At 72.1% G+C, this 57671-nt stretch carries 47 protein-coding genes (1 of these 47 cut by a window edge); 30 read left to right on the forward strand and 17 right to left on the reverse strand.

Going from position 1 to position 57671, the window contains the following annotated elements:
* Nucleotides 1-56: 56 nt before the first annotated feature.
* The 3 genes from ABD347_RS12200 to ABD347_RS12210 are packed head-to-tail and all read right to left on the reverse strand — an operon-like array spanning nt 57 to nt 3576.
* Entirely contained in the window at nt 57-665 is a 609-nt protein-coding gene (locus ABD347_RS12200; protein WP_344360093.1) for a TetR/AcrR family transcriptional regulator, read from the reverse strand.
* 11 nt (nt 666-676) lie between these two features.
* Entirely contained in the window at nt 677-2770 is a 2094-nt protein-coding gene (locus ABD347_RS12205; RefSeq protein ID WP_344360095.1) for a YhgE/Pip family protein, read from the reverse strand.
* Nucleotides 2771-2784: 14 nt separating this feature from the next.
* Complete coding sequence (locus tag ABD347_RS12210) at nt 2785-3576, reverse strand: ATP-binding cassette domain-containing protein (protein WP_344360210.1); 792 nt, start codon at nt 3574-3576, stop codon at nt 2785-2787.
* 307 nt (nt 3577-3883) lie between these two features.
* On the opposite strand from ABD347_RS12210, the gene ABD347_RS12215 reads away from it, so the two are divergent.
* The 3 genes from ABD347_RS12215 (at nt 3884) to ABD347_RS12225 (ending at nt 5854) form a co-directional block, all read left to right on the forward strand.
* The gene (locus ABD347_RS12215) at nt 3884-4390 is read left to right on the forward strand and encodes an SAV_6107 family HEPN domain-containing protein (RefSeq protein WP_344360096.1); all 507 of its coding nucleotides are present in this window, start codon (nt 3884-3886) and stop codon (nt 4388-4390) included.
* A gap of 49 nt (nt 4391-4439) precedes the next feature.
* Nucleotides 4440-5198, forward strand: a complete 759-nt coding sequence (locus tag ABD347_RS12220; RefSeq protein WP_344360098.1) for a methyltransferase — start codon at nt 4440-4442, stop codon at nt 5196-5198.
* A 263-nt stretch (nt 5199-5461) separates the two neighbouring features.
* Nucleotides 5462-5854: a DUF3040 domain-containing protein gene (locus tag ABD347_RS12225; RefSeq protein WP_344360099.1), complete on the forward strand. Its 393-nt coding sequence runs from the start codon at nt 5462-5464 to the stop codon at nt 5852-5854.
* 788 nt (nt 5855-6642) lie between these two features.
* Here the strand turns inward: ABD347_RS12225 and ABD347_RS12230 are convergent.
* The 4 genes from ABD347_RS12230 to ABD347_RS12245 all read right to left on the reverse strand — a co-directional run bounded on the left by ABD347_RS12230 (nt 6643) and on the right by ABD347_RS12245 (nt 12316).
* Nucleotides 6643-9066 (reverse strand): transglutaminase TgpA family protein, encoded by a 2424-nt coding sequence (locus tag ABD347_RS12230; RefSeq protein WP_344360101.1) that lies wholly within the window; start codon nt 9064-9066, stop codon nt 6643-6645.
* Complete coding sequence (locus ABD347_RS12235) at nt 9063-10433, reverse strand: DUF58 domain-containing protein (RefSeq protein WP_344360103.1); 1371 nt, start codon at nt 10431-10433, stop codon at nt 9063-9065. Before ABD347_RS12235 ends, ABD347_RS12230 begins: the two co-directional genes overlap by 4 nt.
* Nucleotides 10433-11557, reverse strand: a complete 1125-nt coding sequence (locus ABD347_RS12240) for an AAA family ATPase (RefSeq protein ID WP_344360105.1) — start codon at nt 11555-11557, stop codon at nt 10433-10435. Before ABD347_RS12240 ends, ABD347_RS12235 begins: the two co-directional genes overlap by 1 nt.
* Before the next feature lie 210 nt (nt 11558-11767).
* Nucleotides 11768-12316: a beta-class carbonic anhydrase gene (locus ABD347_RS12245; RefSeq protein WP_344360107.1), complete on the reverse strand. Its 549-nt coding sequence runs from the start codon at nt 12314-12316 to the stop codon at nt 11768-11770.
* A 424-nt stretch (nt 12317-12740) separates the two neighbouring features.
* Between ABD347_RS12245 and rsmH the strand changes: the two genes are divergently transcribed.
* From rsmH to ABD347_RS12325, 16 genes are all read left to right on the forward strand, one after another.
* The gene (rsmH, locus tag ABD347_RS12250; RefSeq protein WP_344360109.1) at nt 12741-13697 is read left to right on the forward strand and encodes a 16S rRNA (cytosine(1402)-N(4))-methyltransferase RsmH; all 957 of its coding nucleotides are present in this window, start codon (nt 12741-12743) and stop codon (nt 13695-13697) included.
* A gap of 79 nt (nt 13698-13776) precedes the next feature.
* A complete protein-coding gene (gene ftsL / locus ABD347_RS12255; protein ID WP_079137316.1) occupies nt 13777-14184 on the forward strand; it encodes a cell division protein FtsL in 408 nt (135 codons plus the stop codon).
* A 4-nt stretch (nt 14185-14188) separates the two neighbouring features.
* Nucleotides 14189-16123 (forward strand): peptidoglycan D,D-transpeptidase FtsI family protein, encoded by a 1935-nt coding sequence (locus tag ABD347_RS12260; protein WP_344360110.1) that lies wholly within the window; start codon nt 14189-14191, stop codon nt 16121-16123.
* Nucleotides 16124-16140: 17 nt separating this feature from the next.
* A complete protein-coding gene (locus ABD347_RS12265; RefSeq protein WP_344360111.1) occupies nt 16141-17808 on the forward strand; it encodes a UDP-N-acetylmuramoyl-L-alanyl-D-glutamate--2,6-diaminopimelate ligase in 1668 nt (555 codons plus the stop codon).
* Nucleotides 17809-17812: 4 nt separating this feature from the next.
* A complete protein-coding gene (locus tag ABD347_RS12270) occupies nt 17813-19243 on the forward strand; it encodes a UDP-N-acetylmuramoyl-tripeptide--D-alanyl-D-alanine ligase (protein ID WP_344360112.1) in 1431 nt (476 codons plus the stop codon).
* Nucleotides 19240-20310, forward strand: a complete 1071-nt coding sequence (mraY, locus tag ABD347_RS12275) for a phospho-N-acetylmuramoyl-pentapeptide-transferase (RefSeq protein ID WP_064071648.1) — start codon at nt 19240-19242, stop codon at nt 20308-20310. The genes ABD347_RS12270 and mraY overlap by 4 nt, the downstream gene beginning before the upstream one ends.
* The gene (gene murD, locus ABD347_RS12280) at nt 20292-21722 is read left to right on the forward strand and encodes a UDP-N-acetylmuramoyl-L-alanine--D-glutamate ligase (RefSeq protein ID WP_344360115.1); all 1431 of its coding nucleotides are present in this window, start codon (nt 20292-20294) and stop codon (nt 21720-21722) included. Before mraY ends, murD begins: the two co-directional genes overlap by 19 nt.
* 49 nt (nt 21723-21771) lie before the next feature.
* Entirely contained in the window at nt 21772-23193 is a 1422-nt protein-coding gene (gene ftsW / locus ABD347_RS12285; protein ID WP_344360116.1) for a putative lipid II flippase FtsW, read from the forward strand.
* Nucleotides 23194-23199: 6 nt separating this feature from the next.
* Complete coding sequence (murG, locus tag ABD347_RS12290) at nt 23200-24294, forward strand: undecaprenyldiphospho-muramoylpentapeptide beta-N-acetylglucosaminyltransferase (protein ID WP_344360118.1); 1095 nt, start codon at nt 23200-23202, stop codon at nt 24292-24294.
* Nucleotides 24295-24307: 13 nt separating this feature from the next.
* Nucleotides 24308-25180, forward strand: coding sequence for a cell division protein FtsQ/DivIB (locus ABD347_RS12295; RefSeq protein WP_344360120.1), 873 nt, complete (start codon nt 24308-24310; stop codon nt 25178-25180).
* 278 nt (nt 25181-25458) lie between these two features.
* A complete protein-coding gene (gene ftsZ, locus ABD347_RS12300) occupies nt 25459-26673 on the forward strand; it encodes a cell division protein FtsZ (RefSeq protein ID WP_344360122.1) in 1215 nt (404 codons plus the stop codon).
* 9 nt (nt 26674-26682) lie between these two features.
* Nucleotides 26683-27447, forward strand: a complete 765-nt coding sequence (gene pgeF / locus ABD347_RS12305) for a peptidoglycan editing factor PgeF (protein ID WP_344360124.1) — start codon at nt 26683-26685, stop codon at nt 27445-27447.
* Between the two features lie 4 nt (nt 27448-27451).
* Nucleotides 27452-28171, forward strand: coding sequence for a YggS family pyridoxal phosphate-dependent enzyme (locus ABD347_RS12310; protein WP_344360125.1), 720 nt, complete (start codon nt 27452-27454; stop codon nt 28169-28171).
* Nucleotides 28172-28313: 142 nt separating this feature from the next.
* Entirely contained in the window at nt 28314-28940 is a 627-nt protein-coding gene (locus tag ABD347_RS12315; RefSeq protein ID WP_336318413.1) for a cell division protein SepF, read from the forward strand.
* Between the two features lie 69 nt (nt 28941-29009).
* A complete protein-coding gene (locus ABD347_RS12320; protein WP_064071639.1) occupies nt 29010-29306 on the forward strand; it encodes a YggT family protein in 297 nt (98 codons plus the stop codon).
* 56 nt (nt 29307-29362) lie between these two features.
* Complete coding sequence (locus ABD347_RS12325; RefSeq protein ID WP_344360128.1) at nt 29363-30448, forward strand: DivIVA domain-containing protein; 1086 nt, start codon at nt 29363-29365, stop codon at nt 30446-30448.
* Nucleotides 30449-31110: 662 nt separating this feature from the next.
* On the opposite strand, the gene ileS is transcribed toward ABD347_RS12325, so the two are convergent.
* Nucleotides 31111-34242: an isoleucine--tRNA ligase gene (gene ileS / locus ABD347_RS12330; protein ID WP_344360130.1), complete on the reverse strand. Its 3132-nt coding sequence runs from the start codon at nt 34240-34242 to the stop codon at nt 31111-31113.
* Between the two features lie 559 nt (nt 34243-34801).
* Between ileS and ABD347_RS12335 the strand changes: the two genes are divergently transcribed.
* From ABD347_RS12335 to ABD347_RS12355, 5 genes are read left to right on the forward strand one after another with little or no spacing between them, the layout of a single operon-like run.
* On the forward strand, nt 34802-36322 hold the full coding sequence (locus ABD347_RS12335) for a TraR/DksA family transcriptional regulator (protein WP_344360132.1): 1521 nt from the start codon (nt 34802-34804) through the stop codon (nt 36320-36322).
* Between the two features lie 58 nt (nt 36323-36380).
* Nucleotides 36381-36941 carry a signal peptidase II gene (gene lspA, locus ABD347_RS12340; RefSeq protein WP_344360134.1) on the forward strand — a complete coding sequence of 187 codons (561 nt, stop codon included), beginning with the start codon at nt 36381-36383 and terminating at the stop codon, nt 36939-36941.
* A 17-nt stretch (nt 36942-36958) separates the two neighbouring features.
* On the forward strand, nt 36959-37900 hold the full coding sequence (locus ABD347_RS12345) for an RluA family pseudouridine synthase (protein WP_344360136.1): 942 nt from the start codon (nt 36959-36961) through the stop codon (nt 37898-37900).
* Entirely contained in the window at nt 37897-38364 is a 468-nt protein-coding gene (locus tag ABD347_RS12350) for a GNAT family N-acetyltransferase (protein ID WP_344360138.1), read from the forward strand. The genes ABD347_RS12345 and ABD347_RS12350 overlap by 4 nt, the downstream gene beginning before the upstream one ends.
* Nucleotides 38365-38422: 58 nt before the next feature.
* On the forward strand, nt 38423-40009 hold the full coding sequence (locus ABD347_RS12355) for a Na+/H+ antiporter (protein WP_344360140.1): 1587 nt from the start codon (nt 38423-38425) through the stop codon (nt 40007-40009).
* A 124-nt stretch (nt 40010-40133) separates the two neighbouring features.
* Here ABD347_RS12355 and ABD347_RS12360 read toward each other — a convergent pair whose 3' ends face one another.
* Nucleotides 40134-41312, reverse strand: coding sequence for a mechanosensitive ion channel family protein (locus ABD347_RS12360; RefSeq protein ID WP_344360142.1), 1179 nt, complete (start codon nt 41310-41312; stop codon nt 40134-40136).
* Nucleotides 41313-41343: 31 nt separating this feature from the next.
* Between ABD347_RS12360 and ABD347_RS12365 the strand changes: the two genes are divergently transcribed.
* On the forward strand, nt 41344-41913 hold the full coding sequence (locus ABD347_RS12365; protein ID WP_344360144.1) for a dienelactone hydrolase family protein: 570 nt from the start codon (nt 41344-41346) through the stop codon (nt 41911-41913).
* Nucleotides 41914-42061: 148 nt separating this feature from the next.
* Here the strand turns inward: ABD347_RS12365 and ABD347_RS12370 are convergent, their stop codons facing one another.
* From ABD347_RS12370 to ABD347_RS12385, 4 genes are all read right to left on the reverse strand, one after another.
* Entirely contained in the window at nt 42062-43717 is a 1656-nt protein-coding gene (locus ABD347_RS12370) for an alkaline phosphatase D family protein (protein ID WP_344360145.1), read from the reverse strand.
* Nucleotides 43718-44036: 319 nt separating this feature from the next.
* Nucleotides 44037-44873 (reverse strand): thioredoxin domain-containing protein, encoded by an 837-nt coding sequence (locus tag ABD347_RS12375; RefSeq protein WP_344360147.1) that lies wholly within the window; start codon nt 44871-44873, stop codon nt 44037-44039.
* A 46-nt stretch (nt 44874-44919) separates the two neighbouring features.
* The gene (locus tag ABD347_RS12380) at nt 44920-45606 is read right to left on the reverse strand and encodes a hypothetical protein (protein WP_344360149.1); all 687 of its coding nucleotides are present in this window, start codon (nt 45604-45606) and stop codon (nt 44920-44922) included.
* A gap of 88 nt (nt 45607-45694) precedes the next feature.
* Nucleotides 45695-47029 (reverse strand): DUF2252 domain-containing protein, encoded by a 1335-nt coding sequence (locus ABD347_RS12385; RefSeq protein ID WP_344360151.1) that lies wholly within the window; start codon nt 47027-47029, stop codon nt 45695-45697.
* Between the two features lie 180 nt (nt 47030-47209).
* On the opposite strand from ABD347_RS12385, the gene dnaE reads away from it, so the two are divergent.
* Nucleotides 47210-50749 (forward strand): DNA polymerase III subunit alpha, encoded by a 3540-nt coding sequence (gene dnaE, locus ABD347_RS12390; RefSeq protein WP_344360153.1) that lies wholly within the window; start codon nt 47210-47212, stop codon nt 50747-50749.
* Nucleotides 50750-51080: 331 nt separating this feature from the next.
* Here the strand turns inward: dnaE and ABD347_RS12395 are convergent, their stop codons facing one another.
* Nucleotides 51081-51251, reverse strand: coding sequence for a hypothetical protein (locus ABD347_RS12395; RefSeq protein WP_344360155.1), 171 nt, complete (start codon nt 51249-51251; stop codon nt 51081-51083).
* Between the two features lie 232 nt (nt 51252-51483).
* Here ABD347_RS12395 and ABD347_RS12400 point away from each other — a divergent pair, with 232 nt between their 5' ends.
* The 4 genes from ABD347_RS12400 to ABD347_RS12415 are packed head-to-tail and all read left to right on the forward strand — an operon-like array spanning nt 51484 to nt 55432.
* The gene (locus tag ABD347_RS12400; protein ID WP_344360213.1) at nt 51484-52845 is read left to right on the forward strand and encodes an NYN domain-containing protein; all 1362 of its coding nucleotides are present in this window, start codon (nt 51484-51486) and stop codon (nt 52843-52845) included.
* A 38-nt stretch (nt 52846-52883) separates the two neighbouring features.
* Nucleotides 52884-53855, forward strand: coding sequence for an ABC transporter ATP-binding protein (locus ABD347_RS12405; protein WP_344360215.1), 972 nt, complete (start codon nt 52884-52886; stop codon nt 53853-53855).
* Between the two features lie 13 nt (nt 53856-53868).
* On the forward strand, nt 53869-54702 hold the full coding sequence (locus ABD347_RS12410; protein WP_344360157.1) for an ABC transporter permease: 834 nt from the start codon (nt 53869-53871) through the stop codon (nt 54700-54702).
* A gap of 34 nt (nt 54703-54736) precedes the next feature.
* A complete protein-coding gene (locus ABD347_RS12415; RefSeq protein WP_344360159.1) occupies nt 54737-55432 on the forward strand; it encodes a DUF2567 domain-containing protein in 696 nt (231 codons plus the stop codon).
* A 99-nt stretch (nt 55433-55531) separates the two neighbouring features.
* On the opposite strand, the gene ybaK is transcribed toward ABD347_RS12415, so the two are convergent.
* The 3 genes in view from ybaK to ABD347_RS12430 are tightly spaced (at most 20 nt apart) and all read right to left on the reverse strand, a layout consistent with a single transcriptional unit that may run on beyond the window.
* Nucleotides 55532-56029 carry a Cys-tRNA(Pro) deacylase gene (gene ybaK, locus ABD347_RS12420; RefSeq protein ID WP_344360161.1) on the reverse strand — a complete coding sequence of 166 codons (498 nt, stop codon included), beginning with the start codon at nt 56027-56029 and terminating at the stop codon, nt 55532-55534.
* A gap of 20 nt (nt 56030-56049) precedes the next feature.
* Nucleotides 56050-56790, reverse strand: a complete 741-nt coding sequence (locus ABD347_RS12425) for an LON peptidase substrate-binding domain-containing protein (protein WP_344360163.1) — start codon at nt 56788-56790, stop codon at nt 56050-56052.
* A 5-nt stretch (nt 56791-56795) separates the two neighbouring features.
* Nucleotides 56796-57671, reverse strand: partial view of a hypothetical protein gene (locus tag ABD347_RS12430; RefSeq protein WP_344360165.1) — the 3' portion only. The gene runs 153 nt beyond the window's last position; 876 of the gene's 1029 nt are visible here — the last part of the coding sequence; its start codon lies beyond the right edge, outside the window; the stop codon is at nt 56796-56798.

The raw sequence follows: 57671 nt of genomic DNA on the forward strand, positions 1-57671 counted from the left end.
CGGCATGTACGGCCCACTCTCCCTCCGAGGGCACGGGCGGTTGCCCCGCCGGTCGCCTAGCGGCCGCTGACGCGCCCGTGCAGCAGCCGGGAGAGGGCCGCGTGGACGTCGTCGATGGAGCGCTCCCGCTGGAACGCCTGCCAGTCCAGGGCCGCCACCAACACCATGCCGACCAGCGCGGCGGCGGTCAGCGGAATGTCGATCTCGTCGCTGAGCTCACCGCCCGCGACGCCCTCCCGCAGCACCGTCTCCACGACGGCGACGGCCTCCTGCCGCACCACCAGGAGGGTCGACTGCCAGGCGCGGTTGGTGCGCCACAGCTCGGCCACGTACAGCTGGGTGAAGGCCGGGTAGCGGTCGATGAAGACCAGGCCCGCGCGGATCATCGCGTCCAGCGCCTCCACCCTGGTCCCGCCCCGCGCGGCCGTCCCGTCGGCGGCGGTCCGCAGGGATTCGGTGAGCAGACCGACGCCGTGCCGCAGCAGTTCCTCGAAGAGCTCGGTCTTGCTCTTGAAGTTGTAGTAGACCGTGCCCTTGGCCACCCCGGCGCGCTCGGCGATCTCGTCCACTGTCGTCGCCGAGAAGCCCTGCTCGGCGATGAGGGTCACAGCGGCCTCGTAGAGCTTGGTGCGGGTGGCCTGCCGTCTGTTGCTCCGGGTGTCCATGACGTCGATTCTCACAGGCTCAGCTCCGGGTGCAGGCGATCGACGGTCCACACCTGCCTGCGGCGCGCGGAGACGGCCGTCAGGGCGAGGGCACCGGCGGTGAACGCGGCCAGGACGGCGCAGCCCTGCCAGACCGGGTCGAGACCGCCGCCGGTGATGAGCCGCCGCAGCGCCTCGACCACGTACGTCATCGGCAGGAAGGGGTGGATCGCGTTGAAGAAGCCGGGGCTGGTCTGCACGGGGTAGGTGCCGCCGGCCGACGTCAGCTGCAGCATCAGCAGGGCGAGGACGAGGATGCGCCCGGCCGCGCCGAAGCGGGCGTTGAGCCACTGGATGATCGCCGCGAAGCAGCAGGTGACCAGCAGCAGGAAGGCCACCGTCCCGGCGGGGCGGGCCATCTCCAGGCCCAGACCCGGAGCCCAGCGCAGGACGGACATCAGGGCGGCCACCTGGAGTACGCCGATCGTGGCCACCGGCAGCCAGCCGGCCAGCGCTATGCGCCACGCGGAGGCACCGGCGGCCAGCGCGCGGCGGTTGAGCGGCTGGATCAGCATGTACGCCACCATGGCGCCCACCCACAGGGACAGCGGGATGAAGTAGGGGGCGAATCCGGTGCCGTAGTTGGGCGCCTTGTGCAGCGACTGGGAGGCGAGCTTGACCGGGTCGGCCATCACCTCGGTGCGTTGGTCGCGGGCGTCCTTGCCGTAGTCGGGGATCTTGCCGACGCCGTCGTTGAGGCCGGTGGCCAGCTCGGTGGAACCGTCGGCGAGCTTGTACAGGCCGCTGTCGAGCTCCCCGGCACCCTTCTTCAGCCTGCCGACCCCGCTGTCGAGCTCGGTGGAGCCCGACTTGGCGCTGGTCAGGCCGGTGTGCAGGGTGTCCGCGCCGGTGGCGACCGCGCGGGCGCCGGTGTTCAGCTCGTTGATCTTGCTCACGGCGTAGGCGAGGTCCGCGTCGAGGTCGGGCGCCCGCTTGGCCAGGGCGTCCGCCTTGGTCTGGAGGTCCTTCAGCTGTGCGTCGAGCTTCTTGAGGTCACCATTGCTGTCCTCGGCCAGGACGCCGAGGTCGTCGGCGATCTTCGCCACGTCGGCGGACGCGACCTTGGCCCGCTCCATCTTCGGGCACAGCTTGGTGTCCGGCAGCGGCGTGTCCTCGCACTCCTCCTTGTGGAGGGCGGCGATCTCGTCGGCCGCCACGTGCGCGCCCGCCCTCAGCGTGGGACCGCTCTTGACGACGAGGTCGAGGCTGTTGCGCAGGCCCTGGGAGAAGTCCGAGACCAGACGGGCGGAGTCGCCGATCTTCTTGCCGTTGTCCCTGAGGTACGGACGTACGTCGGCGGCCACGCCGTTGACCTTGTCGGCGAGCACCTGGGTGCCGGCGGCGACCTGACGGGCGCCCGTCTCCAGGTCGGCCGCGCCCGAATCGAGCTTCTTCAGCCCGCCGGCCAGTTCGCCGCTGCCCTTCTTGGCGTCGGTGAGACCGTCGGAGAGGTCCTTGGAGCCCTTCTTGGCCTTCGCGGCCCCGCTCTTGAGCTCGTCGGCCCCCTTGGCCGCCTTCTCGGTGGCGTCGTGGAGGTCGGAGAACTTGATGAAGATCCTGTCGAGGAACGAGCGGGACGACTTCGTCGAGGCGGCCGTGCGGACCTCGGCGAACACCGTCCGCGAGATCTGTCCCACGACGTAGTTGTTGGCGTCGTTGGTACGCACCTGAAGGGCGCCGGTCTCGGGCGCGTCGCCCGAGCTGGACGCGATGCGCTCGCTGAGGTCGCCGGGCATGGTCAGCGACAGGTAGTACGTACCGTTCTCGACGCCCTCCCGGGCCTCGTCGTCGCTCACCTCGTGCCAGTCGAAGACCTTGCTCTCGCGCAGGTTCTTGGTGAGGTCGTCACCCGCGGTGATCTTCTTGCCGTCCGCGGTGGCGCCCCTGTCCTCGTTGACGAGGGCGACGGGCAGCTTCTCCAGCCTGCCGTACGGGTCCCAGAAGGACCACAGGTACAGGGCGCCGTACAGCAGCGGCAGCAGCAGGATCGCCACGAGTGCGGCGCGCGGCAGCTTGCCCCTGCCGAACCGCTTCAGCTCAAGCGCGGCCAGTTTCGGCGAGCGCATCGGCCGCCCCCTTCTCAGTCTCGGTCTCGAATTTCGGTCTGGGTCTGGGGCCGGGTCCCGGTGGTCGCGGTCCCAGCGGTCGCGGCGCCGGCCGCGGGCCTGGACGCGGCGGTCGTACCGGTCTCGTCCGCCGCCGTGCCGGTGGTGCGGATGACGGTGGTGCCGCCGGGTGCCTCGCTGCACACGGCCAGGACGGTCGTACCGCCGCCGGCGACCGACCGGAGCAGTGACCAGGCCTCGGAGCGGTCGGTGCCGGAGAGCTTGAGGTCCGTGTCGTCGACGGCCAGCAGGTGCGGCTCGCCGATCAGCGCCAGGGCGATGGACAGGCGCAGGGCCTCCAGCCGCTCCAGGTCTCGTACGGAGGTGCGTTCCGCCTTGGGCAGGGCCTCCAGGTCCAGGCCCGCCCTCTTCAGGGCGGCGTCGACGCGGGCGCGGGAGGCGGCGGCGCGCTCGGCGCGCGGGCGCAGCAGGGCCAGCGGTGAGCCGTCGAAGCGGCGCTGCAGCAGGGCGCGCTCGCGCAGGTGCTCAGCGACGGTCAGGGCGGGGTCGAGGTCGCTGACCCCGGGTACCGGACCGAGCGCGCTGAGCCGTCGTACGGCGGCCATCTTGCGGGGCAGTGCCAGTCCGCCGACCTCCGCGCGGCCCTCGGCGGCGCGCATCCGTCCCGTCAGGGCCAGCAACAGGCAGGTGCGGCCGGAGCCGGACGGGCCTTCGATCGTCACCAGAGAGCCGGGCGGGGCGTGCACCGCCACACCGCGGAACGCCCAGCCGCGCGGCCCCTTCAGGCCGAAACCCTCCGCGACCACGGCCGCCCCGGGGTGCTGCCGGTCGCCGGAGGCCCCCGTGCTCCGCTCCTCGCCGGTACCGCTTCTGTCCTCGGTGCCGCTTCCGCCCTCGGCCGCCCCGGCGTCCGTGTCCCGCTCGTCCGGAGTTTCCAGGTCGTGGTCCTGGCCGTCCACGAGCCCCCCATCCCTATTGAACTGACTGGTCAGTGCAAAATACTCGTCTCCTCCGGTCGAGGCAAAAGGCCAGGTCAGGACGGATTGTCAGTGGGGGCCTGCACGATGGGCACATACGGTCGTAGTGCCGTTACACGACGACAGGAGGTTCGTCATGGCCGGTAGCCACGCGTCGGCGAGCGACGTCCACCCCGTGCTGCGTCGCGCCTCGGCGCCACCCGCCGCCCTCGACCTGCTCGACCAGGCACGCGCGGGCCTGGAGGAGGCGAGCACCCTCGAGACCCCCAACGAGCGGTATGCCACCGCCCACCTCGCCGCGCTCCGGACCGCGGCCGCCGTGCTCGCCGTGCGAGGCCGCCCGGAGTCGACCCCGCGCAAACGGCAGCAGATACGCAGTGCCTGGGAGGTGCTCCCGGAGATAGCGCCCGAGCTGACCGAGTGGAGCACCCTGTTCGCCTCCGGAGCCTCCCGCCGGGCGCGCGCGGAAGCGGGCATCCCGGGCGCGGCCGGCAAGCGCGACGCCGACGACCTGATCCGCGACGTGACCATGTTCCTGGGCCTGGTGGAGCGGCTGCTGCTGCCCCACCCCGTGTTGCCGCAGCCCAGGGCGAGGGAGGCGGGGCCGGACCCCGTGAACGGAGTGACCGGACACGGCCCGTGAGGCCATAGGGTGGGAAGCGTTCGTAACCGTCACCGAGGAGTCAACTGCCGTGTCGGACCCGCAGCGCCCCCGCGCCTCCCTTCGTACCGCCGTGGTGTGGGACGTCCTCGAGGACGCCCTCGACCGCCGGGTCAAGGCGACCGGCAAGGACAGCCTGGACGTCCTCGACACCGGCGGTGGCAGCGGAAACTTCGCCGTGCCCGTCGCACGGCTCGGTCACCGGGTCACCGTCGTCGACCCCAGCCCCAACGCGCTGTTCGCCCTGGAGCGCCGCGCCGCCGAGGCGGGCGTCGCCGAGCGGGTGCGGGGTGTGCAGGGTGACATCCACGGCCTGTTCGACGTCGTCGCGCGCGAGGGGTACGACGCGGTGCTGTGCCACGGCGTCCTGGAGTACGTGGACGACCCCGCGGAGGGCGTGCGCAACGCCGTGGAGGCGCTGCGGCCCTCCGGCGCGCTCAGTCTCCTGGCGGCCGGACTCGGCGGCGCCGTCCTGGCGAGGGCGCTCGCCGGGCACTTCACCGAGGCCCGCCGCGCGCTGGCCGACCCGGCCGGCCGCTGGGGCGAGGGCGACCCCGTCCCGCGGCGCTTCACGGCGGAGCAGCTGACCGAGGCCGTCGAGGCGGCGGGCGTGGAGGTCGGCGCCGTCCACGGTGTGCGGGTCTTCGCCGACCTCGTGCCCGGAGTGCTGGTCGACACCGAGCCCGGCGCTCTGGACGCGCTCCTGCAGTTGGAGGCCGCAGCGGCCGAACTGCCCGCCTTCCGGTCGGTCGCCACCCAACTGCACGTGCTGGGTGAAAAGCGCGGCTGAGCCGACCAGCGGGCTGATCAGCGGCGCAGCCGCAGATGCAGTACGCCACAGGCCCCCCGTTGGCGCCAGGATCCCCGTATGATCGAGGGACACCATCCGGCATGACGGATCGGAGGACGGGGAATCAACGCCTCACCACCCGAACCGGCATGGCGGCCCGATCGGTGAAAGGCACAGGGCGGGTTTCACGGGGGCGAATCCCTGCCTATCCTGAAAGGGCCGCATACCGGTCGCCCCCAGCGACCGACGACGAGGAGGACTCCGTGCCGCTCTCGGAGCACGAGCAGCGAATGCTCGAGCAGATGGAGCGAGCGCTGTACGCCGAAGATCCCAAGTTCGCGACAGCGCTCGAGGGAAGCGGGCTGCGTACACACACCCGGCGACGGGTCTACCAGGCTGTCGCAGGCTTCCTGGTGGGTATCGCGCTCCTCATGGCCGGAATGGTCGCGCAGCAGATCTGGATCAGCGTGGTGGGGTTCCTCGTCATGCTCGGCTGTGCGGTCCTCGCGGTCACCGGTTGGCGCAAGGCGCCGAAACCCGGCGAGCAGCAGGCCGACGGAGGCACGGCCGAGAGCCGGCAGCCGCGGCAGCGACGCTCGATGATGAACCGGATCGAGCAGCGGTGGCAGCGCCGCCGCGACGAACAAGGACACTGAACGCCCGGCCGCGAGGCCGCGCCACAGCGTGAGTACGGGTGAGGGGCGACCGCTTCGGGCGGGCGCCCCTCACCCGTACCGTCAGGTGAGCCTGGTGGTGCCCCTTGAGCGCCCACCGGCCAGGAGCCGGGCCGTCAGCCCACCGGCTCCTGGCCGGCCCCCCTGTGGCGGCGCCCCGTCGAGCGCCCGCCCGCCACCATGTGACCCCGCTTGGCCGCCCGCGCGATGCCCGGTCGCCCACTTGGCCGCCCGCGCGCCTGCCGGCGGCACGGTACCGACCGCAGCGATCGGCGCGGGGTGGCGGGCCGCCCGGCCGACCGTCCCGCTGGACGCCCCGGGACCCGCTCCGGGTCCTGAAGCCCGCGCCCGCGATGCCGGGCCGCCGGGGCGCACCCTCACCCAGCCGCCGCTGCGCCCAGGCGCTCGCCCGGCCGTTCGACCACGTCCTGCCGGAGCCCGGGCCCCCCGGGAATGAGCCGGGCGGCCGCCCGGAATGGTCAGGGGCGGCGCACCCGCTCGCAACCCTGTGCCGTCGCTGTGGGCGGCCGCCCCCCCCGGCGCCGATCCCGGCTGCACGCCCCGGCCCCCGCTTCCCCGGGCGCGCCGGATCCCCCCGCCCGGCATGCGGACCGCCCGCCCGTCCTCGTCCGGCCGCGTCCGGTCCTGGCCGCCGCGGGGCGCGCACCCCGCCCGGGGGCAGACCCCGACGGCGGGCCGGGAACGCGCCAGGCCCCGGCCCTGCGGGGGCCGGAGCCTGGCGCGGAAGGTGCCCCCGGCACCCGGTCGGGTCAGCCGCGCTGCCGGGAGGGGCGGCGGAGGACGGAGGACCAGTGGGCGACCAGGCGGCGGCGCCGGTCCGCCCAGCGGGTCGTGAGCCCCGTCCAGGCGCCCAGGACCGCCCACACCACCCGGACGGCCGAGCGCGGGGCCAGCAGCGCCCGCAGCCGGCCGGCCCGGCCCGCTCCGGCTCCCAGCCCCTCGCGGATCCGGGCGGCGTCCTCGGCCAGTCCTGCCGCGGGGCGAGGACGCGCGGCGTAGAGGACCTGCTCCACCGCACCGGCCACCCGGTGCACGGCCTCGGCCGGTGCCCCGTCCAGCTTGCCGAGCCGGACGATCCGCTCGGCCGTCCCGCGCGGCGTCTGCGACTCGTCCGGCACGATGCCGTGATCCCAGGCCGTGTCGTTGATCTCCGCCCAGGCCGCCAGCGTCCGGGCGGCCACCTCCTCGGAGCCCCGCCCGGCCGTACCGAGGCGCCGGGCCCGTACCCGCAGGCGCCACAGCAGCGGCAGGAGCGGTATCAGTACCACCGCGGCCACCCCCGCGACGACGAGCAGGATCATGCCGAGCGGCGGGCCGGAGTCGGTGGGCGCGGCGACGCCCTGCTTCTCGGTGTCACCGCAGTCGCCCAGCCGCCGCGCCTGGGGCGGGCAGCTGTCCTGGGCGGAAGGTCGCGCTGACGGCACCGCGGCGGCGCTCTCCGTCGGCTCCGCCGGGGTGCTCGGCCGGTCCGCCGGGGTCTCCGGCCGGGTGTACTCGGGCACCGAGCCGCGTGTGGGCGTGGGCTCGAAGCGGGTCCATCCCACGCCCTCGAAGTACAGCTCGGGCCAGGCGTGGGCATCGCGGATGCCGACCGACATATAGCCGCCCGGCTGCGGCGTGCCCGGTGTGAAACCGACCGCGACCCGCGCGGGAATGCCCAGGGTGCGGGCCATCGCCGCCATCGAGAAGGAGAAGTGGATGCAGAACCCCTCCTTGTCCTTGAGGAACCGGGAGATCGCCGAGGAGCCGGTACCCGACGACACCTCGGTGTCGTAGCGGAAGCCGCCCTCCACCGCGAACCAGTCCTGGAGCTTGACCGCCTTCTCGTAGTCGTTCGCCGCGTCCTTGGTGACCCGGGCCGCGGTCGACCGCACGTCCGGCGGCAGCGAACCGGGCACCTCGGTGTACTTGCGGGCCAGCTCCGGCGGGGCCTGCGGGGCGTCGGCCAGCTGCTGCCGGGTCGGGTTCACGAGCAGGCTGCTCACCGTGTACCGGACGCCCTTGGTGGTCTGGCCCTTGTCGCCGACGAGGGTGCGTCCGACCGGCTCGTACCGCCAGCGCCCGTCCGCCTCGACCTCGGTCGCGGGGTAGGGCAGCGGCAGCCACGACTGCTCGTACGCGCCGGCCGCCGAGACACTGGTGGTGATCTCCGAGGTGCTGACGTCTCCGCTCAGCCCCGTCGGCTGCGGGAGGCGCTCGGGCACGTCGCCCAGCGGACGTTCGGTGAGCTTCCAGGACCCGCCGTCGAAATCGTCCAGGGACGTCAGGCGCAGATACAGCTCCGACGTCTCCTCCGCGTTGGTGCGGTAGCGCAGCACCTCGCGGTCCTCGGGCTGGGTCAGGTTGTCCTGGAGGGACACCAGCGGGTTGATCGCGGTGATCAGGCCTCCGCCCGGCCCGCCCGACGGACCGTTGCCGTTCAGCAGACCGCCGCTGAGCGACGGCAACGCCGCCGGCACCGCCAGGGCGACGCCCAGGGCCACCACACCGATGCGCCGCCCGGTCCGCAGGGGAGCCGGTGGCCCGCCGCCCGACGCCGCGGGGCGTGCCGCTCCCCGGCCTGTCCGGGACGGGGGCGCGCCGCCGAAGACGCGCCCCCACTGGGACAGCCGGTCACGGCCCTCGGCCAGCAGGAGCACCAGGTAGCCGGTGGCGGCCAGCAGGAACCAGAGCCAGCTCGCCCCGCCGTCCGACAGCCCGGCGGCGACCGAGTACAGCGCGAGGAGCGGAAGCCCCGCCGGAGCGGCGCTGCGGAAGGTCACCGCGAGGGCGTCGACCAGCAGCCCGATCACCAGCACGCCACCGACCAGCATCAACCGGATGCCGTCCGTCGCGGGCGCCGGGATGGCGTACTGTCCCACGTCCTCCGTGCCCGCGGTCAGCAGGAGACCGAACTGCTGGACGGCGGTCGGCCCGGGAAGGAAACCGGCCACCGCCTGGTCCCGGGCGAAGACGACCGTCAGGGCCACCAGGGCCACCAGGGCCTGGACGGACACCGTCAGGGCCCGTGCCGACGACCACCGCCGCACCAGCGCGCCCGCCCCGCTCTGCACCGCCAGGAGCAGCGCGGCCTGGACGATCCAGGTGGCCGGATCGACCAGCGGCAGCAACGCGCCCGCCGCCATCAGCGTGGCGGCGAAGGCGCACAGCGCCAGCCTCCCGCGACCGCTCATGACCAACCCCCCGATACCCCGGTCATGCCGCTCCTGCCGTCACCCGTCGTACCCGGCGCCGTGCGGGCCCGGCCCGCGTGCCGCCACAGCTCGGCGAGCGACGCCCCGGGTGGCACGGCCATCGCCGTCCATCCCGCCTCGCGCAGCCGCCGCAGCCTGTCCTCCACGGTTCCGGCCACCGCACCGCCGGTGAGCCATGTGCCGCTGTCGAGGACGAAGGCGACGGCCGCGCCGCTGCGCTGCCGCATCCGGGCAGCCATCGCCGTCTGCTCCTCGTCCAGGTCGCCGATGAAGGCGACCAGCAACCCTTCGCTCCCGCCGCGCAGCAGGTCGTACGCGCGCGAGAAACCGGCCCCGTCGGAGTGGTCGACCACCGCGAGCGCGTCCAGCATCAGGCCCGCCGCCTCGGCGGAGTCCTGCGTGGAGCCGGTGATCCCGTCGGGCCCGTCCCCGGGCAGCGGGCTGCCCTCGTCGGTCAGGAGCCGCACCGAGAAGCCCTGTTCGAGCATGTGCACCACCACCGAGGCCGCGCCGGACACCGCCCACTCGAAGGCGGAGTCCGGTCCGGAGCCCTGGTAGCCCACCTCGCGGGTGTCGAGGAGGACCGTGCACCGGGCGCGCTGCGGCTGCTCCTCCCGGCGCACCATCAGCTCGCCGTACTTCGCCGTCGACCGCCAGTGCACCCGCCGCAGGTCGTCGCCGTACCGGTACTCGCGGGGAATGACGTCGTCCTCGCCGGCCAGGGCCGGTGAACGCTGCCGCCCCTCGCCGTACCCCGACGCCTCGCCCGGCAGCCGGCCCGGCGGCAGCGGCTCGGTGCGCGGTACGACCGTGAGCGTGTCGTACGCGCTGAACGAACGGGTCAGCTCGCACATCCCGAACGGGTCGCTCAGGCGGAGCTGGAGCGGCCCGAGCGGATAGCGCCCGCGCAGGTCCGACCGCACCCGGTAGGACACCTCACGGCGCCCGCCGGCCTCGACCCGGTCCAGCACGAACCGGGGCCGCGGCCCCAGCACGTACGGCACGTGGTCCTGGAGCATCAGCAGCCCCGTGGGCAGCCGGGAGACGTTCTCCATGCGCAGGTGCACGCGCGCCTCGGCCTCGGCCGGCACCCGCCGCGGCGACAGCCGCCGGCTGCCGGCCACCTGGTGACGGGTGCGGTACAGCACCAGCACGCAGACCAGCGGCAGCACGGCGAGCAGCAGCCCGACGCGCAGCAGGTCACCCTGGCCCAGCACGTACGCGCAGACCGCCGCGGCGACACCGGCGGCCAGGAAGGACCGGCCGCGCGTGGTCAGCCCCCCGAAGGCGGCCCGTACCCCGCCCGTGGTCTCGCCGTCCTGGGCGGCGGGCCCCCCGGCCGTCATCACAGCCGCCGTACGCCGGGCTGCTGCTGGCCGTACAGCGGGGCGCCGGTGCCCGGACCACCGGGCACCGGGCCGCCCGGCAGCCGGCCGCCGGACAGCGGGGAGCCGGCCATCGGGGAGCCGGCCATCGGGCCGCCGTTCGGCGCCGCGGCGGGGGGCGCCGCCGTGGGTACCGGGACGCGCTGCAGGATGTCCCGCACGACCTGCTCGGAAGTACGCCGGTTCATCTGCGCCTGGGCCGTGGGCAGCAGCCGGTGCGCCAGGACGGCGACGGCCAGCGCCTGGACGTCGTCCGGCAGCGCGTAGTCACGGCCGTTGAGCGCGGCGGACGCCTTGGCGGCGCGCAGCAGGTGCAGAGTGGCGCGAGGCGAGGCGCCGAGCCTCAGGTCCGGGTGGGTGCGGGTGGCGGAGACGAGCTCCACGACGTAGCGCCGGACCGCCTCGGAGACATGGACGGTGCGCACCGCGTCGATCAGCTTCACGATGTCGTGGGCGTGCGCCACCGGCCGCAGGTCGTCCAGCGGCGACACCCCGCCGTGGACGTCGAGCATCCGCAACTCGGCCTCGGCGCTCGGGTAACCGATCGAGACGCGGGCCATGAACCGGTCGCGCTGGGCCTCGGGCAGCGGGTAGGTGCCCTCCATCTCGACCGGGTTCTGGGTGGCCACCACCATGAAGGGGTCGGGCAGTTCGTAGCTCTGCCCGTCCATGGTGACCTGGCGCTCCTCCATCGACTCCAGCAGCGCCGACTGGGTCTTGGGCGAGGCGCGGTTGATCTCGTCGCCGATCACGATCTGCGCGAAGATCGCGCCCGGCTTGAACTCGAACTCGTGCCGCTGCTGGTCGTAGATCGAGACACCGGTGATGTCCGACGGCAGCAGGTCGGGCGTGAACTGGATACGCCGTACGGAGCAGTCGATCGACCGCGCCAGCGCCTTGGCCAGCATGGTCTTGCCGACGCCGGGGACATCCTCGATCAGGAGGTGTCCCTCGGCGAGCAGCACGGTCAGCGAAAGCCGTACGACCTCAGGCTTGCCTTCGATCACGCTCTCCACCGACCTGCGGACCCGTTCCGCGGTGGTGGTCAGATCTGTGAGGCTCGCTCGATCGTCATAGGTCGTCACACGGCCCTCCTCGGCCCGTTCCATGGGCCGTGCGCGACTGACGGCACGGTCCACCCTTGAAACACGGACACCGTCTCAGAACCATTCAGGAGCGGTGCCACCCCCCGCATTCTTGTTGCCGCTACCCGTACGTGTCACTTGGCTGTGGACAACCGCGTGCGATTTGTCGGGGATGGCATGATCCGGGTGGGTGGCCGGTGCCGGGAAGCCTCAGGAAGCCGGGTGGATCTCGCGCAGGAGTCCCGTCCTGACATCGAACACGAACCCTCGGATGTCATCGGTGTGCGGCAGGAACGGAGACGTGCGCACCCGCTGCATGGACTGCCGTACGTCCTGGTCGACGTCGCGGAAGGACTCCACCGCCCACGCGGGCCGCTGGCCGACCTCCTGCTCCAGCTCGTGGCGGAAGTCCTCGGTGAGGGACTCCAGACCGCAGCCCGTGTGGTGCACCAGCACCACGCTGCGCGTGCCGAGGGCGCGCTGGCTGATGGTGAGCGAGCGGATCACGTCGTCGGTGACGACGCCACCCGCGTTGCGGATGGTGTGGCAGTCACCCAGCTCCAGGCCGAGCGCCGCGTGCAGGTCCAGCCGGGCGTCCATACAGGCGACCACGGCGACCCGCAGCACGGGGCGGGCGTCCATCCCGGGGTCCGTGAAGTCGGCGGCGTAACGACGGTTGGCCTCGACGAGACGGTCCGTGACCGAGCCGCCGTCGGCTATCGGACTGGGCGAGGGGTGCGCGGATGCGGAAGTCGACATGGGTATGACGGTAATGGTCACGAGCCCTTACGGCTCGCTGTGAGAGGGGACAAAGAACATCAACGCACCTTGTTGTGAGGTAACCCACAAGGGTGAACGGTGCCCCGCGTGTCCGGCGGGTCGCGCTGGATCGCCCCCTCGTGCGGCCGCCCCGCGCGACGCGCTGCCCGGTTGATTGACCGGGCGGGGGAGTGGACTAAAGTGACGCGAAGTTCACGGAGACATCGAGCGAATCCCAGCGAATCCGCAGTTTCTCCCCCGCGTGTGCGGCGGTACGTACGGCTCGGCCTCCTCCCGCTCGCCGGTCGGCCGACGCTTTTCCGGCGCCGGCGGACCTCCCCTTCCTGAGCGGGCGGGGACCCGGCAGTACGTACGCCGCGCCGAATCTGAGAGGGCGCATGAGCGAGCGCAGCGAGGGTCGCGCATGAGCGAGACCCGACACGTCCCGGTGATGCTCCAGCGGTGCCTGGACATGCTGGCACCCGCGCTGGCGCGACCGGGGGCGGTGGTCGTCGACTGCACCCTCGGCCTCGGCGGTCACAGTGAGGCGCTGCTGGCCCGTTTCCCCGAGGCGCGGCTGATCGCACTCGACCGGGACAAGGAGGCGCTGAGGCTCTCCGGCGAGCGGCTCGCCGGGTTCGGCGACCGCGCGACCCTCGTGCACGCCGTGTACGACGAGCTTCCCGGCGTACTGGACCGGCTCGGCGTCCCGCGCGTCCAGGGCGTCCTGTTCGACCTGGGCGTGTCCTCCATGCAGCTCGACGAGGCCGGCCGCGGCTTCGCCTACGCGCAGGACGCCCCGCTCGACATGCGGATGGACCAGACGACCGGCATCAGCGCGGCGGAGGTGCTCAACACCTACCCGCCCGGCGAGCTGGTCCGCATCCTGCGCCAGTACGGCGAGGAGAAGCAGGCGAAGCGGATCGTGGCGGCGGTCGTACGGGAACGGGAGAAGGAACCGTTCACCAACAGCGCCCGGCTCGTCGAGCTCATCCGTGACGCCCTCCCGCAGGCCGCCAAGAGGACCGGCGGCAACCCCGCCAAGCGGACCTTCCAGGCCCTGCGCATCGAGGTCAACGGCGAGTTGACCGTCCTGGAACGGGCGGTCCCCGCCGCGGTCGAGGCCCTCGCGGTCGGCGGCCGGATCGCCGTCCTCTCCTACCACTCGCTGGAGGACCGGCTGGTCAAGCAGGTCTTCGCGGCCGGCGCCACCAGCACCGCGCCGCCGGGGCTGCCCGTCGTGCCGGAGCGCTACCAGCCGAAGCTCAAGCTGCTGACGCGCGGCGCCGAACTTCCCACGGAGGAAGAGGTCGCGGAGAACCGCCGTGCCGCCCCCGCCAGGCTCCGGGGCGCCGAGCGGATCCGGGAGGACCGCCTGTGAGCGGCGGGCCCGGCGGCGCGCACGGACGGGGCGGCGACATGGACCACGAGGACGACGGCGGGGCGAACCGGGAGGACAGGTGACCAAGGCGGGACCGCTGAAGGGACGGGCGGCGCGGCTCGCGCGGCTCATGCCGTCCGGACCGAGCACAGCGGCCCGCACCCCCTTCGTCCTGCTGGTCGTCCTGCTCCTGGGCGGCGGCCTGATCACCCTCCTGCTGCTCAACTCCTCCCTCAACGAGGGCTCCTTCCGGCTCAGTGAGCTCAAGAAGAGGACCACCGAGCTCACCGACGAGGAGCAGGAGCTCCAGCGGGACGTGGACGACCGCTCCGCCCCCGACGCGCTGGAGCGCCGGGCCCGTGAGCTCGGCATGGTGCCCGGTGGCAGCCCCGCCTTCCTGGGTCCCGACGGCACGGTCCGGGGCGTACCCAGCAAGGCGACGGCCGAGCCCGCCCCGCCCACCGCCCCGACGACGCCCGGCAGGTGACGCAGTGCCCCCCACCCAGCCCCCACGCCGCCGCGTTCCGGCCCCCGGCCGCCCGCCCGCCCGGCGTCCGCGTCAGTCGCCCCGGCCGCCCGCCAGGGCCGGCACCATCCGGCTGGGCAGCCCCAGGCCCCGGCTGCGGCTGGTCAGCCTCGGCCTGACGCTCGTCATGCTGGTCTTCGTCGTGCGCCTCCTCCAGGTCCAGGCGGTCGACGCCGACGCGTACGCGGCCAGGGCCGAGAAGAACCGGTACCAGGAGTACACGCTCTCCGCCGAGCGCGGGGAGATCACCGACCGCGCCGGGATCGCGCTGGCCACCAGCGTCGACGCGTACGACATCACCGCCGACCCGAAGATGTTCACGCCCGGGGAGAGCAAGGTCCCCGACGCCCCGGAGCAGGCCGCCGCCCTCCTCGCGCCCATCCTCGGCAAGGACCCCGCCGACCTGGTCGCCAAGCTCAAGACGCCCAAGTCCCGCTACGCGCTGCTGGCCCGCCGTCAGACCCCGCAGGTCTGGAACCAGATCAAGGACCTGAAGAAGGTCTTCGCCGAGAAGGCCCGCACGGAGAAGAGGGGGAGCGGCACCGGCGTCAGCCTCCTCGCCGGCATCTTCACCGAACCCAGCAGCAAGCGCGTGTACCCCAACGGCACCCTCGCCGCCGGGATACTGGGGTTCGTCAAGGCCGACGGCCGCGGTGGAGGCGGCCTGGAGTCCATGCTCGACAAGGAGCTGGCCGGCAAGGACGGCAAGATCAAGTACGCCCAGTCGGGCGGCCGCCGGGTGCCCACCGTCGGCGCCCGCGAGACCCCCGCCGTACCGGGCTCCGACATCGAGCTGACCATCGACCGGGACATCCAGTGGGCCGCCCAGCAGGCCATCACCCGGCAGGTGGAGGAGTCCAAGGCGGACCGGGGCTACGTGATAGTGCAGAACGCCCGGACCGGAGAGGTCCTCGCCATGGCCAACGCACCCGGCTTCGACCCCAACGACCTCTCCCAGGCCAACGCCGCCGCCATGGGCAACGCCGCCCTCCAGGACGCCTACGAACCCGGCTCCACCGCCAAGGTCATCTCGATGGCCGCCGTCCTGGAGGAAGGCGCCGCCACGCCGTCCACCCATGTCGTCGTGCCCAACCGGCTCCACCGCGGGGACCGGCTGTTCAAGGACGACATCGACCACCCCACCTGGTACCTGACACTCAACGGCGTCCTCGCCAAGTCCAGCAACATCGGCACCATCCTGGCCACCGGCCAGTTGGGCCCCACCCAGGCCCACGCGAACCGGGTCCTCCACTCCTACCTGCGCAAGTTCGGCTTCGGCAGCCCCACCGGCCTCGGCTACCCCGGCGAGACCTCGGGCATCCTGGCCAAACCGCAGGACTGGTCCACCTCGCAGCAGTACACGATCCCCTTCGGCCAGGGCCTGTCCATCAACGCGATGCAGGCGGCGTCCGTCTACTCGACGATCGCCAACGGCGGCGTACGCATCGAGCCCACCCTCGTACGCGGCACCAAGGGACCCGACGGCCGCTTCACCCCGGCGCCCGCCCCCGAACGGACCAGGGTCGTCAGCGAGAAGACCGCCAAAACGCTCGCCGCCATGCTCGAATCGGTCGTCGACGACGAGGAGGGGACCGGGACCAAGGCCGCCATCCCCGGCTACCGCGTAGCCGGCAAGACCGGAACCGCCAACCGGGTCGACCCCCAACTCGGCCGCTACAAGGGCTACACCGCCTCGTTCGCGGGCTTCGCCCCCGCCGACGACCCGCAGATCACCGTCTACTGCGTCATCCAGAACCCCACCAGGGGCAGCTACTTCGGCGGCCAGATCTGCGGCCCCATCTACAAGAAGGTCATGGAGTTCGCCCTCAAGACCCTGCAAGTCGCACCCACCGGCAAACCCGCACCCCGGATGCCGGTCACGTTCAAACCCGGCGAGTGAGCCGACGGGAGCAACCAGTGACAACCACCACGCCCGACCCCCGGAACCGATCCGGTGACCACGCTGCCCAGGCGCCCTCATTTAGCCCGATGACGGGTGCGCCCGGTACGCTCACCGCCGTGCCACACGCTGATCAGTCCCGAACTTCCCCGACGGACACCCCCGCGAAACGCCCCGGGGCGCCCCGGCCGGACCACGCCCGCCCCACACCCCTGGGCGAGCTGGCAGACCGGCTGGGCATTCCCACGCCGGGCGGCGCGGAGGTGACCGGCATCACCCACGACTCCCGGGCCGTGCGCCCCGGAGACGTGTACGCGGCCCTCCCCGGCTCCCGCCTGCACGGTGCCGACTTCGCCGGCCAGGCCGCCCGCCTCGGTGCCGTCGCGATCCTCACCGACCCCACCGGCGCCGAACGCGCCGCCGTGACAGGCCTGCCGGTCCTGGTCACCGAGGACCCGCGCGGCCGGATGGGTGAGCTCGCCGCCGACATCTACGGCCGGCCGGGCGACGGCCTGCTCCAGATCGGCATCACGGGCACCTCCGGCAAGACGACCACCGCCTACCTCGTCGAAGGCGGCCTCAAGGCCGCCGGCCGCCCGACCGGGCTCATCGGCACGGTCGAGATGCGCATCGGGGACGAGCGGATCAAGTCCGAGCGGACCACCCCGGAAGCCACCGACCTCCAGGCCCTGTTCGCGGTGATGCGCGAACGCGGCGTCGAAGCGGTCGCCATGGAGGTCTCCAGCCACGCCCTCGTGCTCGGCCGGGTCGACGGCTGCGTCTTCGACGTCGCCGTCTTCAACAACCTCAGCCCGGAGCACATGGAGTTCCACTCCGACATGGAGGACTACTTCCAGGCGAAGGCGCAGCTGTTCACCCCGCGCCGCAGCCGCCTCGGAGTGGTCAACCAGGACGACGAGTACGGCAGGAGGCTGGCCAAGGAGGCGACCGTCCCCGTCGTCACCTTCTCCGCCGAGGGCCACCCCGACGCCGACTGGCGCGCCGAGGACGTCGAAATCGGCGCCCTGGGCAGCACCTTCACCATCATCGGCCCCGAGGGCGAGCGCGTCAGCGCCAAGGCACCTCTGGCCGGCCCGTTCAACGTCGCCAACGCCCTGGCCGCCGTCGTGACCCTCGCCGTGGCCGGGATCGACCCCCAGACCGCGGCCGACGGTGTCGCCGCCGTCCCCGGCGTGCCCGGCCGCCTGGAGCGCGTCGACGCGGGCCAGCCGTACCTCGCGCTCGTCGACTACGCCCACAAGACGGACGCCGTCGAATCGGTCCTGCGCTCACTGCGCAAGGTCACCGAGGGCAAGCTGCACATCGTCCTCGGCTGTGGCGGCGACCGGGACGTCACCAAACGCGGACCCATGGGCGCCGCCGCCGCACGCCTCGCCGACACCGCCGTACTGACCTCCGACAACCCCCGCTCCGAGGACCCCCTCGCGATCCTCGCCACCATGCTCGCCGGCGCCGCCGGGGTGCCCGCCCACGAACGCGGCGAGGTCGCCGTCTTCGAGGACCGGGCCGCCGCGATCGCCGCCGCCGTGGCGCGCGCCCGGCCCGGTGACACCGTGCTGATCGCCGGCAAGGGCCACGAGCAGGGTCAGGACATCGCGGGAGTGGTACGCCCCTTCGACGACCGCCAGGTCCTTCGCGAAGCAATCCAGAACAGTCAGGGATGAAGTAGTGATCGCCCTCTCCCTCGCCGAGATCGCCGAAATCGTCGGCGGGCAGTCGCACGACATACCGGATCCGGCCATTCAGGTCACGGGTCCCGTCGTCATCGACTCCCGTCAGGTCGAGCACGGCTCCCTCTTCGCCGCCTTCGCCGGAGAGAACGTCGACGGCCACGACTACGCGCGGCGTGCCGTGGACTCGGGCGCGGCGGCCGTGCTGGCCACCCGCCCGGTCGGGGTGCCCGCCATCGTCGTGGACGACGTCCAAACGGCCCTCGGGGCGCTCGCCCGCGTGGTCGTCGGGCGCCTGGGCACGAGGGTCGTGGCGCTGACCGGCTCGGCCGGAAAGACCAGCACCAAGGACCTGATCGCCCAGGTGCTCCAGCGCAAGGGCCCCACCGTCTGGACGCCCGGCTCCCTCAACAACGAGATCGGCCTGCCGCTCACCGCGCTGCGCGCGGATAAGGACACCGAGCACCTCGTCCTGGAGATGGGAGCGCGCGGTATCGGCCACATCCGCTACCTCACCGAACTGACCCCGCCGTCGATCGGACTCGTCCTGAACGTCGGCAGCGCCCACATCGGCGAGTTCGGCGGCCGGGAGCAGATCGCCCAGGCCAAGGGCGAGCTGGTGGAGGCCCTGCCGTCCGCCGAAGCGGGCGGCATCGCCGTCCTGAACGCGGACGACCCCCTCGTACGGGCCATGGAGAGCCGCACCCACGCGCGCGTGACGCTGTTCGGAGAATCCGAGAACGCCGCCGTACGGGCCGAGAACGTCCGGCTCACGGGGACCGGACAGCCCTCTTTCCGGCTTCACACACCCACCGGGTGCAGTGACGTGACCTTGCGCCTGTACGGTGAGCACCACGTGTCGAACGCGCTCGCCGCGGCCGCCGTCGCCCATGAGCTGGGCATGCCCGTCGACGAGATCGCCAGCGCGCTCTCCGAGGCGGGCTCCCTCTCCCGCTGGCGCATGGAGGTCACCGAGCGTCCGGACGGTGTGACGATCGTCAACGACGCCTACAACGCGAACCCCGAGTCCATGCGAGCCGCCCTGCGCGCGCTCGCGGCCATGGGCAAGGCTGCACACGCCAAGGGGGGCCGTACGTGGGCGGTGCTCGGCCAGATGGCCGAGTTGGGGGACGAGGCGCTCGCCGAGCACGACGCGGTCGGACGGCTCGCCGTCCGGCTCAACGTCAGCAAGCTCGTCGCAGTCGGGGGCAGGGAAGCGTCCTGGCTGCAACTGGGCGCATATAACGAGGGTTCGTGGGGTGAGGAGTCGGTGCACGTGTCCGACGCACGGGCGGCGATCGACCTGTTGCGCAGTGAGCTGCGCCCGGGAGACGTCGTGCTGGTGAAGGCATCAAGGTCGGTCGGGCTCGAGCGGATCGCACAGGCACTGCTCGAGAACACCACCGAGGGTGAGGTCACCGGCCGATGAGGCAGATCCTCTTCGCGGGAGCCATCGGGCTCTTCCTGACCCTGATCGGCACGCCGCTGCTGATCAAGCTTCTGGCCCGCAAGGGATACGGGCAGTTCATCAGGGACGACGGCCCGCGTACGCACGGCAGCAAGAAGGGCACGCCCACCATGGGCGGTATCTCCTTCATCCTCGCCACGCTCATCGCGTACGCGCTCGCCAAGGTCATCACCGGGGAGGACCCGACCTACTCGGGTGTCCTGGTGCTGTTCCTGATGGCGGGCATGGGCCTCGTCGGCTTCCTCGACGACTACATCAAGATCGTCAAGCAGCGCTCGCTCGGCCTGCGGGCAAAGGCGAAGATGGCCGGCCAGCTCATCGTCGGCATCGCCTTCGCCGTCCTGGCGCTTCAGTTCGCCGACAGCCGCGGCCAGACCCCGGCCTCCACCAAGCTCTCCTTCATCACCGACTTCGGCTGGTCCATCGGCCCGGTGCTGTTCGTGGTCTGGGCGCTGTTCATGATCCTGGCCATGTCGAACGGCGTGAACCTCACGGACGGTCTCGACGGCCTCGCCACCGGTGCCTCGGTGATGGTCTTCGGCGCGTACACCTTCATCGGGCTGTGGCAGTTCCAGGAGTCGTGCGCCAACGCCGGTACGCTGACCAACCCCAACGCCTGCTTCGAGGTGCGCGACCCGCTGGACCTCGCCGTCGTCGCCTCCGCCCTGATGGGCGCCTGCTTCGGCTTCCTGTGGTGGAACACCTCACCCGCCAAGATCTTCATGGGTGACACCGGTTCGCTCGCCCTCGGCGGCGCGCTCGCGGGCCTCGCCATCTGCTCCCGCACGGAGCTGCTGCTCGCCCTCCTCGGTGGCCTGTTCGTCCTCATCACCATGTCGGTCGTCATCCAGGTCGGCTCGTTCAAGATGACCGGCAAGCGGGTCTTCCGGATGGCGCCGCTCCAGCACCACTTCGAACTCAAGGGCTGGTCCGAGGTCCTGGTGGTGGTCCGGTTCTGGATCATCCAGGGCATGTGCGTCATCGTCGGACTCGGACTCTTCTACGCGGGATGGGCAGCCGACAAGTGAGTACCTCCTGGCAGGGCAAGAACGTCACCGTCGCCGGCATGGGGGTCAGCGGCATCCCCGCCGCACGTGTCCTGGCCGGCCTGGGCGCGCGTGTCACGGTCGTCAACGACGGCGACGACGAGCGCTCCCGGGCGCAGGCGGCCGAGCTGGAGGCGGAGGGCGTCACCGTCCGGCTCGGCGACGGCGACACCCTGCCGGAGGGCACCGAACTGGTCGTCACCACGCCCGGCTGGCAGCCCGGCAAGCCGCTGTTCGCCGCGGCCGCCGAGGCGGGCGTGGAGGTCTGGGGCGACGTCGAGCTGGCCTGGCGGCTCCGCGGCCCGGACGCCGCGCCCTGGCTCGCGGTCACCGGCACCAACGGCAAGACCACGACCGTGCGGATGCTCGCCGCCATCCTGGAGGCGGCGGGGCTGAGGACCGCGGCCGTCGGGAACATCGGCGTCTCCCTCCTGGACGCCGTTCTCGGCGAGGAGGAGTACGACGTCCTCGCGGTCGAGCTGTCCAGCTACCAGCTGCACTGGGCACCCTCCGTGCGCGCGCACTCCGCCGCCGTCCTCAACCTCGCGCCCGACCACCTCGACTGGCACGGCTCCATGGGGGCGTACGCCGCCGACAAGGGCCGCGTCTACGAGGGCAACCAGGTCGCCTGCGTGTACAACGTCGCGGACAAGGCAACCGAGGACCTGGTGCGGGGCGCCGACGTCGAGGAGGGCTGCCGCGCCATCGGCTTCACCCTCGGTACGCCCGGCCCCTCCCAGGTCGGGGTCGTGGACGACATCCTGGTGGACCGCGCCTTCGTCGAGAACCGGCAGAAGCAGGCCCAGGAGCTCGCCCAGGTCTCCGACGTGAACCCACCGGCCCCGCACAACATCGCCAACGCGCTCGCCGCCGCGGCCCTGGCCCGCGCCTTCGGCGTCCCGGCCACCGCCGTACGCGACGGCCTGCGGGCCTTCCGGTCCGACCCGCACCGCATCGAGCTCGTCGAGGAGATCGAGGGCGTCCGGTACGTCGACGACTCCAAGGCCACCAACACGCACGCCGCCGAGGCGTCGCTGGCGGCGTACGACCCGATCGTCTGGATCGCCGGGGGCCTCGCCAAGGGCGCCACCTTCGACGAGCTGGTCGCCACGGCGGCCAAGCGGCTGCGGGGCGTCGTCCTCATGGGCGCCGACCGCGCCCTGATCAGGGAAGCCCTCGCGCGACACGCCCCCGAGGTACCGGTGGTCGACCTCGACCGGACCGACACTGGGGCGATGTCGGCGGCGGTAGGGGAAGCGGCGGCGCTCGCCCGGCCCGGGGACACGGTCCTGCTCGCCCCGGCCTGCGCCTCGATGGACATGTTCGTCAACTACAACAAGCGGGGCGAGGCGTTCGCGGACGCGGTCCGCGCACTCGCCGCCGAGCGCGCCTGACAGCCACCAGGTCCGGCCGCGCCGGGCACGACTGGAGGGGACTGCGACCATGCCGGCCGACCACGCCGCCGCGTACGCACCGCACCGCGCGAGCCTCGTCACGGGGCTTGTGGCGGGCCTCGCACTGCGTGGCCGGACCGCCGGGCCGCGGCGGCCCCCCACCGCCCGCAGGACGCCCGTGCGCGGCCGGAGGGTCACCGCTCCCCGCCCACCGCGCGGGAGCGGGGTACGCGGGCTCTACGAGCGGGCGCGGAGGGCCTGGGACCGGCCTCTGACCGCGTACTACCTCATTCTCGGCGCCAGCCTGCTGATCACCGTCCTGGGCCTCGTGATGGTCTACTCGGCGTCGCAGATCAAGGCGCTGGAGCTGTCGCTGACCGACACGTACTTCTTCCGCAAGCAGTTCCTGGCCGCCGCCATCGGCACCGGGCTGCTGCTGTTCGCCTCCCGAGTGCCGGCCAAGCTGCACCGGGCGCTGGCCTACCCGCTGCTCGTGGGCACCGTCTTCCTGATGGTGCTCGTCCAGATCCCCGGGATAGGGCATTCCGTCAACGGCAACCAGAACTGGATCTACCTCGGCGGTCCCTTCCAGCTCCAGCCCAGCGAGTTCGGCAAGCTGGCGCTGATCCTGTGGGGCGCGGACCTGCTCGCCCGCAAACAGGACAAGCGGCTGCTGACCCAGTGGAAACACCTGCTGGTGCCCCTCGTCCCCGTCGCCTTCATGCTGCTCGGGCTCATCATGCTGGGCGGCGACATGGGTACGGCGATCATCCTCACCGCGATCCTCTTCGGCCTGCTGTGGCTGGCCGGTGCGCCCACCCGGATGTTCGTGGGGGTGCTGGCCGTCGCGGCGGCGATCGGCGTGACGCTGATCAGGACCAGCGAGAACCGGATGGCGCGGCTCGCCTGCATCGGCGCCACCGAGCCGGGCCCGGGGGACTCGTGCTGGCAGGCCGTGCACGGGATCTATGCTCTGGCGTCGGGCGGATGGTTCGGTTCCGGGCTGGGGGCGAGTGTGGAAAAATGGGGCCAACTCCCCGAACCCCACACCGACTTCATCTTCGCCATCACCGGGGAGGAACTGGGACTGGCGGGGACGCTGTCGGTACTCGCCCTCTTCGCGGCCCTAGGCTATGCGGGTATCCGCGTGGCCGGACGCACGGAGGACCCCTTCGTGAGGTATGCCGCGGGAGGCGTGACCACCTGGATCACGGCGCAGGCCGTGGTCAACATCGGTGCGGTGCTCGGCCTGCTGCCGATCGCCGGTGTCCCGCTCCCGCTGTTCTCCTACGGGGGCTCCGCCCTGCTGCCGACCATGTTCGCCGTCGGTCTGCTCATCGCCTTCGCGCGGGAGGAGCCCGCGGCGAAGGCGGCCCTGGCCATGCGACAGCCTGGTCTCGGCGCAAAGGCCGGGGTGAGTTGGAAGTCGATGCGACGGCGCGTCAAGAAGCGTCCGTCCGGAGAGCGGTGAATTTCGGTGCATGTCGTACTCGCCGGTGGGGGGACCGCCGGCCACATCGAGCCCGCGCTCGCCCTCGCGGACGCCCTGCGCAGGCAGGACCCGACCGTGGGGATCACGGCCCTCGGTACGGAACGGGGTCTGGAGACCCGTCTCGTACCGGAGCGGGGCTATGAGCTGGCGCTCATCCCCGCCGTCCCATTGCCGCGCAAGCCCACACCCGAGCTGATCACCGTCCCGGGGCGGCTGCGCGGCACCATCAAGGCCGCCGAGCAGATCCTCGAACGGACGAAGGCCGACTGCGTCGTCGGTTTCGGCGGTTACGTGGCCCTGCCCGGCTACCTGGCCGCCAAGCGGCTCGGCGTGCCGATCGTGGTCCACGAGGCGAACGCCCGGCCCGGCCTGGCCAACAAGATCGGTTCGCGGTACGCGGCCGGGGTCGCCGTCGCCACGCCCGACAGCAAGCTCCGCAACGCCCGCTACATCGGCATCCCGCTGCGGCACACCATCGCCACCCTCGACCGCGCCCGGGTCCGCCCGGAGGCGCGCGCAGCGTTCGGCCTGGACCCCAACCTGCCGACGCTGCTGGTCTCCGGCGGTTCGCAGGGCGCCCGCCGGCTGAACGAGGTGGTCCAGCAGGTCGCCCCGGTCCTCCAGCGCTCCGGCATCCAGATCCTGCACGCGGTCGGCCCGAAGAACGAACTGCCGCGCGTCGACAACATGCCCGGTATGCCGCCCTATATCCCGGTACCGTACGTGGACCGGATGGACCTCGCGTACGCCGCGGCCGACATGATGCTGTGCCGCGCGGGCGCGATGACCGTCGCCGAACTCTCCGCCGTCGGGCTGCCCGCCGCCTACGTACCGCTGCCGATCGGCAACGGCGAACAGCGGCTCAACGCCCAGCCGGTGGTCAAGGCGGGCGGCGGCCTGCTGGTCGACGACGCCGAGCTGACGCCCGAGTGGGTCCAGGGCAATGTGCTCCCGGTGCTCTCCGACCCGCACCGGCTGTACGAGATGTCCCGCGCCGCCGCCGAGTTCGGCCGACGGGACGCCGACGACCTGCTCGTCGGCATGGTCTACGAGGCGATCGCGGCACGCCACAGGGCGTGAGAAGGCAGGGAGCATGGGCGGGCCGACGACGACCACCGAGCGGGGCGCGCCGGGCCCGCGGGGGACCAAGGGCGCGAAGTCCAAGGGTGTGAGGCCCAAGGGCGCCGGGCCCGGGCGGTCGCCCTCGGCCCGGCCCTCCCTCCGGTGGCGTCCGGGGCCCGGCGGCGGCCGCCGGGCGTTGCCGGGGCCCCGCGCCGTGCTCCTGCTCGCGATCGTCCTGATCCTGCTCGTGGGCGGGGTCTGGCTCTTCTACGGCTCCGCCTGGCTGCGCGTCGAGCGGGTCACGGTCTCCGGTACGCGGGTGCTGACGCCCGCCGAGGTCAAGGCGGCCGCCGCGGTACCGGTCGGCGCGCCCATGGCGTCGGTCGACACGGACGAGATCGAGGCCCGGCTGCTGCGTGCCCTGCCGCGCGTCGAGTCGGTGGACGCCGTCCGCTCCTGGCCGCACGGGATCGGGCTGACCGTGGTCGAGCGCACGCCGGTCCTCCTCGTCGAGAAGGACGGGAAGTTCACCGAGGTGGACGCGGCGGGTGTGCGTTACGCCACGGTCGGCGCGGCGGAGACCCCCAAGGGGGTGCCCCTGCTGGAGCTGGCGGCGGACCGGTCGCCCAGTCTGCGCCGCTTCGGTACCGAACGGCTGACCGCGGAGGCGGTCCAGGTGGCGGGTGACCTGCCGGCGCGGGTGGCCGCGGACGCCAAGGTCCTCCGTGTCCGTTCGTACGACTCCATCACCCTGGAGCTGACGGGCGGTCGGACCGTGGCATGGGGCAATGGTGAGGACGGCGAGGCGAAAGCGCGTACGCTCACCGCACTGATGAAGGCCGCGCCCAAAGCGGGGCACTTCGACGTCAGTGCGCCGACCGCCCCTGCGGCGTCGCGGAGTTGACGCACATTTGCGCTGGCCAGCACCCTGGTTGGTCAGCGCTATGGGTGATCACATAGGGTGAAAAGAAAAACGGGAGGTTCGGCGTGTTCGTTGAACGTGCGCCACTTGTCGACTTAGTGTCCTGTTCGGAAGAGTCCAGCGAACAGAGACACTGGTAACCCTAAACTTCAACGTTAGGGTTTGGGTCGGCGTTTCGGACCGTCCCATCGGCATCCGTCGTCGCGGCGCGAGACCACCGCGAAGTGACGACACGTAACTCGAGGCGAGAGGCCTTCGACGTGGCAGCACCGCAGAACTACCTCGCAGTCATCAAGGTCATCGGTGTCGGCGGCGGTGGTGTCAATGCCATCAACCGAATGATCGAGGTCGGTCTCAAGGGCGTCGAGTTCATCGCCATCAACACGGACGCGCAAGCGCTGTTGATGAGCGACGCCGACGTCAAGCTCGACGTCGGTCGTGAACTGACCCGCGGCCTCGGGGCCGGAGCCAACCCGGCAGTCGGTCGCAAGGCGGCAGAGGACCACCGTGAGGAGATCGAGGAGGTCCTCAAGGGGGCCGACATGGTCTTCGTCACCGCCGGCGAAGGCGGCGGCACCGGCACCGGCGGCGCACCCGTCGTCGCCAACATCGCGCGCTCGCTCGGCGCCCTGACGATCGGTGTGGTCACCCGGCCGTTCACCTTCGAGGGCCGGCGCCGCGCCAACCAGGCGGAGGACGGCATCGCCGAGCTCCGTGAAGAGGTCGACACCCTCATCGTCATCCCGAACGACCGGCTGCTGTCCATCTCGGACCGTCAGGTCAGCGTGCTGGACGCGTTCAAGTCCGCCGACCAGGTGCTGCTCTCCGGTGTCCAGGGCATCACCGACCTCATCACCACCCCCGGCCTCATCAACCTCGACTTCGCCGACGTCAAGTCGGTCATGTCCGAGGCCGGTTCCGCGCTCATGGGCATCGGCTCGGCCCGCGGCGACGACCGCGCGGTGGCGGCGGCCGAGATGGCGATCTCCTCGCCGCTGCTGGAGGCCTCCATCGACGGCGCCCGAGGGGTGCTGCTCTCCATCTCCGGTGGTTCGGACCTCGGCCTCTTCGAGATCAACGAGGCCGCGCAACTCGTCAGCGAGGCGGCCCACCCCGAGGCCAACATCATCTTCGGTGCGGTCATCGACGACGCCCTCGGCGACGAGGTCCGGGTCACGGTCATCGCGGCCGGCTTCGACGGCGGTCAGCCGCCGGCCCGGCGGGACAACATCCTCAGCGCCGGATCGAGCAAGCGCGAGGAGCCCGCTCCCCCGGCGCGGGCGGCCGAGCCGCCCCGCCCGGTGAGCGGCCTCGGTACCGTTCCGGTCCGCGAGGAGTCGCCGGCCCCGGCGGCCGAGCCCGCCCCGGCGGTGAACGAGAGCTCCCTGTCGGTCACCCCGCCGGCCGTCCCGCCGGCCCGCCCGTACCCGGACACCTCGGCCGAGGAACTGGACGTCCCGGACTTCCTGAAGTGATCGTGTGACGTGATAGGGCAGCACGACTCCGTGAGCGGCGCGCATTTCGCCTTCACCGATCGGTGGGGCGGGGTGAGCGCCGTTCCGTACGAAGAGCTCAACCTCGGCGGAGCGGTCGGCGACGACCCCGGATCCGTCGTGACGAACCGCCGGCTCGCCGCCGAGTCCCTGGGGCTCGACCCGCGGCGGGTCGTGTGGATGAACCAGGTGCACGGCCGGGACGTCGCGGTGGTGGACGGGCCGTGGACCGCTGACCAGGAGGTCCCGGCGGTGGACGGTGTGGTCACCGCCCGGCGCGGGCTCGCGCTCGCGGTGCTGACCGCCGACTGCACCCCCGTCCTGCTGGCCGATCCGGTCGCGGGCGTGGTGGGCGCGGCGCACGCCGGCCGGCCCGGGATGGTGGCGGGCGTGGTGCCGGCCACCGTCGAGGCCATGGTCGCGCTCGGCGCCGAGGCGTCCCGGATCACGGCCCGTACCGGCCCGGCCGTGTGCGGGCGCTGCTACGAGGTCCCCGCCGCGATGCGGGACGAGGTCGCCGCCGTCGTGCCGGAGGCGCACGCCGAGACGAGTTGGGGCACTCCGGCGGTGGATGTGACCGCCGGGGTGCTCGCCCAGCTCGACGCGCTGGGGGTGCGCGACCGGCGCGCGTCGGAGGTCTGCACGCGTGAATCGCGCGACCACTACTCGTACCGCCGCGACCGCACCACGGGGCGGCTCGCCGGATATGTCTGGCTTGATGGGGGCACCACCCGGCCGAGGGCTGGGGGAGGGTAAGCAGATGACGGACCGAAAGGCGCAACTCGCCGCAAACCTGGCGCGGGTGGAGGAGCGTATCTCCGCCGCGTGCGCCGCCGCCGGACGTGAGCGCGGGGACGTGACCCTGATCGTGGTCACCAAGACGTACCCGGCGAGCGACGTGCGGCTGCTGCACGAGCTGGGCGTCCGTCATGTCGCCGAGAACCGTGACCAGGACGCGGCACCGAAGGCCGCCGCGTGCGCGGACCTCGACCTGACGTGGCACTTCGTCGGCCAGCTGCAGACCAACAAGGTCCGTTCCGTGGTGAGTTACGCGGACGAGGTGCAGTCCGTCGACCGGTCGAAGCTCGTCACCGCGCTCTCGGCCGCCGCGGCGCGCGCCGGGCGCGAGCTGGGGTGCCTGATCCAGGTCGCCCTCGACGCGGAGTCCGGTGAGCGGGGCGAGCGGGGCGGCGTCGCGCCGGACGGGGTCGAGGAGTTGGCCGACGCGGTGGCCGGCGCGCCGGGGCTGCGGCTCGACGGGCTGATGACGGTCGCACCGCTGGCCGGCCCCTACGCGGGGCGCCAACGAGCCGCGTTCGACCGGCTGATGGAATTGGCGTCCCGCCTGCGCGCGTCCCGCCCGGCTGCGAACATGGTGTCGGCAGGGATGAGTGCGGACCTCGAGGACGCCGTCGCGGCCGGGGCGACACATGTGCGCATCGGGACGGCGGTACTCGGAGACCGACCCCGGCTCGGGTAACGTCGCGAAGCAAGTCGGACCACAGTAGAAAATATGGTCATTTCCGCCGAACAGCGGACAGGCCTCGTGGATCGCGGGTACTTGGTGACGCTGTGCCCACTAATGGTGAGGGCGATCCACCACAGAGCGGAGGACTCAGAGAATGGCCGGCGCGATGCGCAAGATGGCGGTCTACCTCGGCCTCGTGGAGGACGATGGGTACGACGGCCGGGGTTTCGACCCCGATGACGACTTCGAACCCGAGCTGGAGCCGGAGCCCGAGCGTGACCGACGGCGCCACCAGCCCCCGCACCAGCCTCCGCACCAGGCGGAGCGTGAGGAGCCGGTGCGCGTCGTCCAGCAGCCCCCCGTGCAGCGCGACCCCGTTCCGCTTCCCGCTGAAAGCGGACGTCCGGCACGAATCGCCCCCGTGGCATCCATCACACCTGAACGACCGAGCCTGGAGAAGAACGCACCGGTGATCATGCCCAAGGTCGTGTCCGAGCGGGAGCCCTACCGCATCACCACACTCCACCCCCGGACCTACAACGAGGCCCGTACCATCGGGGAACACTTCCGCGAGGGCACACCTGTGATCATGAATCTCACCGAGATGGACGACACGGACGCGAAGCGACTTGTCGACTTTGCCGCCGGTCTCGTCTTCGGGCTGCATGGCAGCATTGAGCGAGTGACGCAGAAGGTGTTCCTGTTGTCGCCTGCTAACGTCGATGTCACGGCGGAAGACAAGGCCCGCATCGCAGAGGGCGGATTCTTCAACCAGAGCTGAGAGCACGACACCGGAACGGCCGGCCGGAGGGCCGGTGGACATGGGACCAGGGGAGAGGGAAGCGCGGGAATGAGCGTCGCACTACAAGTGATCTACATCGCTCTGATGTGCTTCCTTGTCGTCCTGATCTTCCGGCTGGTCATGGACTACGTCTTCCAGTTCGCTCGTTCATGGGAACCCGGGAAGGCGATGGTGGTCGTTCTGGAGGCCACCTACACTGTCACCGATCCACCACTGAAACTACTGCGGCGGTTCATCCCGCCGCTGCGTCTCGGGGGCGTGGCACTCGACCTGTCCTTCTTCGTTCTGATGATCATCGTCTACATCCTGATCTCCATCGTGAACAGCTTCATGATGAGGGTGTGAGGGTGTAGCGATACGGTCCTGCCGACTGCCGACGACTACGTAGAGGTGAAGGAAAGATGCCGCTGACCCCCGAGGACGTGCGGAACAAGCAGTTCACGACCGTCCGCCTCCGAGAAGGCTATGACGAGGACGAGGTCGATGCCTTCCTCGACGAGGTCGAAGCCGAACTGACGCGTCTGCTCCGCGAGAACGAGGACCTGCGCGCCAAGCTCGCCGCCGCCACGCGCGCGGCCGCGCAGAACCAGCAGCAGCAGGGTATGCGCAAGCCTCCGGAGCAGCAGGACCGGCCCGTGGGCCCCGGCGCCCCCGTGCCCGCGGGGATATCGGGTCCGCCGGTCCAGCAGCAGCCCCCGCAGATGGGTCCCCCCCAGCTGCCCGGTGGTGCTCCTCAGCTGCCGGCCGGTCCCAGCCACGGTGGCCCGCAGGGCCAGCACGGCCCCGGTCACATGCAGGGCGGCCCCATGGGTGGCCCGATGGGCGGCCCCATGGGTGGCCCCATGGGTGGTCACGGCCCGCAGATGCCGCAGCCCGGTCAGGGCCCCGGCGGCGACAGCGCGGCGCGTGTCCTCTCCCTCGCCCAGCAGACCGCCGACCAGGCGATCGCGGAGGCCCGCTCCGAGGCCAACAAGATCGTCGGCGAGGCGCGTTCGCGCGCCGAGGGCCTGGAGCGCGACGCCCGTGCCAAGGCGGACGCCCTGGAGCGGGACGCGCAGGAGAAGCACCGCGTCGCGATGGGCTCGCTGGAGTCGGCCCGCGCCACGCTGGAGCGCAAGGTCGAGGACCTGCGTGGCTTCGAGCGCGAGTACCGTACGCGGCTGAAGTCCTACCTGGAGAGCCAGCTGCGCCAGCTGGAGACCCAGGCGGACGACTCGCTCGCCCCGCCGCGGACGCCGTCCGCCGCGCCCTCGCTGCCGCCGTCCCCGTCGATGGCGTCGGCCGGCGCGAGCGCCCCGTCGTACGGCGGCAACCAGACCATGGGCGGCGGCCCGTCGATGGGTGGTGGCCCGTCCTACGGCGGTCAGCAGCAGATGTCGCCCGCGATGACGCAGCCGATGGCACCGGTACGGCCGCAGGCCCCGCAGCCGATGCAGCAGGCTCCGTCGCCGATGCGCGGTTTCCTGATCGACGAGGACGACAACTGACCGGGGCGGGTCGCGCGATCCGTGCGTAGCCGCGCGTAGTCGTCGGTAGGCAGTCGGGCCGGGGCCCGGGACATCATGTCCCGGGCCCCGGCCCTTTGCCATGTCCGGCGACGGCCCGTCTTTGGTGGCGGCGGTTTCGCGGCCCTCCCGTGGAGGGCGGTCGTCCGCCGGGCCGGACGCGGTCCTCGGGGAGAGGGGGGAGGGACGGACAGGCCGACGGGCCTGACGGGCCCCGACGGTGCCCTTCCGATGTGCCCCGGAGGGTGTGGGGGGCGGGGTGGGTGTGGAGGGGGTGGCTGTTGGCGGGTGCCGGGGGCTGCGGGGACTGCCGGGGGCGGGGGTTGCCTGGGGGCGGCTGCCGGCTCGGGACGTTGCGTGGCCTGCCCAGCCGACGGGCGGCGGTGCCTGTCCGGGGGTGGTGGGGCGTGGCCCCTCCGGGCTCGCCTCCTCGCGGTCGGCGGGGTGCCCAGCCGGTTTCGTGGCCGTACGGCGCCGCCGATCCGCTGCGGGGGCGACCCTGCACTGCCCCGCCCTGGCCGGACGCCGTCTGCGGGGCGTGGGGGTGGGGGCGTAGTCCCGTCGGGGTTGGGTGTTGTCTGCGGGGTGTGGGGCGGATACGCGTGAGGACCCGGCCACGGGTGGTGGCCGGGTCCTCACGGCTGCTACGCCTTGCGGAGGCGGAAGGTGAGGGAGAGGCCCTCGTCGGTGAACGGCTCGCCGTACGTGGCGTCCGCGTCGGTCGACGAGAAGTCGGTGGCCAGCACCTCGTCGGCGATCAGCTCGGCGTGGTCCCCGAGGGCGGCGACGACCTCGGGGTCGGTGGACTCCCAGCGCAGGGCGATACGGTCCGCGACATCCAGGCCGCTGTTCTTCCGGGCCTCCTGGATCAGCCGGATCGCGTCACGGGCCAGGCCCGCGCGGCGGAGTTCCGGGGTGATCTCCAGGTCGAGGGCGACCGTGGCGCCGGCGTCGGAGGCGACGGACCAGCCTTCCCGGGGGGTCTCCGTGATGATCACCTCGTCCGGGGCGAGGGCGATCGTCTCACCGTTGACCTCCAGGGTGGCCTCGCCGTTGCGCAGCGCCAGCGAGAGCGCGGCCGCGTCGGCTGCGGCGACCGCCTTGGCCACGTCCTGGACGCCCTTGCCGAAGCGCTTGCCCAGCGCCCGGAAGTTCGCCTTGGCGGTCGTGTCGACGAGCGAACCGCCCACCTCCGAGAGGGACGCCAGGGAGGTGACGTTGAGCTCCTCCGTGATCTGCGCGTGGAGTTCGGGCGACAGGGCCTCGAAGCCCGTCGCGGCGACCAGGGCGCGCGAGAGGGGCTGGCGGGTCTTCACGCCGGATTCCGCGCGTGTGGCGCGGCCCAGCTCCACCAGGCGGCGCACCAGCGCCATCTGCGAGGACAGGGCCGGGTCGATGGCGGACAGGTCCGCCTCCGGCCAGGTGGACAGGTGGACCGACTCGGGGGCGCCGGGCGTGACCGGGACGACCAGGTCCTGCCAGACCCGCTCCGTGATGAACGGCGTGAGCGGGGCCATCAGGCGGGTGATGGTCTCGACGACCTCGTGCAGCGTACGGAGGGCCGCCTTGTCGCCCTGCCAGAAGCGGCGCCGGGAGCGGCGTACGTACCAGTTGGAGAGGTCGTCGACGAAGGCGGACAGCAGCTTTCCGGCGCGCTGGGTGTCGTACGCCTCCAGGGCCTGGGTGACCTGGTCGGTCAGCGCGTGCAGCTCGGAGAGCAGCCAGCGGTCCAGGACCGGGCGGTCGGCGGGCGCCGGGTCGGCGGCGGAGGGCGCCCACTGCGACGTACGGGCGTACAGGGCCTGGAAGGCGACCGTGTTCCAGTACGTGAGGAGCGTCTTGCGGACGACCTCCTGGATGGTGCCGTGGCCGACGCGCCGGGCCGCCCAGGGCGAACCGCCGGCCGCCATGAACCAGCGCACGGCGTCGGCGCCGTGCTGGTCCATCAGCGGGATCGGCTGGAGGATGTTGCCCAGGTGCTTGGACATCTTCCGGCCGTCCTCGGCCAGGATGTGGCCCAGGCAGACCACGTTCTCGTACGAGGACTTGTCGAACACGAGCGTGCCGACGGCCATGAGCGTGTAGAACCAGCCGCGCGTCTGGTCGATCGCCTCCGAGATGAACTGCGCCGGGTAGCGCTTCTCGAACAGGTCCTTGTTCTTGTACGGATAGCCGTACTGCGCGAACGGCATCGAGCCCGAGTCGTACCAGGCGTCGATGACCTCCGGGACGCGGGTGGCCGTCTCCCGGCAGGTGGGGCAGGGGAAGGTCACGTCGTCGATGTACGGGCGGTGCGGGTCGAGGGCCGACTGATCGGTGCCCGTGAGCTCGGTCAGCTCGGCGAGCGAGCCGACGCAGGTGAGGTGGTTCTCCTCGCAACGCCAGATGGGCAGCGGGGTGCCCCAGTAACGGTTGCGGGAGAGGGCCCAGTCGATGTTGTTGTTCAGCCAGTCGCCGAAGCGGCCGTGCTTGACGGAGTCCGGGAACCAGTTGGTGTTCTCGTTCTCCTCCAGCAGCCGGTCCTTGACGGCCGTCGTGCGGATGTACCAGGACGGCTGCGCGTAGTACAGCAGCGCCGTGTGGCAGCGCCAGCAGTGCGGGTAGCTGTGCTCGTACGCGATGTGCTTGAACAGCCGCCCACGGGCCTGGAGGTCGGCCGTGAGGGCCTCGTCGGCCTTCTTGAAGAACTGGCCGCCGACGAGACCGAGGTCCTCCTCGAAGGTGCCGTCCGGGCGGACCGGGTTGACGACCGGCAGGTCGTACGCGCGGCACACCTTGAGGTCGTCCTCACCGAAGGCGGGCGCCTGGTGGACCAGACCCGTACCGTCCTCGGTCGTCACGTAGTCGGCGTTGACCACGAAGTGGGCCGGGGCCGGGAACTCGACGAGGGCGAAGGGGCGTTCGTAGGTCCAGCGCTCCATCTCGGCGCCCGTGAAGGACTGCCCGGTGGGCTCCCAGCCCTCGCCGAGGGCCTTCGCCAGCAGCGGCTCGGCGACGACCAGCCGCTCCTCGCCGTCGGTCGCGACCACGTAGGTCACGTCGGGGTGGGCGGCGACGGCCGTGTTGGACACCAGGGTCCAGGGGGTCGTCGTCCAGACGAGGAGCGCGGCCTCACCGGCGAGGGGTCCGGAGGTCAGCGGGAAGCGGACGAAGACGGAGGGGTCGACGACCGTCTCGTAGCCCTGGGCCAGCTCGTGGTCGGACAGGCCGGTGCCGCAGCGGGGGCACCAGGGGGCGACGCGGTGGTCCTGGACCAGCAGACCCTTGTCGAAGATCTCCTTCAGGGACCACCAGACCGACTGCACGTACTCCGGGTCCATGGTGCGGTACGCGTCGTCCAGGTCGACCCAGTAGCCCATCCGGGTCGTCAGCTCGGCGAACGCGTCGGTGTGGCGGGTCACCGACTCCCGGCACTTGGCGTTGAACTCGGCGATGCCGTAGGCCTCGATGTCCTTCTTGCCGGAGAAGCCGAGCTCCTTCTCGACGGCGAGCTCGACCGGCAGGCCGTGGCAGTCCCAGCCGGCCTTGCGGGCGACGTGGTAGCCGCGCATGGTGCGGAAGCGGGGGAAGACGTCCTTGAAGACGCGGGCTTCGATGTGGTGCGCGCCCGGCATGCCGTTGGCGGTGGGCGGGCCCTCGTAGAAGACCCACTCGGGGCGGCCCTCGGACTGCTCAAGGGACTTCTGGAAGACCTTGGCCTCGCGCCAGAAATCGAGCACGGCGTGCTCGAGCGCGGGCAGGTCGACCTGGGCGGGTACCTGGCGGTACTGCGACATCGAATCCTCCGGCGGACTGTTCCTCGTTCCGTCGGAGGGACGAGAGCGCCTGCGCTGCGGCCGGCTCCCGCGGTACCACCCTCCTTGGCCCCGGGCGCCTCGTCGGCGTCCTGAGCCCCCTCATTGGGGTCGCGATGCCGGTTCTACTGACCACGCGGTCTCCCGCGTGGCGTTCTTCCGGCGGCTCCGGGGTGATGCTTCACATCGGGCTCGCCCCCGGGCTCTCACCGTCCCCGGGTCGCTCATGGCTGCGTACGACGCTACTCGTCCCCATCCAAGCCTTTCGCTGCGCCCAGTGTACGGGCCCGGTCGGACAGAGGCCGACCGGTTTCCGGTGGGCGGGAGTGACCCGAATGGCCACACGCCCCCTGGCGGGCTCCGGGCGGTGGGCGGGGACGGATTACCGGGCGGGGAGCTGGGCACAACGGATGCAGGCCGTCCATGCCGCGGGCACGGGGCGTCCGAACCGGCGGCGTGCCCCGTTGCCGCGGGGCCCCGGTCGATTTATCGTCCCAGCACGATTCGCGAGCAAGATCACAATATGTGAAGGGGCCGCGAGATGGTGGCGAAGAAGACCGCCGTGAAGAAGACGGCGTCCGGCAGATCCACCGCTCCCGCCACGGGCGCGGCGGCCAAGGACGCGACGGGGAAGAAGAGCACGGCGTCGGAGCGGGAGGCCGCGTCGGCGACGGGCCGCACGGCGCCGGCCCGGGCCCGTAAGACGGTCACGAAGAAGGCCGCGGGCGGGACGGCCGCGCAGCGCGGCGACACCGCAGCCGCGAAGAAGGCCGACCGGACCGCGAAGCGCGTGGAGACGGCGGAGGCCGCGGCCGCGGCGCCTGAGCGCAGGACCTCCGCGCCGGCCGGCCGCGCGGCTTCCGGGCGGGTGGGCCCGGCGGGCGGGAAGGCGTCCGCTCCGGCGGCGGGACGCAAGGCCGTGGGGGGTCCGCCCACCGCCACGGGCGGTGAGAAGGCGCCCGCCGGGAAAGCGACGAGCAGGAAGGCAGCCGCCAAGAAGACGACCGGTGCTGGTGTGGCCGCCGGAAAGGCGGGCAAGAAGGCGACTGCCGGCACCGCGGTGACCAAGGGGGACCCGGAAGACGGAGAGGAAGCACCCGCGAGGAAGACACCCGCCAAGAAGGCGCCCGCGAGGAAGGCTCCCGCCAAGAAGACACCCGCCAAGAAGGCGCCCGCCAAGAAGGCGCCCGCGAAGAAGGCGCCCGCCCTTGAGGCGGGCGAGGGCGGTGCGGTGACGGGGAGAGCGGCTGCCAAGGACGGTGCCGGGAAGGCACCCGCCCGGAAGGCGGGCGTGGCGGGGAGTGCGGCCGCCGACGAAGGCGGGAAGGACTCCGGTGCGGCGGCGCGCGGGAAGACGGCCTCCGGCCGGAAGGCCGCCGCCACGGAGGCGCCGTCCCGGGTGGCGGACGGTGGCAAGGCGGCGTCTCGTAGGAGGGCGGCCGGCGAACCGGGCGGTGGCGGGAAGGCCGCCGCCGGGAGCCGGGCGAGGAACGAACGCGCGGCCGGCAAGGCCGCGGAACAGGCCGCAGCCGCGGCCGAGGGGGCGGCCGAGGCCGCGGAACAGACAGGAGCCAGGACAGTGGCAGCGAAGAAGACCGCGGATGTGACCACGGCGCCGGCCGCTTCGGCCGTACCCCCCGCCCGGGGCGTCGCCGGGACGGCGCCGGAGGAGCTCGCCGTACGGCCCGGGGAGGAGCCCTGGAGCCCCGAGGAGGTCGCGGAGGCGCGGGCGGAGCTCGAGGGCGAGGCGGCCCGCCTCCAGGCGGAGATCACCGCCTCCGAGGAAGCCCTCTCCGGGCTCATGAGGGACTCCGGGGACGGCGCCGGGCACGACGAGGCTGACACCGGCACCAAGAACATCACGCGTGAGCACGAGATGGCGCTCGCCGCCAACGCCCGCGCCACCCTGGAACAGATCGAGCACGCCCTGCAACGGCTCGACGCGGGGACGTACGGCCTGTGCGAGGTGTGCGGCAAGCCCATCGGCAAGGCGCGCATGCAGGCCTTCCCGCGCGCCACCCTGTGCGTGGAGGACAAGCAGAAGCAGGAACGGCGAGGCTGAACCCGTACGTGTGTGCCGTACCCTCGTGCACAGTAGGCACCTAGGTTGAGGGACTCACGTGGCAGAGGTGGAGCGCACCATCGGTACGCCGGATCTTGACGACGAGGCCGCGGCGCCCGCGGAGCCGCCCAGGGGCAAGCGCCGCATCACGGCACTGCTCGTCGTGGCCATGGTGGCCTACCTTCTCGACCTCGGCACCAAGATGCTCGTGGTGGCCAAGCTGGAGCACCACGAGCCGATCCAGGTCATCGGTGACCTGCTGAGGTTCGTGGCGGTACGCAACCCGGGCGCGGCGTTCGGGATGGGCGAGGCGTTCACCGTGATCTTCACCTGTATCGCGGCGGTGGTCATCGTGGTGATCATCCGGCTGGCGCGCAAGCTGTACAGCCTGCCCTGGGCGATCGCCCTGGGCCTGCTGCTCGGGGGTGCGCTCGGCAACCTCACCGACCGGATCTTCCGCGCGCCCGGCGTCTTCGAGGGCGCGGTCGTCGACTTCATCGCGCCCGCGCACTTCGCGGTGTTCAACCTGGCGGACTCGGCGATCGTCTGCGGCGGGTTCCTCATTGTGATCCTGTCGTTCCGGGGGCTGGACCCCGACGGGACCGTCCACAAGGACTGACAAGGCATACTCGACGGGTGAGCACGATTCCCGAGATCCGAACGCTGCCCGTTCCCGATGGCCTCGAAGGTGAGCGCGTCGACGCCGCCATTGCCCGTATGTTCGGGTTTTCCCGTACCAAGGCGGCCGAGCTCGCCGCCGCCGGGAAGGTGCTCGTCGACGGCGCCGCCGTCGGCAAGTCCGAGCGGGTGAGCGGAGGCGCGTGGCTCGAGGTCGAGATGCCCGGCGCCCCGGCCCCCGTCCAGATCGTCGCCGAGCCCGTCGAGGGCATGGAGATCGTGCACGACGACGACGACATCGTCGTGATCGTGAAGCCGGTCGGCGTCGCCGCGCACCCGAGCCCCGGCTGGACCGGCACGACCGTGATCGGCGGTCTCGCGGCCGCCGGGTACCGGATCTCGACGTCCGGCGCGGCCGAGCGGCAGGGCATCGTGCACCGTCTCGACGTCGGGACGTCCGGGCTCATGGCCGTGGCCAAGTCGGAGCGGGCGTACACGCTGCTCAAGGCGCAGTTCCGGGACCGTACCGTCGACAAGCGCTACCACGCGCTCGTACAGGGGCACCCGGACCCGCTGAGCGGGACGATCGACGCACCGATCGGACGTCACCCGAACCACGACTACAAGTGGGCCGTGACGGCGGACGGCAAGGCGTCGGTGACCCACTACGACCTGATCGAGGCGTACCGCGCGGCCTCCCTGCTCGACATCAAGCTGGAGACGGGCCGCACCCATCAGATCCGCGTCCACATGTCGGCCCACCGCCACCCGTGCGTCGGCGACCTGACCTATGGCGCCGATCCGACGATGGCGAAGCGGCTCGGTCTGACCAGGCAGTGGCTGCACGCGGTGCGCCTCGGCTTCGAGCACCCGTCGGACGGGCGGTGGGTGGAGTTCGAGAGCACCTACCCCGACGACCTCCAGAACGCCCTGGACAGGATCGCCGCGGAGAGCGCGTGAGCGAGTTCGTCGTACGGGAGGCCGTGAGCGAGGCCGATCGCCAGGCGGGTTTCGCCATCCGCCGTGAGGTCTTCGTCGTGGAGCAGGGCGTACCGGAGGACATCGAGTACGACACGTACGACGCGACCGCCGCCCATGTGCTGGCCGTCCGTCGCGCGGACGGGGCCGCCCTGGGAACCGGCCGGCTGCTGTACGGGGCCGACGCGGCCGGTAAGACCGGTGGCGCCGAGGGCGTCGGCTCGCTGGGCCGCCTCGCGGTCGCCCCGGCCGCGCGAGGCCTCGGGGTCGGGGTGGCCCTGGTGCGGGCCATCGAGGAGGCGGCACGCGCGCGTGGCCTGACGGCGGTGGACCTGCATGCCCAGACACAGGCGATCGGGTTCTACGAGCGGCTCGGTTACGAGGCGTACGGCGACGAGTTCCAGGACGCGGGGATACCGCACCTGGCGATGCGCCGGGTCCTGTGACGCGCATGGCAGGGTTTGACTCCTGATCATCGTGGAGTGAACGGCCGGAGGGCGCACCGTGGACCAGCTGGCTCTGCTGCTCGTGCTGCTGCTCGGGGCGGTGGTGACCGTGCCTCTCGGGGAGCGGCTGGGGCTGCCCGCCCCGGTGCTGATGACGCTCGCGGGCATGGCGCTGGCACTGCTGCCCTTCGTGCCGAACGTGGAGGTCCCGCCGGAGTTCATCCTGCCGCTGGTGCTCCCGCCCCTGCTGTACGCGACGGTGCAGCGGACGTCGTGGCGCCAGTTCGCGGCCAACAAGCGGCCCATCTTCCTGTTGGCGGTGGCGCTCGTCTTCGTCACCACGGCCGCCGTCGCCGCCGTGGCGAGCGCCGTGGTGCCGGGCCTGCCGATCGCCGCCGCCGTCGTGCTCGGCGCGCTCGTCGCACCTCCCGATCCGGTCGCCGCGACGGCCGTCGCGGGCTCCCTGGGGCTGCCCCGCCGGCTCGTGTCGATCCTCGAGGGCGAGGGGCTGTTCAACGACGTCACGGCCATCGTGCTCTACCACGTGGCGATCGGTGCGGTCGTCGGCGGAACCTTCTCCTGGGGGGAGGCGGCGGGCGAACTGGTGCTGTCCGCCGTCGTCGCCATCGCGGTCGGGCTCGCGCTGGGCTGGCTGTCCGACAAGCTGCTGGTGCTGCTGGGCGACGCCACCCTCCAGAGCGGCCTCACCCTCCTGGTGCCCTTCGCCTCCTACGCGCTCGCCGAAGAGCTGCACGGCTCCGGTGTCCTCGCGGTCCTCGTCACGGCCCTGTTCCTCGCGGAGCACGCGACGGACGCGGACGACGTCATGGGCCGGATCGCCGGGCGCGCCTTCTGGGAGATCGTCGACACCCTGGTCACGGGCATCGCCTTCGGACTCATCGGCCTGGAACTGCACAACGTCTTCGGCACGGCCGACGGGCGGGAGCTGCGGATGCTGGGCTGGGGCGCCGCCATCGCCGCCTGCGTCGTCGGCGTACGACTGCTGTGGCTGCTGCCGGCGACATGGCTCGCCAAACGGCTCCATACGCGGCGGGACTACGACGAGGAGATCCCCGTGAGCTGGCGGGAGACCGTCGTCATGTGGTGGTCCGGCATGCGCGGCGTGGCGTCGGTCGCACTGGCGCTCGCGATCCCGTTGCGCACGGAGGACGGGGCGCCGTTCCCGGGGCGGGACGAGATCGTCTTCATCGCGTTCTGCGTCATCATGGCGACCCTCGTGGTCCAGGGCCTCACCCTGCCCTGGCTGGTGAAGAGGCTCGGCGTACGCGCCGACACGGACGAGGAGCGCGAGCTGGAGCGGAAGCTCGCCGTCCGGGCCGCCGGTGCCGCGAAACGGCGCCTCAAGGAGATCCAGGAGGTCGAGGACCTGCCGGAGGAACTGCGGGAGCGGCTCCAGCGCGTCGCGTTCGACGTGGGGGTGCGGATCAGTCCCGACCTGGTCGACGAGGAGCGGCGGTCGGCCTCCGCCCAGCGGGCGGAGCGGTTCAAGATGATGCAGCGCATCCAGCGGGAACTGATGTCGGCCGCCCGCCACGAGGTCCTGGCCGCCCGCAGTGAGCCCGGCGCCGACCCGGAGGTCGTCGATCGCGTCCTGCGCCACCTGGACGTCCGCAGCCTGCGCTGACACCGACCCGGCCCGCCGGTGGCCCGGGGCGGTGGTTTCCGGGGCCCTGGCCCGGGGCGGTGGCGCGGTGGCGCGGTGTGCGGTTCGGCGCCCGCGTGGGGCCCGCCCCGGGAGGTCCCGGGGGTCAGCCGCGGCCCGTGCGGGGGGCGTCCTCGACGGGGGCGTCACCGTCCAGGACGTACCCGTCCGCGTTGTTGCTGTGGACCTCCGCCGGGCGGGGCGGCCGGCGCACCCCCTTGCCGCGCTCCGGCCACTGCCCGTCCGGCGGCAGCGACGCGGCGGCCGTGGCGATACGGGGCAGCGCGTAGGGGTGCTTCTCGTACAGCCAGGCGATCATCTGCTCACGGACCACGCACCGCAGTGACCAGATGTCGTCCGCGTCCTTCGCCGTGACGACCGCCCGCACCTGCATCGTGCTCGGGGTGGTGTCGGTGACTGCCAGCGACCAGTCACGTCCGTCCCAGGTGGAGCAGTTCGCGAGAATGCCCTTGAGCTTCTCGCGCATCAGGCTCACCGGGGCCGAGTGGTCCAGGTGGAAGAAGACCGTGCCGGTCATCTGGGCGCCGCCCCGGGACCAGTTCTCGAACGGCTTGCTGGTGAAGTACGAGACCGGCATGGTGATCCGGCGCTCGTCCCACGTCCGTACGGCGAGGAACGTCAGCGTGACCTCCTCCACCACGCCCCACTCGCCGTCCACCACCACCGTGTCGCCTATCCGCACCATGTCGCCGAAGGCGATCTGGAAGCCGGCGAAGAGGTTCCCGAGCGTGGACTGGGCGGCGACACCGGCGACGATGCCGATGATGCCCGCGGAAGCCAGCATCGACGTACCGATGGTCCGGAAGTCCGGGAACGTGAGCAGCATCGCCGCGACCGCGACCACGGCGACCACGGCCGTGACGATCCGCATGATCAGCGTCACTTGGGTGCGGACGCGGCGCACGCGCGCGGTGTCCCGGGTGGACGAGGCGTACCGGGCGTAGGTGGACTCCACTATGGCCGCGGCGATCCGCACCACCAGCCAGGCGCTCGCCCCGATCAGCACCAGCGACAGTGCCCGGCCGATCCCGGTCTCGTGGTCCTCGATGACCGACCAGTGCGTCTGCCGGTAGGAGCCGCGCAGGAGGGCCGTGAGCAGTACCACCTGCAGTGGCAGCCGGCAGCGGCGCAGCAGCCCCCACAACGGGGTCTCGTGGTGCCGGGCGTCGGCTCGGCGCAGCGTGACGTCGGCGAGGTAGCCGACGACCAGCGTGAGCACGACCGCCCCACCGACGACGGTCAACGGGCGCAGTACGTTCTCCATGGCTCCTGGATCCAGCTGGCAGGATGGCCGGATGAACATCATGCTCTTCCACTCGGCCTACGGTCCGCGCCCGGCCGTGCACGCCGCAGCCGACCGGCTGCGTGCCGCCGGGCACCACGTGCACGTGCCCGACCTCTACGACGGTCAAACGGCCGACACGATCGAGGAGGGCATGGCGATCAAGGAGCGGACCGGCAAGGAGGAGCTGCTCAAGAGGGCCGTCATGGCCGCCGCCCCTTACTCGGAGCAGGGGCTCGTCTACGCCGGGTTCTCCATGGGGGCGTCCATCGCGCAGACCCTGGCGCTCGGCGACGAGAAGGCGCGTGGCCTGCTGCTGTTGCACGGCACCTCCGACATCGCGCCGAACGCCTCCGTGGACGGCCTCCCGGTGCAGCTGCATGTCGCCGATCCGGACCCGTTCGAGTCCCATGACTGGCTGAACGCCTGGTACCTGGGGATGGGTCGGGCGGGGGCGGACACCGAGGTGTACCGCTACCCCGGTGCCGGGCACCTCTTCACCGATCGCGGCCTGCCGGACTACGACGAGGACGCCGCCGAGCGGGCCTGGGCGATCGCGGCGGCCTTCCTGGAGAGCCTGTAGCGGTGCACGTCCCGTGCGGCGGCCGCTGACGGCACCGGTGGCGGGCGGCGTGTCCCCGTTCGGGCTCTCCGGGACGCGCCGCCCGCCACCGCCCTGTGGTCCCCGTCAACAGGAGCGGTTATGGCTGGAAACCCTCACTGCCGGCCCGTCAGCGCACCGGGGCGTCCACCCGCTCGACCTTCTGGGTACCGCTCAGCGTCCGGTAGGAGCGGATCCATGCCGAGGACGCGTCCGGCCTCGTCCTGTCGGAGACGGTGTAGTAGTCCATCTGCGAGCGCTCGGCGGTGACGTCGAGGACGCCGTACCCGTGGTTGTCCATGTCGACCCACTTCACATGGCGGTTGGCGCCCCGGAGTGCCGCCGCCGCGACCAGCGAGACCGTGCCGGGAGCGACGCCGAGGATGTCGTCCAGGTTGTCGGAGGTCACCGACGTCACCACGAACTCGGTCGCCGCCGACCGCGACACCGGGTAGGTGGCAGCCGTCACGGGCACGTCGTTGGCCCAGGCCATGTGGATGTCACCGGTCAGGAAGACCGTGTTGGTGATGGACCGGCCCGTCAGGTGGGCGAGGAGTTCCCTGCGGTCGTCCGTGTAGCCGTCCCACTGGTCCACGTTGATCGCCACGCCGCCCCGGGGCAGACCCAGCAGCTCCGCGACCGGCCCCAGCAGATGGGCGGGCAGGGAACCGAAGGCGACCGGGGAGATCATCACCGAGGTTCCCACCAGCTTCCAGGCCGCGTCGGACGACGCCAGCCCCGCCTTCAGCCAGTCCAGCTGGGCGCGGCCGGTGATCGTGCGGTCGGGGTCGTCGACCCGGCCGCTGCCCGTCGGCGCCTGCTGCGAGCGGAACGAGCGGAGGTCCAGCAGGTGCAGGTCGGCCAGTTTGCCGAAGCGCAGCCGGCGGTAGACCGTGCCCTCGGTGGAGGCGCGGACCGGCATCCACTCGAAGTACGCCTGCTTCGCGGCCGCCGCGCGGGCCGTCCAGTCGCCCTCCGTGCCCGGGGTGTGGTTCTCCGCGCCGCCGGACCAGGTGTCGTTGGCGAACTCGTGGTCGTCCCAGATGGCGATGACGGGGTGCGCCGCGTGCAGGGCCTGGAGGTGGGCGTCGGTCTTGTAGGTGGCGTGCCGCACGCGGTAGTCGGCGAGGGTGACTATCTCGTGCTTGGGCTCGTGCTGCCGCACGACGTGCTCAGGCTTGGGGTAGGCGCCCGTTCCGTACTCGTAGATGTAGTCGCCGAGGTGGAGTATCGCGTCCAGGTCGGTACGGGCCGCGAGGTGGCGGTACGCGGAGAAGTGGCCGGCCTCCCAGTTGGCGCAGGAGACCACGCCGAAGCGGACACCGGCCGTGGTGGCGTCCGCCGCCGGGGTCGTGCGGGTCCGGCCCACGGGGGAGACGGCCGTCGAGGGGTCCGTACCGGCCGTGAAGCGGAAGTAATGGACGGTCTCCTGGCGAAGGCCCCTGACGTCCACCTTGACGGTGTGGTCGGTGGCGGCCGTCGCCGTGACCGCGCCTCGCGCCACGATCCGGCTGAAGGCCCGGTCCTCGGCGACCTCCCATCTCACCTCGGTGTCGGGGCCCTTGCCCGATCCGGGAAGGGCGTCCGGGGCCGGGGTCACCCGCGTCCACAGCAGGACGCCGTCGGGCAGCGGGTCGCCCGAGGCGACGCCATGGAGGAAGGCGGGCGCCTGGGCGTTCGCCGCGGCGGGCGCGGCGGCGGCGAGTACGGGTGTGGCGATGGCGGCGGCGGCAGCGGTCTTGACGACCGTGCGGCGGCTGGGTGCGGGAAGAAGACGACTGGTCACGGCCGATCAGATTACTGATCGGTAGAGCGCGTGAGCGGGCTAACTCCCGGGAATTCGCCCGCCCGTTGGCCGAAAGCCATGCCTCGCTCACCACGTGGCGGCGACCGCGCCGCGGGCGGTGACCACCCCGCGCGGCGGCCTCACCGGCGGTGGCGGCCTCACCGCACCGTGGGAACCTCACCGCCGGCCGGCCGGGAAGGTGCCGGCGGCGCGCGTCGATCCGGTGGGGGCGCACCCCGGGAAGAAGGGCGGGCCGTACGGCCTGTGCGCCGAAGGGCGCCCCACCGGCCGCCGGCCCGCCTTCCCGGAGGCCCCGGTGTCACCCCTTGAGGGCCTTGTCGATCGCCGCGGTGAAGTCGGGGACGGTCATGGGGGCGTTGCCCCGCGCGTCGGTGACGGGCTTGCCGTCCATCTTCAGCGTGGGCGTGCCCGTCACGCCGCTCTTCTCGAAGGCCTCGGACATCTTCAGCGCCCAGGCGTCGAAGGTGCCCTCCTCCACGTTCTTCTTGAACGCGGCGTTGCTCTTCAGGGCCGGAACGGTGTCGGCGATCGCCAGGAGGTAGGAGTCCTTGGCGAATTTGTCCTGGCTCTCCTCGGGGTGGTACTTCGCCGAGTAGAGCGCCGCCTTGTAGTCCAGGAACGCCTCGGGGCCGACGTCGAGGGCTGCTCCCAGCGCGGACAGCGCGTTCTTGGAGCCCTCGCCGTTCGCTCCGATGCGGCCCTCGGAGAGGTCGTCCTCGTCGATGAACGTGGCGCCGACGTACTTGAGCTTGTACTTGCCGGCGGCGACGTCCTTCTCGATCGTCTCGCCCACCCCCTGCTCGAACGTCGCGCAGATCGGGCAGCGGGAGTCCTCGTACACCTCCAGCGTCTTCTTGGCGGCCGGCTTGCCGACGACGACAGTGGTGCCGTTCTCGCCCGAGGTGTTCTTCGGCGCGGTGACGCTCTTCGCGTCCTTCGCCGCCTCCCAGTGGGAGGGCTTGTTCGCCTGCATCACGGCGTAGCCGACACCGCCGGCCAGCGCCAGGGCGGCGAGCGCCGAGACACCGACGGTGACCTGCCGGCGGACCTTGTCCTTCTTGGCCTGGCGCTCGCGCTCCTGGCGAAGACGCTCGCGGGCCGCCGCCTTGTTGGCCTGGCTGTTGCGTGCACTCATGATGGTGTTCTCCGTGACAGATCCGTACGAGAAGGGACTGTGGTGCTCAGGCGGCGAGGGCCGCCCGGCACGGCGGTCCCCGCCGCCCCACGGAGTGCACGAGAAGACGGGTACGGGAGGGCCGCGGCCGGCTCGCGAGCCGCACGCCCCGCCGTGCGGCCGGACGCGCCGCACCGATCGCGGCGACGGCGAGCAGCAGGGGCCGGAACGCGAAGGCGGCCACCGAGCGCACCAGCCCGGCCAGCGCGCTCTCGCCCCGCCGCAGCCAGGCCGAGGCGATCAGCCCGACCGCGACATGCGCGGCCAGCAGCAGCCAGGGCAGCGCCGGGTCGGGGGAGCGCAGCAGGGCGGCGGCGCCACCCTCCGGGACCACGACACCCGGCAGCGGGGCGCCCACGGCGCCACCGCACAGCACGTCGACGCCCACCGACCGCAGGGACCCCGCCACGGGGCCGCCGGCCGGTCCATAACAGACGTGCTGGCCGGTGGTGAAGACCGTGTCCGCGGCCAGCTCCAGCGGGACGAGGAGCCCGGCGATGTTCCAGAAGCCGCGTTCGGAGCCCGCCGAGGCGTACGCGATGCCGAAGACGGCGGCCGCGACGCCCGCGACGGTGACGACGGGCAGCGGGACCCCGGACAGCAGCACATGGGAGGCCACGGACAGCGTCACGACCAGAGCCGTGAAGAACGCTGCCCGCAGCCACCTGAGCCGGGTCCCGGATATGCCGTCCATCGCCGGAGAGTGTGCCACGCCTGCCGGTAAACGGCCCTTAAGGATCCGGCCTTCGCGGCCGCCCCGGGGCGGGTTCCCGCCAGGTCCCCTACAGGCCGGGGATGCGGCCGTTGCGGAACAGGTCGACGAAGATCTGGTGGTCCGCGCGCGCCCGGGCGCCGTAGTCGTGCGCGAAGTCCACCAGCAGCTCCCCGAAGCCCTCCTCGTCGGCGGCGATCGCCGCGTCGATGGCGCGCTCGGTGGAGAACGGCACCAGGGAGTGCCCGCTCTCGTCGTCCGCCGCCGCGTGCATGGTGGCCGTCGCCCGGCCCAGGTCGGCGACGGTCGCGGCGATCTCCTCCGGGTCGTCGATGTCCGACCAGTCCAGGTCCACCGCGTACGGCGAGACCTCCGCCACCAGCTGCCCGGCGCCGTCGAGCTCCGTCCAGCCCAGCCACGGGTCGGCGTGCGCCTGGAGCGCCCGCTGCGAGATGACCGTGCGGTGCCCCTCGTGCTGGAAGTACTCGCGCACCGCCCGGTCGGTCACATGGCGCGACACCGCCGGGGTCTGCCCCTGCTTCATGTAGATCACGACGTCGTTCTCCAGGGCGTCGCTGTTGCCCTCGAGGAGGATGTTGTACGAGGGCAGTCCGGCCGACCCTATGCCGATGCCGCGCCGCCCCACCACGTCCTTGACGCGGTACGAGTCGGGCCGGGCCAGGCTCGACTCGGGCAGCGTCGCCAGGTACCCGTCGAACGCCGCCAGCACCTTGTAGCGGGTCGCCGCGTCCAGCTCGATCGTTCCGCCGCCGGCCGAGAACCGGCGCTCGAAGTCACGGATTTCCGTCATCGTCTCCAGCAGCCCGAACCGGGTCAGGGAGCGGGCGTCGCGCAGGGCGTCCAGCAGCGGGCCCTCGGCCGTGTCGAGGGTGAAGGGTGGGAGCTCCGGCACGCCGGAGCTCCCTGTGCCCTTCGCCAGGGCGTGGACGCGCTCCCGGTAGGCGGCGGCGCAGATCCGCACCAGTTCGGTGATCTGCTCGTCGCTGAGCGCCTTGGAGTAGCCGACCAGGGCCAGGGAGGCCGACAGCCGCTTCAGGTCCCAGGTGAAGGGCCCGACGTACGCCTCGTCGAAGTCGTTGACGTTGAAGACCAGCCGTCCGTTGGCGTCCATGTACGTGCCGAAGTTCTCGGCGTGCAGGTCACCGTGGATCCACACCCGGGCGGTCCGCTCGTCCAGGTACGCGCCGCCGTGCTGCTCCCGGCCGAGGTCGGCGTAGAACAGGCAGGCCGCGCCCCGGTAGAAGGCGAAGGCCGAGCCGGCCATCTTCCGGAACTTGACACGGAAGGCGGCCGGGTCGGCGGCGAGGAGTTCGCCGAAGGCGGTGCCGAAGACGGAGAGGATCTGCTCACCGCGCTCCTCGGCGGTGGGCTGCGGGACCGACATCGCGGGGTGCCTCCTGGCGCTGGGTACACGAGTGCGCGCTTGACCGCGCGCATGACAAAAGGGGCGGGCCCTCCGTGCCCCTCCAACGCGTGACCGTGCCCCCGCGTGCCCGGTCGTTGTCAGTGGGGCGACGTAGACTTCCGAGCTGTCCCCCATCCCCGACCGCCGGAGGCAGCAACCGTGTCGAAGCCGCCGTTCACGCACCTTCACGTGCACACCCAGTACTCCCTGCTGGACGGTGCCGCGCGGCTCAAGGACATGTTCAACGCCTGCGGCGAGATGGGCATGACGCACATCGCCATGTCCGACCACGGCAACCTCCACGGGGCGTACGACTTCTTCCACTCGGCGAAGAAGGCGGGGGTCACCCCGATCATCGGCATCGAGGCGTACGTAGCCCCGGAGTCGCGCCGCAACAAGCGCAAGATCCAGTGGGGCCAGCCCCACCAGAAGCGGGACGACGTCTCCGGTTCGGGTGGCTACACCCACAAGACGATCTGGGCGGCGAACGCGACCGGCCTGCACAACCTCTTCCGGCTCTCCTCCGACGCGTACAAGGAGGGCTGGCTGACCAAGTGGCCGCGTATGGACAAGGAGACCATCGCCCAGTGGTCGGAGGGGCTGATCGCCTCCACCGGCTGCCCCTCCGGTGAGCTCCAGACCCGGCTGCGCCTCGGCCAGTTCGACGAGGCCCTGAAATCGGCCTCCGAGTACCAGGACATCTTCGGCAAGGACCGGTACTTCCTGGAGCTGATGGACCACGGCATCGAGATCGAGCGCCGGGTCCGCGACGGCCTGCTGGAGATCGGCAAGAAGCTCGGCATCCCGCCCCTGGTCACCAACGACTCGCACTACACGTACGCGCACGAGGCCTCCGCCCACGACGCGCTGCTGTGCATCCAGACCGGCAAGAACCTCTCCGACCCCGACCGCTTCAAGTTCGACGGCACCGGCTACTACCTCAAGTCCACGGACGAGATGTACGCCATCGACTCCTCGGACGCCTGGCAGGAGGGCTGCGCCAACACGCTCCTGGTCGCCGAGCAGGTCGACACCACCGGCATGTTCGAGAAGCGCGACCTCATGCCGAAGTTCGACATCCCCGAGGGCCACACCGAGGTCAGCTGGTTCAAGGAGGAAGTGCAGCGCGGCATGCACCGGCGCTTCCCCGGCGGCATCCCCGAGGACCGTCAGCAGCAGGTCGAGTACGAGATGGACGTCATCATCCAGATGGGGTTCCCGGGGTACTTCCTCGTCGTCGCCGACTTCATCATGTGGGCCAAGAACCAGGGCATCGCGGTGGGCCCCGGCCGGGGCTCCGCGGCCGGGTCGATCGTGGCGTACGCGCTGGGCATCACCGACCTCGACCCCATCCCGCACGGCCTGATCTTCGAGCGCTTCCTCAACCCCGAGCGCGTCTCCATGCCCGATGTCGACATCGACTTCGACGAGCGCAGGCGCGTCGAGGTGATCAGGTACGTCACCGAGAAGTACGGCGAGGACAAGGTCGCCATGATCGGCACGTACGGCACGATCAAGGCCAAGAACGCGATCAAGGACTCCGCGCGCGTGCTGGGCTACCCGTACGCGATGGGTGACCGCATCACCAAGGCCATGCCCGCCGACGTCCTCGGCAAGGGCATCCCGCTCTCCGGCATCACCGACCCCTCCCACCCCCGGTACTCCGAGGCGGGCGAGGTCCGCGGGATGTACGAGAACGAGCCGGACGTGAAGAAGGTCATCGACACCGCGCGCGGCGTGGAGGGCCTGGTCCGGCAGATGGGCGTGCACGCCGCCGGCGTGATCATGTCCAGCGAGCCGATCGTCGACCACGTCCCGGTCTGGGTGAGGCACACCGACGGCGTCACCATCACACAGTGGGACTACCCGAGCTGTGAGTCGCTCGGCCTGCTGAAGATGGACTTCCTGGGCCTGCGCAACCTGACGATCATGGACGACGCCGTCAAGATGGTGAAGGCCAACAAGGGGATCGACATCGATCTCCTGAGCCTGCCCCTCGACGACCCGACGACCTTCGAGCTGCTCCAGCGCGGCGACACCCTGGGCGTCTTCCAGTTCGACGGCGGCCCCATGCGGTCCCTGCTGCGGCTGATGAAGCCCGACAACTTCGAGGACATCTCCGCCGTCTCGGCCCTCTACCGGCCGGGTCCGATGGGCATGAACTCGCACACGAACTACGCGCTGCGCAAGAACGGCCAGCAGGAGATCACCCCGATCCACCCGGAGCTGGAGGAGCCGCTCAAGGAGGTCCTGGGCGTCACCCACGGCCTGATCGTCTACCAGGAGCAGGTCCAGAAGGCCGCCCAGATCATCGCCGGGTACTCGCTCGGCGAGGCCGACATCCTCCGCCGCGTCATGGGCAAGAAGAAGCCCGAGGAGCTGGCCAAGAACTTCACCATCTTCCAGGCCGGCGCCAAGAAGAACGGCTACAGCGACGAGGCGATCCAGGCCCTCTGGGACGTGCTGGTGCCCTTCGCCGGCTACGCCTTCAACAAGGCGCACTCCGCGGCGTACGGACTGGTCTCCTACTGGACCGCGTACCTCAAGGCGAACCACCCCGCCGAGTACATGGCGGCGCTGCTCACCTCGGTGAAGGACGACAAGGACAAGTCGGCCGTCTACCTCAACGAGTGCCGGCGCATGGGCATCAAGGTGCTCCCGCCCAACGTCAACGAGTCCGAGTCGAACTTCGCCGCCCAGGGTGACGACGTGATCCTCTTCGGCCTGTCCGCCGTGCGGAACGTCGGTACCAACGTCGTCGAGTCGATCATCCGGTGCCGCAAGGCGAAGGGGAAGTACACCACCTTCCCCGACTTCCTCGACAAGGTCGAGGCGGTCGTCTGCAACAAGCGCACCATCGAGTCGCTGATCAAGGCCGGGGCCTTCGACGAGATGGGCCACACCCGCAAGGGTCTGGTCGCCCACCACGAACCGATGATCGACAACGTGGTCGCCGTCAAGCGCAAGGAGGCCGAGGGACAGTTCGACCTCTTCGGTGGCATGGGGGAGGAGACGAGCGACGAGCCGGGCTTCGGACTGGACGTCGAGTTCTCCGACGTCGAGTGGGAGAAGTCCTACCTCCTCGCGCAGGAGCGCGAGATGCTCGGCCTCTACGTCTCCGACCACCCGCTCTTCGGTATCGAGCACGTCCTGTCGGACAAGGCCGACGCGGCGATCTCCCAACTGACGGGCGGGGAACACGCCGACGGCGCGGTCGTCACCATCGGTGGCATCATCTCCGGCCTCCAGCGCAAGATGACCAAGCAGGGCAACGCCTGGGCGATCGCCACCGTCGAGGACCTCGCCGGCTCCATCGAGTGCATGTTCTTCCCGGCGACGTACCAACTGGTGTCCACCCAGCTCGTCGAGGACACCGTCGTCTTCGTCAAGGGCCGCCTCGACAAGCGGGAGGACGTGCCCCGGCTGGTCGCCATGGAGCTGATGGTCCCGGACCTGTCGTCGGCCGGCACCAACGCGCCCGTGGTGCTCACCATCCCCACGGTGAAGGTGACCCCGCCGATGATCAGCCGCCTCGGCGAGATCCTCACCCACCACAAGGGCAACACCGAAGTACGGATCAAGCTCCAGGGGCCGCGGTCCACCACCGTGCTCCGGCTCGACCGGCACCGCGTCCAGCCCGACCCGGCGCTCTTCGGCGACCTCAAGGTGCTGCTCGGCCCGTCCTGCCTGGCCGGCTGACCGACGCTCCGCCCCAGAGCCCGCGCGGCTGGGTGACCGGCGCTCGGCCGTCCTGTCCGGTGGGCCGGCCGGCGCCCGGTTCGGTGCGGCTGGTCCGGTGTCCGCGCGGCTGGTCCGGCCCTGGGGTGAGTGGCGTTCGGCCCGTCCTGTCCGGTGGGCCGGCCGGCGCCCGGCTCGGTGGCTGTGGGGGTGGGCGACCGGTCCTCGTCCGGTACGCCCGGCGGTGCGGGCGGTACGCGAGGCCGACAGCCGGGTGCTCCGGTGCGCGCGGAAGGGGCGCGCCCGTCGTCACGGGTGCGCCCCTTCCGTCGTACGCGGGCCCGGCGGGGCCTCAGTTGTGGCCGAACCTCTTCTGCCGGCCCTTGCCGGCGACGTCCGCGGGCGTGACCTGCGAGACGCGGTGCTCGGCCTGGGCCTCCATCGACGAGCTCTTCGCCTGCTGCGCGCCACGCTCCGCGGGCGACGCCTTCTGACCGCGGTCCGGCTTCTTGTTCTTGGCCATGGTGCTGCCTCCGTGGGGTGTAGGGGCCAGGGCCGCTGCCAGACTCACATACGCGCATAGGGCGCGCATTTTGGATCATTGCGGACGGTAGTCGACTGTCATCACGGGAGCTTGGGGTGATCCGCCACGCCGATGATCCAGTTCCGGCCGTTAACCCCGCGGCAGTCGGGCAGACTCGAAGGAAACCCGAAGCAACTTCCGATCCCGAGGTTCCCGAAAGAGGGTGGAACACGTGGACCGCTGCGTCGTTCTGGTGGACGCCGGCTACCTGCTGGGAGCCGCCGCCAGCCTTCTTGCCGGAGAACCGGCCCGTTCTCGGATCACCGTCGACCACACCGCCCTCATCCAGGGCCTCCGCGAACGCGCCGAGGCCGACACCCAGCAGCCTCTGCTGCGGATCTACTGGTTCGACGGGGCCCCCGACCGCGTACCCCAGCCCGAACACCGCAGGCTGCGCGTCATGCCCCGGGTCACCGTCCGGCTGGGCGCCCTGACGCGCAGCGACGGCCGCTGGGCCCAGAAGGGCGTCGACGCCGCCATGCACGCCGAGCTCACCGAGCTCGCCCGCAACCGCGCCTGCTCCGACATCGTGCTCGTCACCGGCGACGGTGACCTGCTGCCCGGCCTGATGTCCGCCAAGGAACACGGTGTCGCCGTCCACCTCTGGGCCGTCCAGGCCGCCGACGGCGACTACAACCAGTCCGAGGACCTGGTCGCTGAGGCCGACGAACGCCGGGTGCTCGACCGCGAATGGATCACCCGGGCCGTCCGCGCCAAGGAGCTCACCGGCCCCTGCTCGCCGCCGCCCGTGCCGCGTCCCGAGATCGCCGCGATCCTCTCCGCCCCGCTGCCCGAGTCGGCGCTCGCCGCCTCCGCCGAGCGCGCCGCCGAAGCCGCCTCCGCAGCCGCAGCCGCAGCCGCAGCCGCCGCCGGGGCCAACGGCGCGGCATCGCCCGTCAACGGAACCCCCGCTGTCAACGGGACGCCCGTCAACGGCCGGTCCGTCCACGACACGCCCCGCGACGGCGGAACGGCCGGCGCGAACGGGACCGGCGCGCCCTCCCCGGGGACCGCCAAGGCCGGCGGCGTCCCCACCCCCAAGGACCTGGCAGCCCTGCACGCCCCCGGCCACCAGCCCCCCGGCCCGGCCGCCGCCGCCCAGCCCGCGAACGCCACGCTCCGCTGGTCCTCCGACCGGGGCTGGGTCGACCGCCCCGGCGGCACGGCCGGCGAACCGCCCGAGACCGCGTCGCTGCCCACCCTCGCCCAGCTGACCAGCGCCGAGCAGCGCTGGGCCGACCGCGAGGAGGACATCACCACGGTCGGCGGCGACCCCTTCGAGGTGGGCCAGGTCTTCGCGCGGCGCTGGATGGAACGGCTGCCCGACCCCGCCCACGTGCAGAAGCTCTCCACCATGTACCCGCGCATCCCGCACCGCATCGACGGCGAACTGCTGCGCTACGCGGCACGCTTCGGCCTGCTCGCCCACAAGGACGACCAGATCGACGACCACGACCGGTACGCGATCCGGGCCGGGTTCTGGCGCGAGATCGACGTGCGGACGGCGGCCGAGCACGCCCCCGTGGGCGAATAGGGCAGGGCGACCCTTTAGGCTCATCCCTCGTGAGTACGGTGTGCGTGGTGCGGGAGCTGGTCAAGACGTACCCCGCCACGCGCGGCAGGCGCGGGCGGCCCGCCACACCCGAGGTGCGCGCCACCGACGGGGTGTCCCTGGATGTGCGCGGCGGCGAGATCTTCGGCCTGCTCGGCCCCAACGGCGCCGGCAAGTCCACCCTCGTCCGTCAGCTGACCGGACTGATGCGGCCCGATTCCGGCACCGTCCGGCTGCTCGGCCACGACCTCGTACGCCACCCCGAGCGTGCCGCGCGTCTCATCGGCTACCTCGGGCAGGAGTCCACCGCCCTCGACGAGCTGACCGTCGCGCTCGCCGCCGAGACCACCGGGCGGCTGCGCGGCCTCACGGTTCGGGACGCGCGGGCCGAGCGGGACGCCGTCCTGGACGAGCTGGGGCTCACGCGGCTCGCCGGGCGCCCCCTGAAGAAGCTGTCCGGCGGCCAGCGGCGGCTCGCCTGTTTCGCCACCGCGCTGGTGGGGGAGCGGCCGGTGCTGATCCTCGACGAGCCCACCACCGGCATGGACCCCGTCGCCCGGCGTGCCGTGTGGGCCGCGGTCGACCGGAGGCGGGCCCGGCACGGTACGACCGTGCTGCTTGTCACCCACAACGTCATCGAGGCCGAGACCGTGCTGGACCGGGTCGCCGTGCTGGAGCGCGGGCGGGTCATCGCCTGCGACACCCCGGCGGGCCTCAAGGAGCGGGTGGCCGGCGAGGTGCGGGTGGAGCTGGTGTGGCGCGAGCGGGCTCCGCTGGAGGTGCCGGAGGTGGTGGCGCTGCGGGAGTCGGCGCAGGAGGCGGGCCGCACCTGGGTGCTGCGCCTCGCGCCCGACGAGGCACGGGCGGCGGTCGCGGCGGTGACCGGCGGCGCCGCGTTCGCCGCGCTCGACGACTTCACGCTGGCGACGCCGAGCCTGGAGGACGTGTACCTCGCACTCGGCGGCGAGACGAAGGGCCTGGTCAAGGCATGAACAGGAGCATCGGTTGAGCATCATGCCCGCACAGGCCGTGTCCTCCGGCGCGGTCGTCCCGGCGCAGGCCGACGACCCCGCCGCGCGTGACGCCGCGCCGCTCGCCCCACGGGCGCGGCTGCTGCCGGCGCTCGCCGCGGTGTACGGGGCCCAGCTGTCGCGGGCCCGGGTGGCCCGCATCCCGCTGCTGTTCGTGGCGACCTTCCAGTCCGTCGGGATCATGGTGCTGATGCGCGGGGTGGTCGACGGGGGCGCGGAGGCGCGGGCCGTCGTCGCCGGGTCCTCGGTGCTGGTGGTCGCCTTCGTGGCGCTGAACCTGCTGGCGCAGTACTTCGGGCAGCTGCGGGCGAGCGGCGGGCTCGACCACTACGCCACGCTGCCGGTGCCGCCCGCCGCGGTGGTGCTCGGCGCGGCCGGGGCGTACGCCTCCTTCACGGTGCCCGGGACGGTCGTCACGGCGGTCGCGGGCTCGGTCCTCTTCCAGCTGCCGCTGACCCACCTGTGGATCCTGGCGGCGGTCGTCCCGCTCACGGGCGCCGCCCTCGCCGGGCTCGGCGCGGCCCTCGGGCTGCTCGCGCCGCGCCAGGAGCTCGCCACCCTGCTGGGCCAGCTCGGCATGTCGGCCGCCCTGCTGCTGGGCGTGCTGCCGGCCGACCGGCTGCCGGAGCCCATCGGGTGGGCGCGGGACCTGCTTCCGTCGACGTACGGGGTGGAGGCACTCGCCCGGACGTTCGATACGCGGCCCGACTGGGCGGCCGTCGGGCTGGACCTCGCGGTGTGCGCGGCGGTCGGCGTGGTGTCGCTGGCCCTCGCGACGTGGGCGTACCGGCGGGCGGCGGTCCGGTGAGGCACCGCGCGGGCACGCCTGGCACGATGGCAGGGTGACCGCACCGCTGACTCCGCCGCACCGGCCGTCCCCGCACGACTCCGCATGGCCGCCGCCGTACTCCGCCGTCCCGAAGGACACGGACGACCCGGACAACCCGGATGGAACGGACGGCGTGGACGGCATGGACGACACGCCGGACGTGGCCACGGAGGTACGGCAGGGGGTCGTGGTGCTGCTCGTGGTCACCCTGGCGGGTGTCGCCCTCGGGCTGCTGTGGCTGTGGCTGGCCCCGCGCATCCCGCTGGTCTCGGACGGAAAGGCCGTGTTCCTCAAGGACACGGAGGGCGAGAACGCGGTCGGCGCCGACGGTACGTTCACGCTGCTGGCGCTCGGTTTCGGGGCGCTCAGCGCGGCGGTCGTCTTCTGGTTCCACCGGCGGGGCGGTATCGCGATCGTGGTCGGTCTCGCCCTGGGCGGGCTCCTCGGCTCGCTCCTCGGCTGGGGTGTCGGCACCCTGCTCGGCCCGGCGCACGACGTGGCGGAGCACGCCCGGGCGGTCGGCGCGGGCGTCACCTTCGACGCGCCGCTGGAGCTCAAGGCGCACGGGGCGGTCCTGGCGTGGCCGGTGGCCGCAATGCTGGTCCACCTGGCGCTCACGGCCCTCTTCGGCCCCCGCGACCCGGAACCCGACTGGGACGACACCGCCCTGCCTCCGCCCCCGCCGCCCCCGCACGACGCCCGCTCCTGACGGCGGGACGGGCGGCGTGCGCCGCGGCCGGGGCACCGCCCGGTCAGGAGGGGCGGCGCCCCCGCGGGCGTCACTCAAGGCGGGGCAGCCGCGCAGGGCTCACGCGCGGCCGATCGGCGCCAGCACCGCTTCCGTGAGAGCCACCAGGTCCGCCGGGGCCAGTTCGACCTCCAGGCCCCGGCGCCCCGCCGAGACGCAGATGGTCGCGTGCTTCGATGCCGAGACGTCCAGGACGGTACGCAGCCGCTTGCGCTGGCCGAGCGGGGAGATTCCGCCCCGGACGTACCCCGTCGTGCGTTCCGCCGCGGCCGGGTCGGCCATCGCCGCGCGCTTGCCTCCGACCGCCGCCGCGAGGGCCTTCAGGTCCAGCTGGCCGGCGACCGGGACGACCGCGACGGTCAGGTCGCCGTCGACGTCCGCGACCAGGGTCTTGAAGACCCGGTCGGGGGAGACCCCGAGGGCCTCGGCGGCCTCCTCACCGTACGAGGGGGAGGCGGGATCATGGTCGTACGCGTGCAGGGTGAAGGGTGTGCCCGCGGCCGTGAGGGCCACTGTCGCCGGGGTGCCGCCTGCTTGCTTCTTCGACTTCTTCGCCACGTCGGTCGTCGTCCTCCGCCTCAGTTGGGGCTCGTGGGCGCCCGGGTCAGGTCCACCGCCGGCAACGACGGCAGGTGCCGCAGTACGGCGGTCTCCGCCCGCAGCAGGTGCAGTTCCTCGCGCAGCCGCGTCGCGGTGTCGGGCGCCTGGAGGAGCCGCTGCTTGGCCGGGGTGTCGAGCACGGCCGCCGCGGCCACCAGGTACGAGACGACCGAGGGCTCGTCGGGCAGTTCCTGGCCCGTCGTCAGGGATCGCTCCCGGGCTCCGGCCAGCCGCTTCTGGTAGGCGCGGAACGCCCGCAGGACCCCCTCGGCGAGCGCTCCCGCCCCGTCGCCCTGCTCCTCCTCCAGCTCCTCCAGCTCCGCCGTCAGGAAGGGGCCGGTCGCGTCGACCGACAGCAGCTTCACGCGTGTCGTACCGGTCGCCAGTACCTCGAAGCTGCCGTCCTCCCGCTCCCGGATCGTCGCCGCGTCGGCGATGCAGCCGACCCGGTGGAACGCCTGGACAGGGTCCGGCCCGAAGCCCGCGGCGGGGCCCTTCTCGGGCAGCGCCGTCTGGTCGGGCAGCCCGGGCGCGGTGGGCGCGACCTCACGCCCGTCGCGGATCGCCACGACGGCGAAGCGGCGCGGCTCCGACTCGTCGGTCTTGAGCAGCTCGCGCATCATGGCGCGATAACGCTCCTCGAAGACGTTCAGGGGCAGCACGAGGCCCGGGAACAGCACCGCGTTCAGCGGAAAGAGTGGCAGGCGAGCGGTGGTCACAGCGGTCAAGCGTAATGGCCGCCCGAACGCCCGCGTCCGGCCCGTCCGCGCGGAGCGGCGGCGGAGGCCGCTTCGAGGCGTACGCCGGCGCGGGCGTCGAGGAACCCGCCCAGTGGATCGTCGCTCACCGACGACCACGGGAACGACGTGGCGTACGGGCCGATCAGGCGGAACTGATCGAGGGCCGCCGCCCACCGCTCGCGCCCCGTCAGCACGTACACCAGCACGTTGCGCACCTCGGCCGGCCACGGGTCGGCCACCGGGTACCGCCCGGACAGCTCGATGGCGAGGTCCGCCGCCGCGTCGATCCGCTCCTCCCGTACGGAACCGGCGTCGCCCGCCCTCAGCCGGATGTACGCAGCCCGCACCGGAAGCGCCCTGATGAGCGATCCGGGCAGCGCGTCGGCGGCGGCCTGCTCGGCGAAGTCGAAGCACTCGCGGTGCGAGCCGCGCCGCTGCGCCGACAGGTACTTCAGGGCGGCCACGTGGCACCCGTCGTGGTGTGCGGCGCGGCGCAGGGCCTGCTCCCACAGCGTCTCGAAGGCGGCGTGCGAGGCGTGCGTGCCGCGCGCGTGGTCCAGCGCCAGCCGCCACGGCACCGGGTCGCGCGGCGCGGCGTCGGCCGCCGCGCCGATCAGTGGCCCGAGCTCCAGCAGCCGCTCGGCCCGCGCCGGGGACTCCCACGCCCTGCGGACGGCCACCTCCGCCTTGACCAGCAGGGCGTCCGGGTCGTGGGGCGTGTCCGCCAGCCAGCCCGCCAGCCACTCGTCCCGGCTCCGCGCGAAGGCGGCCAGCCGCGCGACGTACCGGTCACGGCTCTCCCATTCGGCGGCACCCCGCGTGCCGGCCAGCAGCTTCGCGGCCGGTTCGTGGTCCCCGAG

Origin of the sequence: Streptomyces gobitricini (genome assembly GCF_039532985.1) — a bacterium.
GTDB lineage: Bacteria > Actinomycetota > Actinomycetes > Streptomycetales > Streptomycetaceae > Streptomyces > Streptomyces gobitricini.

What these genes read in the sequence shown, in the direction of transcription:
- ABD347_RS12200 (WP_344360093.1), bottom strand. Translation starts at nt 665, where the DNA reads ATGGACACCCGGAGCAACAGACGGCAGGCCACCCGCACCAAGCTCTAC.
- ABD347_RS12205 (WP_344360095.1), bottom strand. Translation starts at nt 2,770, where the DNA reads ATGCGCTCGCCGAAACTGGCCGCGCTTGAGCTGAAGCGGTTCGGCAGG.
- ABD347_RS12215 (WP_344360096.1), top strand. Translation starts at nt 3,884, where the DNA reads ATGGCCGGTAGCCACGCGTCGGCGAGCGACGTCCACCCCGTGCTGCGT.
- ABD347_RS12230 (WP_344360101.1), bottom strand. Translation starts at nt 9,066, where the DNA reads ATGAGCGGTCGCGGGAGGCTGGCGCTGTGCGCCTTCGCCGCCACGCTG.
- ABD347_RS12235 (WP_344360103.1), bottom strand. Translation starts at nt 10,433, where the DNA reads ATGACGGCCGGGGGGCCCGCCGCCCAGGACGGCGAGACCACGGGCGGG.
- ABD347_RS12245 (WP_344360107.1), bottom strand. Translation starts at nt 12,316, where the DNA reads ATGTCGACTTCCGCATCCGCGCACCCCTCGCCCAGTCCGATAGCCGAC.
- rsmH (WP_344360109.1), top strand. Translation starts at nt 12,741, where the DNA reads ATGAGCGAGACCCGACACGTCCCGGTGATGCTCCAGCGGTGCCTGGAC.
- mraY (WP_064071648.1), top strand. Translation starts at nt 19,240, where the DNA reads ATGAGGCAGATCCTCTTCGCGGGAGCCATCGGGCTCTTCCTGACCCTG.
- murD (WP_344360115.1), top strand. Translation starts at nt 20,292, where the DNA reads ATGGGCAGCCGACAAGTGAGTACCTCCTGGCAGGGCAAGAACGTCACC.
- ftsW (WP_344360116.1), top strand. Translation starts at nt 21,772, where the DNA reads ATGCCGGCCGACCACGCCGCCGCGTACGCACCGCACCGCGCGAGCCTC.
- ABD347_RS12295 (WP_344360120.1), top strand. Translation starts at nt 24,308, where the DNA reads ATGGGCGGGCCGACGACGACCACCGAGCGGGGCGCGCCGGGCCCGCGG.
- ABD347_RS12310 (WP_344360125.1), top strand. Translation starts at nt 27,452, where the DNA reads ATGACGGACCGAAAGGCGCAACTCGCCGCAAACCTGGCGCGGGTGGAG.
- ABD347_RS12315 (WP_336318413.1), top strand. Translation starts at nt 28,314, where the DNA reads ATGGCCGGCGCGATGCGCAAGATGGCGGTCTACCTCGGCCTCGTGGAG.
- ABD347_RS12320 (WP_064071639.1), top strand. Translation starts at nt 29,010, where the DNA reads ATGAGCGTCGCACTACAAGTGATCTACATCGCTCTGATGTGCTTCCTT.
- ABD347_RS12325 (WP_344360128.1), top strand. Translation starts at nt 29,363, where the DNA reads ATGCCGCTGACCCCCGAGGACGTGCGGAACAAGCAGTTCACGACCGTC.
- ileS (WP_344360130.1), bottom strand. Translation starts at nt 34,242, where the DNA reads ATGTCGCAGTACCGCCAGGTACCCGCCCAGGTCGACCTGCCCGCGCTC.
- ABD347_RS12335 (WP_344360132.1), top strand. Translation starts at nt 34,802, where the DNA reads ATGGTGGCGAAGAAGACCGCCGTGAAGAAGACGGCGTCCGGCAGATCC.
- ABD347_RS12360 (WP_344360142.1), bottom strand. Translation starts at nt 41,312, where the DNA reads ATGGAGAACGTACTGCGCCCGTTGACCGTCGTCGGTGGGGCGGTCGTG.
- ABD347_RS12365 (WP_344360144.1), top strand. Translation starts at nt 41,344, where the DNA reads ATGAACATCATGCTCTTCCACTCGGCCTACGGTCCGCGCCCGGCCGTG.
- ABD347_RS12375 (WP_344360147.1), bottom strand. Translation starts at nt 44,873, where the DNA reads ATGAGTGCACGCAACAGCCAGGCCAACAAGGCGGCGGCCCGCGAGCGT.
- ABD347_RS12380 (WP_344360149.1), bottom strand. Translation starts at nt 45,606, where the DNA reads ATGGACGGCATATCCGGGACCCGGCTCAGGTGGCTGCGGGCAGCGTTC.
- ABD347_RS12385 (WP_344360151.1), bottom strand. Translation starts at nt 47,029, where the DNA reads ATGTCGGTCCCGCAGCCCACCGCCGAGGAGCGCGGTGAGCAGATCCTC.
- ABD347_RS12395 (WP_344360155.1), bottom strand. Translation starts at nt 51,251, where the DNA reads ATGGCCAAGAACAAGAAGCCGGACCGCGGTCAGAAGGCGTCGCCCGCG.